The organism is Richelia intracellularis HH01 (assembly GCF_000350105.1).
GTDB classification, from domain to species: Bacteria; Cyanobacteriota; Cyanobacteriia; order Cyanobacteriales; family Nostocaceae; genus Richelia; species Richelia intracellularis.
The window spans coordinates 1-47,152 of sequence record NZ_CAIY01000067.1 but is presented as its reverse complement, the minus strand read 5'-3'; the positions used below and the strand labels follow the sequence as shown (position 1 = coordinate 47,152).

Annotated in this window: 25 protein-coding genes; 13 read left to right on the top strand and 12 right to left on the bottom strand. The window is 33.0% G+C overall.

All coding sequences use genetic code 11. The features are described 5' to 3' along the window. Nucleotides 1-1,295: 1,295 nt before the first annotated feature. Nucleotides 1,296-1,814 carry an acetolactate synthase small subunit gene (ilvN, locus tag RINTHH_RS07420; protein ID WP_044304865.1) on the bottom strand — a complete coding sequence of 173 codons (519 nt, stop codon included), beginning with the start codon at nt 1,812-1,814 and terminating at the stop codon, nt 1,296-1,298. A gap of 1,171 nt (nt 1,815-2,985) precedes the next feature. Between ilvN and clpP the strand changes: the two genes are divergently transcribed. Next, on the top strand, nt 2,986-3,591 hold the full coding sequence (clpP, locus tag RINTHH_RS07415; protein ID WP_008234895.1) for an ATP-dependent Clp endopeptidase proteolytic subunit ClpP: 606 nt from the start codon (nt 2,986-2,988) through the stop codon (nt 3,589-3,591). A 106-nt stretch (nt 3,592-3,697) separates the two neighbouring features. Here the strand turns inward: clpP and RINTHH_RS07410 are convergent, their stop codons facing one another. Further along, the gene (locus tag RINTHH_RS07410; protein ID WP_008234894.1) at nt 3,698-4,474 is read right to left on the bottom strand and encodes a P-loop NTPase family protein; all 777 of its coding nucleotides are present in this window, start codon (nt 4,472-4,474) and stop codon (nt 3,698-3,700) included. Between the two features lie 893 nt (nt 4,475-5,367). Between RINTHH_RS07410 and RINTHH_RS07405 the strand changes: the two genes are divergently transcribed. The 5 genes from RINTHH_RS07405 to RINTHH_RS07390 all read left to right on the top strand — a co-directional run bounded on the left by RINTHH_RS07405 (nt 5,368) and on the right by RINTHH_RS07390 (nt 11,751). After that, nucleotides 5,368-7,740 (top strand): ribonuclease R family protein, encoded by a 2,373-nt coding sequence (locus RINTHH_RS07405; protein WP_008234893.1) that lies wholly within the window; start codon nt 5,368-5,370, stop codon nt 7,738-7,740. Nucleotides 7,741-8,084: 344 nt separating this feature from the next. Continuing rightward, entirely contained in the window at nt 8,085-8,363 is a 279-nt protein-coding gene (locus RINTHH_RS10210; RefSeq protein ID WP_008234891.1) for a DUF1049 domain-containing protein, read from the top strand. Between the two features lie 20 nt (nt 8,364-8,383). Further along, the gene (locus tag RINTHH_RS10205; protein ID WP_008234889.1) at nt 8,384-8,707 is read left to right on the top strand and encodes a hypothetical protein; all 324 of its coding nucleotides are present in this window, start codon (nt 8,384-8,386) and stop codon (nt 8,705-8,707) included. 822 nt (nt 8,708-9,529) lie between these two features. Then, nucleotides 9,530-9,994, top strand: coding sequence for a dUTP diphosphatase (gene dut, locus RINTHH_RS07395; protein ID WP_008234887.1), 465 nt, complete (start codon nt 9,530-9,532; stop codon nt 9,992-9,994). 134 nt (nt 9,995-10,128) lie between these two features. Next, nucleotides 10,129-11,751: an FAD-dependent thymidylate synthase gene (locus RINTHH_RS07390; RefSeq protein ID WP_044304858.1), complete on the top strand. Its 1,623-nt coding sequence runs from the start codon at nt 10,129-10,131 to the stop codon at nt 11,749-11,751. A gap of 122 nt (nt 11,752-11,873) precedes the next feature. Here the strand turns inward: RINTHH_RS07390 and RINTHH_RS10200 are convergent, their stop codons facing one another. The 3 genes from RINTHH_RS10200 to RINTHH_RS07375 form a co-directional block, all read right to left on the bottom strand. Next, nucleotides 11,874-12,683, bottom strand: a complete 810-nt coding sequence (locus RINTHH_RS10200; protein WP_008234884.1) for a hypothetical protein — start codon at nt 12,681-12,683, stop codon at nt 11,874-11,876. Between the two features lie 222 nt (nt 12,684-12,905). Then, nucleotides 12,906-15,023 (bottom strand): S-layer homology domain-containing protein, encoded by a 2,118-nt coding sequence (locus RINTHH_RS07380; protein WP_008234883.1) that lies wholly within the window; start codon nt 15,021-15,023, stop codon nt 12,906-12,908. A gap of 1,741 nt (nt 15,024-16,764) precedes the next feature. Continuing rightward, the gene (locus RINTHH_RS07375; protein ID WP_408005764.1) at nt 16,765-18,018 is read right to left on the bottom strand and encodes an aspartate aminotransferase family protein; all 1,254 of its coding nucleotides are present in this window, start codon (nt 18,016-18,018) and stop codon (nt 16,765-16,767) included. A 227-nt stretch (nt 18,019-18,245) separates the two neighbouring features. Between RINTHH_RS07375 and leuS the strand changes: the two genes are divergently transcribed. Then, the gene (gene leuS / locus RINTHH_RS07370; RefSeq protein WP_044304857.1) at nt 18,246-20,816 is read left to right on the top strand and encodes a leucine--tRNA ligase; all 2,571 of its coding nucleotides are present in this window, start codon (nt 18,246-18,248) and stop codon (nt 20,814-20,816) included. A gap of 1,774 nt (nt 20,817-22,590) precedes the next feature. Here the strand turns inward: leuS and RINTHH_RS07365 are convergent. The 4 genes from RINTHH_RS07365 to csaB form a co-directional block, all read right to left on the bottom strand. Continuing rightward, on the bottom strand, nt 22,591-23,301 hold the full coding sequence (locus RINTHH_RS07365) for a rhomboid family intramembrane serine protease (protein ID WP_044304856.1): 711 nt from the start codon (nt 23,299-23,301) through the stop codon (nt 22,591-22,593). Nucleotides 23,302-24,689: 1,388 nt separating this feature from the next. Then, the gene (locus tag RINTHH_RS07360; protein ID WP_044304855.1) at nt 24,690-25,364 is read right to left on the bottom strand and encodes an ABC transporter ATP-binding protein; all 675 of its coding nucleotides are present in this window, start codon (nt 25,362-25,364) and stop codon (nt 24,690-24,692) included. 991 nt (nt 25,365-26,355) lie between these two features. After that, a complete protein-coding gene (locus tag RINTHH_RS07355) occupies nt 26,356-26,904 on the bottom strand; it encodes a shikimate kinase (RefSeq protein WP_008234866.1) in 549 nt (182 codons plus the stop codon). A gap of 960 nt (nt 26,905-27,864) precedes the next feature. Next, the gene (csaB, locus tag RINTHH_RS07350; RefSeq protein WP_044304860.1) at nt 27,865-28,902 is read right to left on the bottom strand and encodes a polysaccharide pyruvyl transferase CsaB; all 1,038 of its coding nucleotides are present in this window, start codon (nt 28,900-28,902) and stop codon (nt 27,865-27,867) included. 1,039 nt (nt 28,903-29,941) lie between these two features. Between csaB and RINTHH_RS07345 the strand changes: the two genes are divergently transcribed. The 4 genes from RINTHH_RS07345 (at nt 29,942) to gloB (ending at nt 34,190) form a co-directional block, all read left to right on the top strand. Further along, on the top strand, nt 29,942-30,250 hold the full coding sequence (locus RINTHH_RS07345) for a DUF2499 domain-containing protein (protein ID WP_008234855.1): 309 nt from the start codon (nt 29,942-29,944) through the stop codon (nt 30,248-30,250). Nucleotides 30,251-30,375: 125 nt separating this feature from the next. Next, nucleotides 30,376-30,669: a DUF3593 domain-containing protein gene (locus tag RINTHH_RS07340; RefSeq protein ID WP_008234853.1), complete on the top strand. Its 294-nt coding sequence runs from the start codon at nt 30,376-30,378 to the stop codon at nt 30,667-30,669. A gap of 68 nt (nt 30,670-30,737) precedes the next feature. Continuing rightward, nucleotides 30,738-31,511: a 1-(5-phosphoribosyl)-5-[(5-phosphoribosylamino)methylideneamino]imidazole-4-carboxamide isomerase gene (gene hisA, locus RINTHH_RS07335; RefSeq protein ID WP_008234851.1), complete on the top strand. Its 774-nt coding sequence runs from the start codon at nt 30,738-30,740 to the stop codon at nt 31,509-31,511. A gap of 1,905 nt (nt 31,512-33,416) precedes the next feature. Further along, nucleotides 33,417-34,190 (top strand): hydroxyacylglutathione hydrolase, encoded by a 774-nt coding sequence (gene gloB / locus RINTHH_RS07330; RefSeq protein WP_008234848.1) that lies wholly within the window; start codon nt 33,417-33,419, stop codon nt 34,188-34,190. 2,394 nt (nt 34,191-36,584) lie between these two features. Here the strand turns inward: gloB and RINTHH_RS07325 are convergent. Further along, the gene (locus RINTHH_RS07325) at nt 36,585-37,958 is read right to left on the bottom strand and encodes a cytochrome P450 (protein ID WP_044304859.1); all 1,374 of its coding nucleotides are present in this window, start codon (nt 37,956-37,958) and stop codon (nt 36,585-36,587) included. Nucleotides 37,959-38,269: 311 nt separating this feature from the next. Here RINTHH_RS07325 and RINTHH_RS07320 point away from each other — a divergent pair, with 311 nt between their 5' ends. Continuing rightward, complete coding sequence (locus RINTHH_RS07320) at nt 38,270-40,483, top strand: phosphoketolase family protein (protein ID WP_008234842.1); 2,214 nt, start codon at nt 38,270-38,272, stop codon at nt 40,481-40,483. Nucleotides 40,484-41,446: 963 nt separating this feature from the next. Here RINTHH_RS07320 and ligA read toward each other — a convergent pair. Next, nucleotides 41,447-43,477 carry an NAD-dependent DNA ligase LigA gene (gene ligA, locus RINTHH_RS07315; RefSeq protein ID WP_231291173.1) on the bottom strand — a complete coding sequence of 677 codons (2,031 nt, stop codon included), beginning with the start codon at nt 43,475-43,477 and terminating at the stop codon, nt 41,447-41,449. A gap of 1,074 nt (nt 43,478-44,551) precedes the next feature. On the opposite strand from ligA, the gene RINTHH_RS07310 reads away from it, so the two are divergent. Continuing rightward, the gene (locus RINTHH_RS07310; protein ID WP_231291172.1) at nt 44,552-44,860 is read left to right on the top strand and encodes a hypothetical protein; all 309 of its coding nucleotides are present in this window, start codon (nt 44,552-44,554) and stop codon (nt 44,858-44,860) included. 193 nt (nt 44,861-45,053) lie between these two features. On the opposite strand, the gene RINTHH_RS07305 is transcribed toward RINTHH_RS07310, so the two are convergent. Further along, on the bottom strand, nt 45,054-45,635 hold the full coding sequence (locus tag RINTHH_RS07305; protein ID WP_008234834.1) for a TIGR04376 family protein: 582 nt from the start codon (nt 45,633-45,635) through the stop codon (nt 45,054-45,056). Nucleotides 45,636-47,152 lie beyond the last annotated feature (1,517 nt).

The following is a 47,152-nucleotide window of genomic DNA, read 5'->3' as shown; positions in this document are numbered from 1 at the left end:
TCATTGAAATTATTACTTCAGGCTATTTCTATTAATATTAATTATAGAAATTAATGGGTGTAAAACTTTGCTTAAAAACTATTCATGGGTATAGATAATTTCAGAAGTAAATTTTAATATAACAGGCTACTAGATAAAATTTATCCATAACCTAAATAGTTTATATTAGCTTATGAGGTAATAGCTATGAGTCGTCATTATTAATAACATGTAAATAAACCTTTAATAGCAATCAGCAAAGTATATTAATATTCCTTTGTTTAATACTTAGATCGCATTTTTGAAGTAATCAATGCGTGATATATTTATTGCAAATATCAGAGACCTTTTATTTTGTATATTATCTGCAATTATCGCTATTTGACTAGTATAATTTTGTTACTTAGTTACTTATGATAATAACTTAAACATACTCTAAACAGCTAAATTTGCTTATTATATGTTTGTTTTACGATAATTTATTATTGTTATCATTGATAATGAAAATTAATATCGACTTTTAGAATATATTATAGAATTATTAATATTAAGGCAATTTATATTGATATGATATTTAATTTTATAGACAAAATATAGATGGAGTAAATATGTTAAATTGCAATTTAACAGTCTGGTAGTGGTAAAAATCTAATATGAGGCATATATCAATATGGCATCTGAGTTATCTCGTTAGATATCTATAAATTTATCTATGATACTCGCGATTATATATCCAGTGTAATATCATATATATTCTTATATTTTAAGTGCCTATATCACATATGTAAATCTAAGATAAATAGGAGTTTATTACTATGCTAAAGACAAAAATTACTCCTGTAATGGTTCTACATGTATGAGATTAGAAAATAGATTATTTAGTCTTTGAATTTCTGATAAATTATGTTCTCATTTGGACAAGCAAAATTAAGAAAATAAATAATAAAAATGGCTACCTGTTTATTATACTTTATAAGTATTTTGAACTATATAATATTTTTTTAATTGCATTAATAATACCCAAGTAATAAACATATAGGGAAAATGCCTTTAATATCTGCACTTTAGCTATTGCCAAGTAATATACTAACTACTATTAATTTACCCTAGATAATAGATAATTTATTCTAAATAAAAGTTAATTAGCAAATATATTTGCTCTTACTTTAAGTCTGGAAATCCACCTAATCTAATGCTTTCATGCCAGGTCTGCATCTTGGATCGGCAGCATAATAACTTCAATAAGCAAATTCCCTGATAAAGGCCGGTAAGGGAAAAAGCACCAGGATTATGTTTTCTGCCTCATTCAGAGAAATTTAAGCTTTTGTTTCTAACGATTTAAGAAACTCTGTATTAACACGAGATTCACGTATAAGAGCTATTCTCCCGGTACGAGCAATTTCTCGTAAACCAAATTTTTGCAATATTTGTACAATTGCTACCATTTTCCCAGGATCGCCCACAACTTCAAGGGTTAAAGAATCCTCTGCTACATCTACCACCCGTGCGCGAAAAATCTGCGCTAATTCCACAATTTCCGAACGGGTACTGCTAGTTGCATTAACTTTTAACAGCATTAACTCTCGTTCTACACAAGGAGAGTCAGTAATATCACTGACTTTGAGGACATTGATAAGTTTATATAACTGTTTATTGAGTTGCTCAATCACGCGAGCATCACCAGTTACAACCATTGTAATCCGAGATATACCTTCCTGTTCAGCTTGTCCAACTGCAAGGCTTTCAATATTAAAACCACGGCGGGCAAATAAACTGGCAATACGGGATAGAACTCCCGATTCATCTTCTACAAGTACGGAAAGAGTATGTTTCATCTTGTCAATGGAAGATTTAGGGAGCATGGTGGTAGAGACATCAGCTCATTGCCATATGGCTATGACTAACGTTATTAATTTCAAGTACAGATTTACATCTTTATATTCTAAACTTAAATACTGTAACTATTTCAAAATTTTCTGGATGAATAGGGGAGAAGCTTGTGGCTATCCTAAATATTTAAGTTCATAATGAGAACAAAATATTTTAATTAAGTGAAAAGCACTGAGGGTAAGTAAAAAGCAAGAAAATAAGAATTTTTATAAATGTAATCTGAGCATTTTAACTTTTAACGATACCATGACATAATTAATGATGACTAAATGTTAAGAATTTCAAAATGTCCATACTGATATAAAATTCCGAAAAAATCGGGATGTTGTTCAATCAACTCTTTTGGAAAGGTGATCCTTTTACCTGCTTTTAGCTCTGGCCATATTGCAATTAATTCCATAACTTTTGTATATTAATTGCTATTACTAAAAAAATTCATCCTTAATAAGGCCAAGCTAACATTACATTCTAAACACAAATTAGAATAGGGCTACACATAAGATAATTTTTCCAAATTTAGATAGTAGAAATTAGTTTTAATCAAAGCCAAGTGTACTAAGTGATTGGTAATAATGCTTGTATATAAGTCGGTAACTTTTTTGTCTAATTACTTACCTACACAATCAAATACTAACTGGTCTCATTCAGCAGTCTTATGATTATTACCTAATTCTTCCATACCATAGGTGTTAAGTAAGCCCTCAAAGATGAGTTTGCCTGTATTCTCCTCTGAAAATTATTTTCCTATCAAGGATTTCCATCTTGTCGAGGTGATGTTACAAATAATTGATAAAAAGAGTGATAATTATTCATAGTCGATCTGCTTTTTAATGTGGCCTTATTGCTTTAGAAGACAAAGTTAATCATAACAACAGACAAAATTATAATTGTTACCTGTATTATCCTTTGAATTATGGTATTGTCTAAATTGCAATGAGAGTATATAGTCACCCTGGCCCTGATAGTAGGATAAAACTGTATATTTGAATGTAGTTGCGTTTTTTGTGGCGTTTTCATACAAAATTGTATGTTTTACAAAGCTTTTTTGTTAAAAATAAACCAATTAACTTCTGAAATCGATAAAATGCATGTTTAAGATAACTATAAGCAGGTAGTATGATTCCTATAGTAATTGAACAATCTGGTAGGGGTGAACGCGCCTTTGATATTTACTCTCGATTGCTACGTGAACGCATTGTTTTTTTAGGACAACAAATTAACGACGACGTTGCCAACTTAATTGTTGCCCAGCTTCTGTACCTGGACGCTGAAGACTCTGAGAAAGATATATATATGTATATAAATTCTCCTGGCGGTTCAGTTACAGCTGGCATGGGTTTGCTTGATACTATGAAGCAAGTTCGTCCAGATGTATGTACGATTTGTATCGGATTAGCAGCTAGCATGGGCGCATTTCTCCTAAGTGCAGGTGCTAAAGGTAAACGTATGAGTCTACCACACTCCCGGATTATGATTCATCAACCTTTAGGAGGTGCTCAAGGTCAAGCTACTGATATTGAAATCCAAGCACGAGAAATTTTATATCACAAACAACGCTTGAATGAATATTTGGCTGAACATACTGGGAAGTCACTTGAGCAGATTACTAAAGACACAGAAAGAGACTTTTTTATGTCCCCGGAAGAGGCTAAAGAATATGGTTTAATTGACCAAGTAATTGATCGCCATGCTTCTGGTAGTCGTCCTATTGTTGTAGTCTAATTGCAGACCAAATGAAATTTATAAATGCATAAATAGAGAATAAGGAATAGGTAAGGTTTAAGTGTTTACTTATCTTTCCCTTCCTCGCACCCTGCTTTTTATCTAGTTAAAATCCTGATAGGGGGTCGTCTATCTCATCCGGTATTTCTATCAGCGTAGTCTGAGACTCTAAGTATTCTAAAAAGTTTTTTAACTCTTCTTGTGAGAGTAAGTGTCGTGATCGCTTATCGTAAGTTTTGATTAAGTAATCTCTGCCTTGCTCCATTGTCCAACCTAAACGTTGCATTTCCGCGCTGATTTTGGCAATATCGTCAGACTGGTTTATGGGTTCATATTCTTTGCTTTTTTTTATGGTTTTAATTTCTCGAGACTTCTCATTGCCATTTTGGGAGGAAGAATTACTATAAGCAATATTGAGACTTCTCTCTTCTAGAGCAGGCTCGTTTTCCTTAGCTTGATCTGATGTTGCTTCCCTAATAATCTCTAAAGGTAATGTTACTAGTGGTTCCACTGTTTGAGACACATTATCTGGAATCTCCGATTTAGTTTGATTTATAACCTTATTTGAGTATTCTGGATTGACTTCCTTGATAATTGTTGAATTCTCTTCAGAAGAAGCTTTGATCAAAGTGGATGTAATTTCTTTTAAAGATGTGTCTTCAATCAGGGAAGATGTATTTGTTATTCCCAAAACCATTAGTGCCCTTTCTCTTGACTTATCTTCAGCTTCTTCTATATTCAGTGCTGAAGCCATTCCTGTAGAGCGAATTACGTCTTCTATTTTAACAGTTGCACGAACAATATACTGTCCATGGCTGATTTGTAGTAATTCGGTTATGAGAGCACCTGTGGGATACAAGCTTCGGAACTGAGCCAAAATCATATAATTACCAATATCAATGTTTGCTGGGATAAAACTGAATTTAGCTAATCTGTTAACTAGCAATTCTTGGTATATCTTTCAATAGAAAGTAAACTATAACAAAGTTATGTACATACGACCTAGAGAATTTGTACACATATCCCTAGCTCTTTTGATTAAGTCTAGGTTCTGATGTGAATAAATTATATAAATAGTCTTAATAATTTATGGCATTTCATAGGCGCATTGTAATATCCTGAATGGCAAGTTATGTTTTGACTGCATAGAGTAGGAGTCAATCAATATAATAAACAGCTTATTCTCGATGCTATACTAATTAGCCAATTGTATTATTCAGAATTCTTTCTCGTGAGTGTGATCTAAATCTATAACAATAAAAAAACAAAGATTAATCCTCACTGCTTACGACATAATACTATGGACTTAGTAATTGCAGGTTCCACATATGGAGTAAAACTACTTGATGAATTAAACATTATTTACAAAAACTGCTTTTCCTAAAGTAATTTTTGGTGTTGCTGGGAATTATTGATACAGAAATTTTTCAAAACTTCCCAAAAATTAGGTAATTTATAGTAACTTGCTAGATAGTACTACAATTAATACTTTCCTCTGCCAAGTAACATTAGTCACTATTTACTATGACTTTCCAAAAGCTAATTGGTAATAATTTTGCATAACTCAAACAACTAAATATATGACCCTGGTTTAATAAGCTTTTCTTTGCTTTCAGCTCACTTCTGCACCCATTAAAACCTGAAATTCTGGAGTTACTATCTCAGGGTATATAGATTCCGGTTTGTTACTTGAAGGTTGAAGTTTGTAGAAGTACATAGCAAAAAACCCAAATTAAACAAAAACAATGACGTTTTGACTACAGGTCGATTCACCGCATGGAATTTTCAATCGCGACACTCCTTGCCAATTTCACAGATTATAAATTGGTAGCTCGTAAACTTTTAGAAAAAAAACTTGGTTGTGAGGATGAAGTAAACTTACAAAAACTGCAAATTTCCCTAGAGGTTCTTGAGCAAATAGGTCTTCTAGCTAAAGAAAGAGGTAAGTATCGACGACTAGAAGAAGAGGAATTAATAGAAGCTAAACTCCGTTGTTCTAGTAAGGGCTTTTGTTTTGCCATTCAAGATTTAGAAGGAGCAGAGGATATTTATATCCGTGAAAGTTACCTAAGTAATGCCTGGAATGGTGATCGTGTATTAGTTAAAATATTAAAGGAAGGTAGCCGTCGTCGTTCTCCGGAAGGAGAAGTTAAACTTATTGTAGAGCGTTCTAACCATACTCTATTAGCTCGCATCAAGCAGGTAGAGGGTGGTTTTCGTGCTGTTCCTCTAGATGATCGCTTATTATTTGAGTTAAAAATTCAAGAAGATAGCATTGATTTATCCAGTTCAATAGATCATCTTGCCCATGTGGAAGTTTTGCGTTACCCTCTAGCCCAATATCCACCTATGGGTAGGGTAGTTCAAATTCTCGGGAGTGATGCAGAAGCTGCTGCTGACATAGATTTAGTTACATGCAAACACGATCTTTCTCGACAATTTTCCGACGCAGTGGAAGCTACAGCTTCTAAGCTACCCAAGAAACTAGTAAAGGCAGACTTAAAAGAACGCCTAGATTTGCGTGAATTATATACTTTTAGCATTTCTAGACCCCAAAGTGATGGGGATATGGTCGAAAATGCTTGGACTTGTGAGGAAACAACAGATGGAAAGCTTCTATTAGTTTGTCATATCGCTGATGTTTCCCATTATGTACAACCAGATGAATTGTTAGATCGGGAAGCGATCAAACGTGGTCGTTCAGTATACTTGGGGGATCTAGTATTACCCATGTTACCAGAGGTATTATGCGAACGCTGCTCGTTGGTTCCTAAGAGGGACTGCCTAGCAATTTCAGTCTTGATTACTATAGATCCTGAATCCCAAGCTGTTCTTAGTTGGGAGATTGAGCCTACAGTTATTAAAGTAGATAAGTTAATCAGTGAAGTAGATGTAGAAGCTGCAATCAAAGATCAGACAACAAAAACAACTAAAAACTCTTCTGAACTAATCAAAAGAATTCAGCAGCTGCAAGATTTTTCTACTTACCTACACCAGCAACATCTCAGCCGTGGTGGTTTGCAGCTAAACTTACCACCCAATCAAAATCCATACTATGATGAGGGGACTTTTGGCTGTGTAATAGAATATGATTCGCCAGTACGCCTACTAATTACAGAATTGGTATTGTTTATTAATCAATTAATTGCAAGTCAATTTAATGCCTTGGGTGTACCTGCAATTTGGAGGGTTCAAGGGTCTCCAGATATAGATGATGTGCAAGAAATGCTCAAACTAGCAATTAATTTAGGGATAGATTTAACTTTAGAACCGGAGATGGATATTCAACCCCTAGATTATCAGCACTTAACTAAAATTTTTGCCGAATCTGCATCAGAACAAGTGCTGACCTATCTTCTGCAAGATACTCTTAAACCATCTTTGTATAATACTACTAAGTCTTCTCACTTTGGTTTAGCATTGCCAGAAGGTTATATACACTTTACTGCACCCTTAAGGCGCTACTCAGATTTATTAATGCAAAGGGTGTTACATATAATTATTAAGAATGGACGTGATCGCCGTAATACAAGGGTTAAAGAACGGGTAAAGCTCTTGGCTTCTTCCTGTCATGGTGAAATAAATTGGAATGTCCTTGCACCAGAATTACAGCAAGAACTACAAGGTGATTTGAATCGGGTAATTACCCAAATCAATGATCGAGAAAAAGAAGTTCAAGAAGCAGAAGCTGATTTAGCTGGTTTACAAAGAGCATCATTGATGAAACAGCGCATCGGTGAGATTTTCAATGGTGTAATTACTGGAGTACAATCATATGGTTTCTTCGTAGAGATTGAAGTTTCTACCCAAGATGTACAAATAACTACAAACGTATCTTTGAGAGTGGAAGGATTAGTTCATGTCAGTTCTCTCAAGGATGACTGGTATGAATATCGTGCTAGACAACAGGCATTGTTTGGCAGAAAAAATCGCGCTTCCTATCGATTAGGTGATCGCGTTGCAGTTCAGGTCAAAAGTGTGGATTACTACCGCCAGCAGATAGATTTAGTTACTGTTGGTATTGATGGCGTTGCTCTGGATGGTGATGGTATTGCTCTGGATGGGAATGATGATGAGAATGAAAGTAATACTTATTTTCCTCAAGATATGGAATCAGATGAGCTGGAGTCATATCTTGAAGATGAATAGCTAATGGATATCTACTGTGGGGAATTATGGGTTAATATAAATGTCAATATGGACGTAAATTACCCATAAAAATAATTCCCCTTAGTACTAATACTTAGGAAAATAGCGAACAACAAAAAGTCAAAAGATTATCAGTCAACGATTCCAATTCCCTAATTATGTCTCAGTATTACAAAGTATTCCTAAAGTTCCAAGTCTTAGCCTTGATTTTATTCCCAGAAAGTTGTTTATGCCATTGAAAATGGCATGCCTGGAAAATTGGCAAGCCTAAAATTTATGATTTAAACTCTATGGCTACAAACCGTTTAATTATAATATTGGTAATTACATTCATACTTACAATTTTGTCACTGCAAAATTGGTTACCAGCTCTACCCCTGGTATTTTTAGGAGTGAAAACTCAACCTCTGCCATTAGCAATATGGATACTTCTTAGTCTTAGTGCTGGCATTTTTACCTCTTGGTTAATCAGTACTTTAAATCAATTTTCTAGTTATTTAATCAGTAAAAAGTCATCGACCTATAACCATGCCAGTCATGAAAAAAAAGTACAGATGTTCCATTTAAAACCAAGACTGGAAGTAGAACTATCAAAGAAGCAAACTCACCAAACCGATTTATAGAGGATGAATGTGATTGGGGTGTGAATGAAAGTGATGATTGGGATTTTAAAGGATCCTCAATAAGACAAAGAGCAAAAGATCATTCTGCAGAAATTCGAAAAGAATATCGGAATGAAGAAAATCTACCTTCATCTAATAGTGTTCATCATTCAAATTCTTCCTATTCCTATGGTCCTGGTGAAGTGAAAAATATCGACTCGGATAAAAAAGAATCAATTTATGATGCTGACTACCGGGTTATAATTCCCCCCCATCAACCACAGACAAATATGCCATTAGCAAATAAAAATGAAGATGAAGATGACTGGAGCTTTTTTGAAGATGAGGAAGATGGGCATAGATAGATAAGCTCTCAAGAGAGATTGCCTTGGATTCTACTTTAACAATACATACAGGCTCATATTTTTCGTACCGTTTGAAACCATTATTCTATTTAACTCCTCATTTTAATGAATTTTTACTAAAGCAAATACTCAATCGTGACTGTATAATTATCAAGAGGATTGCCCGATCACCAGAGAGCACTCGTGCAAACAGGAATTATACTGCAGGATAATTTGAGAAAAGCATAACAACTTCTTAGTTCATCTCAGGCAGCTTATGTAGTTTTACAGTTCAGGACTAGACTATATAGCAAGTATATGATTCAAATTCGGTATAAAGCACTAATGTAGATAATTTATATTAATATATGTTTGCATTAATATATTTAAATTCAAGGTAAATTCTTAAGAAGTCGACTGGTGTGCTTATCACATAATCTGAAATTGCATCTGAAGCGATAAATTATATATGCTTAACAAAAATTATAATTTAGCGTGTTGATTTTTATGCGTAGTATTTTGTAATAAATGGTAAATTCGGCAATTGCAATTTAATATAGCTAAACTAAAACTATTTTTATGAAACAAACCTTACTAACAGATGACCATATACTGAGTATCATTGACAAGACCAAATTTACCTTATTTTAATTAGATAAACGGCTTTGGGTGTTGTTTAATCTTTATTATTAAGCTTTATATCTCCCTAATATCCTGAAGAATTTGAGGTTTCTCAATCAGTTCTTGTGTAACATAGGTAAACAATATCAGGATACAAAACTAGTTGATGAAACATAAAATTGGTAGGTTTAAGATTAGTACTGTGTTTATGAGTATCTGAATATGAATAATTCTAATAGTCAGACGATAGTAAAAGTAAAATGTCTTACGCCCACAGCACAAATACCCAAATATGAACATCCTGGAGACTCTGGTGCAGATTTGGTTGCTATTACTGAACATACTCTAAAACCCATGCAGTGGTTTGCCATATCCACAGGAATATCTGTAGAAGTTCCTCTTGGATATGAGATACAAGTACGGCCTCGTAGTGGTTTAGCTTCAAAAAATGGGATTACAGTGCTTAACACTCCAGGAACTATTGATTCTGGCTATCGAGGGGAAATCAAAGTGATTTTGCTGAATCTTGGTCCTGAAAACTTTAAAATCACTCCAGGTATGAAAATTGCCCAATTAGTTATTGCTCCTGTAGTAAAGGGAATTTTCCAGGAAGTGGATGAGTTGAGTTGGTCTCAGCGTGGTAGTAAAGGCTTTGGTTCTACTGGCATTATTGATGTTGACGGTTGATAAATCTTAGCCAATATGTTTGTTAGGACCCTTAACATATTAGGGATAATCTGCATCATGGATAGGAAGATTTACAAGTGAAGATTCTGAGTGTTTAAATTCTTAATGTAGTTATTAAGTTTAATTTTTTTTGGATGTCATTATTTACTGAATCAGAACATTTATTATTGGATTCATTTGTCACAAATTGTGACACTGATGTTTTTTGTTTATATAACTTGCCGGAAGTGATAAAAGGAGCATTATTTTCTCGCTATAGCCGCAGTAATAAAAGCCTACGCCGTATTCTATTAGATGAATTTATTCTTACAACAGAAGTAAGTTTAGTTGATAAGGAAGATAGAGCTCGTGATTACCTAGTATCAATTAAAAAAGCCGCAGAATTTTATGACCGTGTGTTAATTGGCTATGGAGATGATTCAGTGGCAGAGTTGGGAGGTGCACATATTGCTTGTGAGAATATTAGCAATATTGCTGCCAAGGCTCTAGAAGATAGTCGTTTGGGTATTTCTCCCTTAGAAAAGTCTACTAGGTATGTGCCTTTTAACCGCAAAATTAATGGATATTACCAGTATTATCGAGAACCATCTATTATGGCTTCCAGCTATAGTCAACTGTATGAAAAAACACTAGACAATTTGTTTGATACTTACACCAAATTACTAAATCCTCTAATAGCAAGGTTACGTGGTTGTACAGTACGGGATGATGATACTTCGGAAAGAGCTTACAATAGTGCAATTAATGCAAAAGCCTTAGATTTGTTGCGAGGCTTACTACCCATGGCGACTTTGACTAATGTAGGTCTGTTTGGCAATGGTAGAGCTTTTGAATATTTGCTTGTCAAACTAAATGCTTCTCCTCATGGAGAATTGAAATCTCTTTCTCAACATATGCAACGAGAATTAGATATAGTTATTCCTTCTTTTGTCAAACGTGCCAAAACTGATAAGGGTAATAAATATGCCCAGTATTTGTCTAGAAACCACAAAAATACTGAGTTGCTCACACAAAAACTATTAGGAAATATACAAGTTACGTCTTTCCCTTTGACTACACTTCAGGCAAAACCAATAGTGCAATTAGTAGAGTATGATCCCCAAGCAGAAATTAAGGTGGTAGCAGCTATTCTTTACCCCCACTCCAAATTAAATTTTGAGCAGATGCAAGCCTATGTAGCAGGGTTGGAGGAATCAGAAAGATTGACAATTATTAAAACCTATGTTGGAGAGAGGGAGTCAAGAGTACACCGGCCTGGACGCGCTTTTGAAGAAGTGTACTACACTTTTGATATTTTGGCGGATATTGGTGCTTATCGAGATTTACAAAGGCATCGAATACTCACTCAAGAGCGCCAACGATTCTCTATAAGTCATGGTTACAGCATTCCCCTAGAATTAATAGATACAGATTTGGCTTATCCTTACAAACAATCACTAGAAAGTGCTGCAGAAACTGCAGAGTTAATTGCCAAAGATTTACCTGATGCTTCTGAGTATGTTGTTCCCTTTGCTTATCTGGTACAGTGGCGAATTAAATTGAACTTAAGAGAAGCATATCACTTGATTGAATTACGTAGTAATTGTCAAGGGCATCCATCATATCGAACAATTGCACAGCAAATGTATCAACAAATTCAAGCATGTCATTTTAGCTTAGCCGCCCCTATGAAATTTGTAGACATTAACGATTACACCTTAGAACGTTTACCATCAGAGAAACGCATTGATATTAAGTTGAGACAACAGAATCAGTGAATATATTAATCAGTAATATTTATTTTTCAGTAAACGTATTAATCACATTTTTATATTGAAAGTCTCACAGAAGAAGCTCTAAAGTCTCTAGTTAGAGAAAGTTAATTATGTATTTTTTATATTCAATCAGTTGATATAGCTTTGAGTTTAGAGGCAAGTAAATATGAGTGTTTGTTATGTTCTGGTACAAACTTACAAATGGGGGGATAACTTAAATTGCAGGACTCAATATGAGTTATTTTTTTCTGGGCTAGAGATGTAACATCATCTGGACATAAAAGTAAATCTGCAACATTAGTTTTTGCTCTGGTTGGGATTGATGGGTGAGTTTCTATTCTTAACAAGTGGGTTTTGCTATTATCAGGGAAATTATTTTTTGAATTGTGAAAAACTACTGGGTCCTCTATTCTTCCATATTGTGCAGTATTAATGGTATTAGAGGTGTTGCTTGCTGTACAACGATATCTTTCATATGAGGGTGGGAAATGTGGAATTTCTTCTATTGACTGCTGTTTAGAGTATTCAGTGGTTTTTTCTGAAAAATCATTGACTTCAATCTGATTATCAGAAAATGCCAATAAATGATGTTTTTGCTTCTGGGGTAATTTCGGGGTCTTGTTTAACTTTGATTTTTCTGTTGGTGGTGTTAGTTTTTCAGTAAACTGCCTGCAAATTAAATTTTCAAATTCCAGATTAAAATGACAACAAACTTGTCCTTTCTTATGCCAAATGGCTAATATTTGCCTTACAGATATTGCCTTGTAGCGTCCCTGATACAATGCTTCAATGACTGCTAAATGCAGCCAACTAAGGGGGTATGTATTGTGCCAACAGGCAATTAACTCATCGGTAATATAACCATTTAGGTCAAAACTATAATCAATTAATAAGGTCCTAACTAAATTCTTAGAAGTATTTAAAGTCGCAAACATTATTTTTCTCAATAGTTATATTTGGGCTGTAAGCAATAACTTAATTACTGTGATTAGCAAATAATAGAATATTCAGGCAACTCACCAAGATAGAATTCATACTAAAAATGTAAATGGTTCGTTTAATTAGTGTTACCACACTCTGGCAGTTTGGCTTATATTTTATAGTCACATTATTCTTATTAGCTTGTTCTGTATTAACATGGTCGTATACTGCACTGATTAATAATTAAGAGTAGAAATAATATAATTGGAATTGATTGGCTGCAAACGACCAATAGCAACCAGTGCCTGATATACCATAGCTACTACTTCAGCACGAGTAGCAACCTTATTTGGTTGTAATAATTTTGGGTTAGGAAAACTGACGGCTATCTTCTTTACTGTGGCTGCAGCAACCGCTGCCTGGGCATATTTGGGAATTTTACTATAGTCGGTGTAGCAAAACATAACATCTGGATGGGCTATTGGTAATAATAATCCATCTGCTAAAGAGACAAGAACCTGTAAGCGTTGCAAAGGAGCATGAGGACGGAAAATACAATGGTTATACCCCTGAGGGTTAGTGCAATACGAACCACTAATAAACCCCCCTTGAACAGCCATTTGGATAGCACTGTAAGCCCAAAATGGTTTAGGCACATCTGAAAAATCAACTACTTTACGCTTGGGCTTGGGATTAAATGTCACTGCAATCAAATCTGCGTATTGAGCACGATTCATGGGTTTATCTGGTTGGTATGTGCCATCAATAAAACCACGGGTGAGATTCATGCTAGTTAATCTTCTAATAAATGGTTCTGCCCAGTGCCCTGTTAAGTCGCTGAAAGAGGAGATTTCTATCTCCTCTGGTCTGACTATATAAGGGGAGGGAATTGGCTTTTCCTTCCCCTCCAATACCAGAGCCTGATAAACTAGTGCTGCTAATTCGCCTCGTTTAATATCCCTGAGCAGTTCTAATTTGGAAGTATCTGGGTAATTGGAAATTAACATTTTCTGGGTGGCAATAGCTACTGCGCTGGTGGCATAACTGGGAATTTGTGCGCGATCACTACAAGCTAGTAGAACCTTGGTATTACCACCACTAAGTTTTAAACCATTCACTATGGAAATAATAGCTTGAATTCTAGTTAGATTTTGTCTTGGTCGAAAACTTCCATCCGGGAATCCATAAAGAAAACCCATGCTTGTAGCTTGCGCGATTGCCTGGTTAGCCCAAAAATCTGGTGATATATCAGTAAAATTACTTGTAAAGTTTATTTTAGGAGGTTGGAAAATTTTTGTGATTATGGCTGCATATTGAGCACGACTCATGGGCAAGTCTGGACGGAATGTACCATCAGGAAACCCATTCACTAGACCACGACTTACTAGAGCTTCTATAAAATCTCTTGCCCAGTGTTCCCCAATATCTGAAAAGCTGGTATTAGTAATAGCTATATTTTTCTTGTTTATTGCTACTATGACTATTTCTACTAAACCCTTAATTAGAGATGGATTCAACTGATTTCCTGCTGAAAAAATTCGTCGTGTCGTAAGGTTTTGAATATCAAAATCTTGATTTTGATGAAATATATTGCTTGCCGGGTCTTGACTATTGCCTAAATCAGGAACTCCTCTGGCACTAACAAATAAACCCCCTTGAGAATTTGCTGTCATAAAATTTCGACGTAAAACTGGGCAAGAATTACCAGATACCACCATACTTATTTGGTTAGTGGATAATTTATTATCCATAATTAAAGGGGCAGCAAAACCACTTATGGCAATACCCAAGGCACTATCTTCTAATACGTTTCTCAATATTTCACCTTTGCCATGACCGGTCAATACTATTCCAGAATTGGCATTTTTGACAAACACATTATCTGTAATTAGAGGTTTTGCATGGCCACAAATAAAAATTGCTTCCCGCCCACACTCCCTTAAAGTATTATTACAAACGATAGCATTAGCCGACTCAATCCATATGGCAGAACCTTTAACACCATTATTAGTAACAGTTACCCCAATTAGTTGACCATTCTCCTGAATCAATACGGTAATACTTTGTTTACCAAATAGGGGACTCTTGTAGTTACCACTACCAGTAATGATAATATCTTTCCCTTTAGTCATCTCATGCCCAACTATTATTACATCTTGGGGTATTATCAGAGGGAATCTTTCACCACTATCGATGCTATATATTCCAGGAACAAGCTGAATTATCATAGGTGCTGCTTGTTTTGCCAAAGCTTGGGAAATAGATTTGTAGGGTTTTAAGTGTGAACCTCTGTGATTATCATCCCCTATAATTGGGTTAACGTAGATTGTAGTAACTAGGGTGGAGTTCACCATGGAGTTATGAGTGTTTGGTTCTGAATAATATTGTGAAGTTTTCCCTATTTACAAGGAATTACTACTTTAAGTACATAGTAATAATACTGTTTTAATATGGAGTTCTATATAATTCCTTGTCAGTTTGCTATTTCATACAAAGATTTAATCTAAGTCAGCATTACTAGTGGGAATTATTTCTGTGCGCACGTTTTATTCAATCAATATCATCATGTATAAAGTAGTTTTCTAGCATTAGGACTTTTGGAATAGTTTGATTTAGTATTAGTATTTAGAATGAAAATAGTAAATACAATTAGATTATGCTAGACAAGAGAATTAGATGGAAAACAGAGATAAGTTCCCATGAATAATAAGCATCCCATTATGGGATATGAGTATAATATAGCCAGACTTAAACTTTCTTATGTGACTTGTGTAGAAACTCAAAGTATCTTATCAAGTTTGTGTATATGAATTGATTCATGGTTTAGATAATTATTTTGACTTAAAAAGTTTATACTTTGGTATGTTAGTTGTTGCATTTATTATTGGTACGGGTAAATTATTCTAGCTTTAATTCCATAATACTGAGATAAGATTGATATTACATACAATTTATGATGTAGTTATCAACTAGGAAACACTAAGCAGTAAATGTGTCTAAGAAATCGAAAATATATAGTATAATTTCTCCTTATGCTATGAAGACATTTCATTTGAAGGTATTTTACGGGCATCATCTCAACCGAGAGTACTTTGTCACAGTAAAGAGTAAGGATATTAAAAGTTAAGATTTTATTGATAATTAGTTTTTACTCTCAGTGGTATCTCATCCAAGAAGATAGTTTTATACAATTAAAAAAGCAGATGCAGATATTAGGGTTTCATAAGATAACATATCTGTGTACAGGATCACAAACATATAGTAATTAGTCAATATATACTCCGAATAAATAAATTTTATAATGTTAAAAAAAGAACTAAGACTTATATGAAAATTAGCCTCAATAAGCATTTTAGATTTTATTTGTTGACTTGTTTTTTAGCCTAGCATACACTAATTTCTTATTTCTGAGTGATTATTCTCGCTTATTAAAGCTAGTATATTACGGGAAATTCAGGTCTTTATATATTTGAAAAAATAGATTTAAACAGTTAAGAGTCTTGATTATATTTTCTTTAATGTACTAATATGATCAAAACCTCAAGTGAGCTAAAGACCATTATGTTTTCTATCTCCTAGCACAAAACTGTATGTTTATTAAACTAATAAATAGCTATATTAGGTATGCATACTTGGTTCCTAAAATACCTAAATTATATGAACTAATATTCTCCAATCTAATAATTGGTAATGTATCAACTGTTTCATCTTTAAAGTAATCATCCATAAATTCCCAACTTCCCCTTAATTCAGGTAACAGCAATTATCTAACCCATGATATTCTTATGTTGCTATTTTTTATATTGTCAGTTAAGAGTTATCTTGATTTGATTATTGCTAAATCAGGTATATGGTTAATAGAAATAATAACAATTTCATATACATGTGACTGGCTACTCAAAACCCTAATGTCCAATATTGTAGCTTTCATATTTTTTGTATGGAAAACAAACTTACGGCTTTCAGGAATTTGATTTTGACATGTCCATAGTTACTAGTGATAATAACGATATGGTTAGTTATTAGGGATTTCTAAATATGGATGATAAGTCCTAATATAACTACTCCTCTGCCTTCATTATTGGCAATGGTTAACTACCTTGTTACGCTTGTTATCACCCTGTCTAGTTTTTGTAGGGCTATGGTTACTTCTTCTTCTGTGATAATCAAAGGTGGTAAAAAACGTACCACCTTTGGCCCTGCTGTAACTAATAATAAACCCTCATCCATAGCTGCCATGACAATATTCTCAGCAGATAAAGATACCTTTGAGCATAATTCCATACCAACAATTAAACCCCAACCCCTCACCTCAGTTATATATTGGGGGTATTTAGCTGCAATACTCTGCAAACCTGTTTTTAACTGCACCCCTCTTTCCACTACATTTTCCAAAATATTTTCTCGTTCTAGTGTTTGACAAACACTTAAAGCAACACCACAAACGAAAGGATTACCACCAAAGGTACTAGCATGTTCTCCTGGTTCGAATACATCACAGAACTTTTTCGATATTAATGCCCCGATAGGAATACCACCACCCAGTCCTTTAGCACTGGTAAATATATCTGGCTCCACACCAAGGTTTTCGTAACCCCATAGTTTGCCAGTACGTCCCATTCCTGCTTGCACTTCATCAAAAATCAACAGAATCCCCGTTGTGTCACAAATACGCCGTAGTTTCTGGAAATAAGTGATACTCCCGGGATGTATTCCACCTTCTCCTTGTAAGGGTTCTAAGAGAATAGCAACAACGCGACAATCATCTTTATCTAATTCACTTATTGCTGCTTCTATTGCCCCAATATTATTATATGGAACATAGTGGAAACCTGGAACTAAGGGGTTAAAATTCTTGTGATATTTTGGTTGCCCAGTAGCCGTTATAGTCGCTATGGTCCTACCATGAAAGCTCGCATTAGCAGTGATAATAATTGGGTTGTTAACTTTTAAAACTGTATGAGAATATTTTCGGACTAGTTTAATTGCACTTTCGTTAGCTTCTGCACCAGAGTTACAGAAAAAAACTCGATCACCACAGGAATGCTCTACTAACCACTGAGCTAATTCTCCCTGTTCTCGTATGTAGTAGAGATTAGAAACATGGTGTAGTTTTTGAATTTGTTTGGTTACTGCCTCAATCATTACTGGGTGGGCATGTCCTAAAGTGCAAGTAGCAATTCCTGCAACAAAGTCCAGGTATTCTTTTCCAGTGCTGTCCCAGACTCTGCAACCTAAACTTTTTTCTAAAGCCAAGGGAAAGCGACTATAGGTAGACATTACAGTTTTATCAAAATCATCCATCCCAAAAGGGGTTGGAGTCACATCAACTGATTCAGAAGAATTGATAGTTTTTGGTATAAAAATTTCTCTGTTCACAATTTGACACCTAAAATTTCTTGTTTTAGGACTGTTTAACAGTCTGACATAAATTACTTACAAGCCCCCACTCCCCAGGTTAGATCATCTTGGTCACAATCGTAAATAAAGGAACTGAACATAAGAATAATTCTAAAGAATATGCCAAAATAACGAAACAACAGAGATTTTATGTTTAAGTTTAGGAGTTCTCCACAGTGGATTCCAGATATAATCCAGCAGAAATTGAGAAAAAATGGCAAAAAATATGGGCTGAGAATGGCTTTGATAGGACTTCTATGGATCATCAAAAGCCCAAATTTTATGCCCTTTCCATGTTCCCTTACCCATCAGGTAGCTTGCACATGGGTCATGTCCGCAATTATACGATTACCGATGTAATTGCCCGCCTCAAACGCATGCAAGGTTATCGTGTATTACATCCCATGGGATGGGATGCATTTGGCTTACCTGCAGAAAATGCTGCTATTGATCGTGGAGTACATCCAGCTAAGTGGACTTACCAAAATATTGATCAAATGCGCTCCCAATTAAAGTGTCTAGGTTTATCTATAGACTGGGATATAGAATTAGCTACTTGTTCTGATGATTATTATAAGTGGACACAGTGGATATTCTTGCAGTTTTTTGATGCGGGTTTAGCTTACCAGAAAGAAGCTACTGTAAACTGGGATCCCGTGGATCAAACAGTGCTGGCAAATGAGCAAGTTGATAGTGAGGGACGAGGTTTTCGCTCTGGTGTAAAGGTAGAACGGAAATTGTTAAAACAATGGTTTCTGCAAATTACCCACTATGCAGAGGAATTATTAAATGACCTTGGACAATTGCCGCAATGGCCAGAAAGGGTGAAATTAATGCAAGCTAACTGGATTGGTAAATCTACAGGAGCTTATTTAGAATTTCCTATTATTGGGACGTATCAGAAAATTGGTGTCTACACTACCCGTCCTGATACAGTTTACGGAGTAAGTTATTTGGTACTGGCACCAGAACATCCCTTAATCAAACAAGTAACCACAGAAGAGAGAAAAAGTGTTGTAGAAATTTTTATCCAAGAAGTTATTAATGAAAGTGAACTAGAACGCACCAAAGATGATAAACCTAAGCGAGGTATTCCTACTGGTGGCAAGGCCATTAACCCATTCACAGGTGAAGAAATTCCTATATGGATTGCTGACTATGTAATATATGAGCATGTTACGGGTGCAGTCATGGGTGTACCAGCACATGACACCAGAGATTTTAAGTTTGCCAAAGAACAGAACTTACCAATCAAGGTGGTGATTATCCCTGAAACTGGAGATTTATCAGTAGAGTTGACAGCTGCTTACACCGAACCGGGAATAATAACAAATTCTGATCAATTTGATGGAATGGATTCTGTTCATGGAAAACAGGCAATTATTGAATTTGCTGAAACACAAGGAATTGGAAAGGCAATGGTGCAATATCGTTTGCGTGATTGGCTGATTTCCAGACAAAGGTACTGGGGAACACCTATTCCTATTATTCACTGCCCCAATTGTGGTGCAGTTCCCGTTCCTGATGCTGATTTGCCCGTAAAATTACCAGAGAATGTGGAATTTTCTGGACGCGGTGCTTCACCCCTAGCAAAGTTAGAAAGTTGGGTAAATGTCCCTTGTCCTAGATGTGGCACTCCAGCTAAGCGAGAAAGTGATACTATGGATACTTTTCTTGATTCCTTCTGGTATTTCTTGCGTTATCCTGATGCTCATAATAAACAACAGATATTTGATTCTGGGAAGATAAATGATTGGTTACCAGTGGACCAATATGTAGGAGGAATTGAACACGCAATTTTGCATTTGTTGTATTCTCGCTTTCTTACTAAATTCTTACGAGATAGAGGTCTATTTAGCTTTAATGAACCTTTTAAGTGCCTATTAACCCAAGGAATGGTAAAGGGTTTAACCTATGTGAACCCTAATAAGTCTGGTAAAGATAAGTGGGTCTCTTCTTCAGAAGTTAATCCAGAATATCCTTGTGATCCTGAAACGGGAGAAGAATTAATAGAACTTTATACTACTATGTCCAAATCTAAAGGTAATGGTGTTGCACCGGAAGATGTTATTGCCAAATATGGTGCAGATACAACACGAATGTTTGTTCTGTTTAAAGCACCACCAGAAAAGGACCTTGAATGGAGTGAAGCAGACGTAGAAGGGCAATTCCGATTTTTAAACCGTTTATGGCGATTGGTCACAGATTTCATCTGTACACAAAACGGTATAAATACTGTGACGACAAAAGAAATTAGTCAAATGGAAAAAGAATTGCATCGGACAATTCATACTTCTATAAAAGAGATTAGTAAGGATCTGGAGGGTAGTTATCAATTCAATACTGCTATTTCCGAACTGATGAAGTTAAGTAATGCTATCACTGATGCCAAGTGTAAAGATTCAGCTGTTTATGCAGAAGGAATTCGCAGTTTGGTATTATTATCAGCACCCTTTGCACCCCATATAACTGAAGAGTTGTGGCACTTGCTGGGTAACAGCGACTCTGTCCATTCTTCTACTTGGGCCAAATACAAAGCAGAGGCTTTAGTTGCTGATCAAATACCCCTGGTAATTCAAATTATGGGTAAAACTCGTGGTGTAATCAAAGTACCAGCAGATTTGGATAAAATAGCCTTAGAGAAATATGCCCGAGAGTCAGAACTTGCCCAACGTTATATCAAAGACAGGGAAATCAAGAAGGTGGTTGTTGTTCCTGGTAAGTTAGTCAACTTCGTTGTTGGATAAAATGTTAGTACTATCTCAATATGATTTACAACTATATCTATCAACGCTATTTATTCATTAGTAAGTTTCAGTGTGAAACTAACTATTTTCTATTCATCAATTTACAAACAACACAAAAAAGCACTTGAGGCATTTCTAGCTCCAAGCACTTCCCAGTAAAAAATAATACCAATCACTCGTTTGGTGCAACATTAGAAATCCGCAATACTTAAGGGTTTTGGGGTACTACGAAAATAATTCGTGACAAACAGATTATGAAATGGTATCACTCCTTGCACAAAGTAAGAATATCGTTTTTGTAATAATTAGGGGAATCTTATGAGTGACAGTTTATCAACTGACCCTTGTGTAACCTAGTAGATCAGGATTTGTGAACTAGGTTAAAAACCCTACAAGCATTGCTTTTAGTTACTGTTTTAGTCTAAAAAAAATATAAGTGGTGTTGTGTTAGGGGATAATGGAGTAATTTTGATGAGGGGAAGAAAAAAATTAAAACAAGAACGAAAAAATAAATATATTTAAAATAAATATTAATATACTTATTATTAACCAGTATTACATAATCCAACTGTAGAATTTGAAATTATTCAAACGTGAATATGACAATTTTTTTCTATCTTAATTAGTATCTATATTCTAAAATATATATCTATTAGTATATTAAATTGGCAAATGTCGCTTACTCCAAAAATAACATAAGGCAAGGGTTTCCTGATTTTTTGTTTTTAACTCTGATAATTTTTATTGGGCTTAATAAAAAAATAAGATATTATTTCAATAATCTATAATACCCTATATTGATAATTTTATATTCCTTAAATTAATTGGTAAAGCTAAAATATAAGGTATAAAATGTTGGTGAGTAAAATTTTGAATTTATTTTGAAATATATTGAATATTAAGTTGATGTTATTTAATAGTTATATAATATTCATATATAATAGTTGTAGAAAATCAAATGGTAGATAAAAATTTGAAGTATATAATATCAAAGAATCATTGTTAAAATATTTGCATAGGCTTTTTCCATAATCAATATTTGTATTGAATACAAATTTCTGATTATCTGTGAAAAGTGATGAATGTTATCAACAATGGCTCGAAGGTTTATTAATATAAGTATAACTTTTGTTTTATTTGATATTAGTTTGGTATTAAAATACCATCGTGTGGTCATTCTCATATGAGTTAATAGTTCTATATTCTTCTAATTTGCTAACAGATATGTTAACCAGAAAATAAATTACATAGTCACTCATAAGCATATTAATGAAAATACTAACACAGATAGTATTGAGTCAAGTGAGCTTAGAACTTATACAGTAAAGTATCATTAAATTGAAAATTATAATAATAAGTTAAATAGTTGAGGAAAACCAAAACTAAGATTGGTGAAGTGGATATATTTAAGATATATTTGAGGTATATGAATGATTATAGAAATTAATATTATTAAAGGATAATAGTAACTATTGTAAATGTTAGGTTAAATTTAACTCAATAATAGTGGTATTTTAATAAGTCTAGAGTAGAGATAAAATTTGATAATAATTTAGCTATAAAAGTTTTATTTAAGTTTAGGAGTAACTTAAATAAAAACAAGTAAACCTTATATTAAGTTAGAAGTATTTTTAATGAATTTTCAATTTCTTCTTATCAATCGGGATTTATAAAATTTAGGGTATATAATTAACTTTTTGCTTAAGTCATCAAGATAAGTTTTACTGTTTTATATTTATCTATTTTTAATAAATTAATACAAAAAATGCATTTTTTAACCTTTCCTCTGAAAAAGAGAAATTAAAGCTGCACCAAAAATTAATCCTGCTCCATCCATCCAGTAAGAAGGACTATAAGGATTAACACCACCAGCAATATCTAAACTACCAACACTATAAAATATTTGTTGAATAAACCACCAAAACATATAGATAAATGCTGGAATTTCTACGGGAATAAAAATAATTACTAGAGGTAAAACAGAATATATTTTTACATTGGGAAACTTGAATATATATGCTCCTAAAATTGCTGCAACTGGGCCATTACTACCAACTAAAGGTATTGTTAAACTTGGCTCAGCAACAACTTGTATGATTCCTGTAATCAAGCAGGCACTAAAGTAAAGTAAAATAAAGTGACTACAGCCAATAATTTTTTCTATAGTACGACCAAAAACCCACAAAAAAATCAAGTTACCAAGAATTTGACTAAAGCTACTATGTAAAAATACAGCAGTTAATAATGATAAAAAGCTGGTAAAAATTATTATCATTGCTGCTAAGTTCCCTTCCATAAGTTCCAAGAAACTTGTACTAATTTTTGCTGGTAATAATCCAAAATTATAAACGAAAGCAGTTAAGTTATTTCCTGGTTCTAATGTTATTTCCAACATAAATATAGCTAAATTTAATATAATTAATCCGTAGACAACTATTGGCTTTCTACTACCGAAAAAGAAAACATTATCACTAATAGGAATCATAAATTTATTTGGAGATGCTTTACCCTGGTCTTATATAAATTAATAAAACTTATAAAACTATTGATTTAATATAACTATATTCATTTCACTACATATTTAATGATATCGACTATTCTTTCAGGTATAAGTTAGAGAAAACAACCTCCTCACGAACAAATTAGGGTGCTATTAAGAATAAAATGGTATTGATTGTAACCTACTCAGATAATCAAAATATTGCTTACATTTAAACCCCAGCGAAATTGCTCTGAGTAAAAAAATGCTAATTATCTTTACATGAGAAACCCTGCTCACAAACAATGGAGTAATATAATTATTTCTAATAAGGTAAGGATTAAGTTAGTATACTCTTGATAAGAGTAGTAACTAATAGGTTATCATAGGTCTAGAAAAAGACCTACTTCTGTAACTCAATAGTAGAATATTAATATATTCAATAATATAGCAATTGGTAAATGCAGTTATTGAGTATAGAAAAGCTGTCAACTAATTAATAATCAAGTTAATATAACTAAAAAAATGATAAACTCTATTTAGAACAAGACCTATACGGTAAAAAATTTTCAAGAATACTATTGTTAGATATACAAAAAAATAGAGGATAAATTACAAAAATTAATAGAGCAGAGTGATATATGAGAACTATAGCTAAAATGGCCAGATATATGGGATAATCCAGAATGAGAGTTAGACAATTAGTTCAACTCAATAGAGTGAAATCAAACTAGATAAAATTCAATTTTATTCAAAAGATCGATGTAACTATTAGAATATAAAAGTAATAATTGTTGTATTTACATTTCCTATAGTACACTGCAAATAATAAGATAATAAGTAAATACAATAGATATAAATAGTTACTTTCATGTTTGTTATGATACAGGGAGTAGAATTTTATTTCTAAGTATTTAGAATTTTTCTGGACAAGCTATTTAATGAAATTTCTTCAAAGCTTTAAAATTTATTAGATCATAAGTTTTAAAGCTTTTTATCACTGCGATCCATCTTATGATTTAGACTAGTTTCTAGCACCGCAATTATATTCAGATGAACTTATTCTGATGAGAAATTCTATTGCTGCCATAATTTTGGTAACAAATTAAAATATTACAGGGATTATAAGGTGGGACTTATGACTTCCGTAAATATTTTCTCAGCTTGAGTAAAATTGGATTTTTTTAGTTTATATTCAAGAAATTGATTGAGCGTAATCAATTTAATTTAAATAGTTTCATAATTATATCAACATATATATAATGTTATATATGCAAGTAATTATCCATATATAACATTATATATATGTTGATATAACCACAATGCTATATATTTCATTTACATTATTGTTGACAATAACTATATCAGGTAACAATGGGTTTCCAAATTGGGTTCTAATTTTTGTTTAAAGAAGTTTTAACTTGCTCTCCATGATATGTAAAACCTGCTGGTTTCAGTTCACCTTCTTTAATTGTCCAACATTGATCTGTAATCGCTAATATATCTTCAGGATTGTGAGTTACAACTAGCAAAGTCCAATCTTTTTTTAGCCTTGCTAATAAACTTACCAATTGCTTACGAATTGACCAATCCAAACCTGCTGTTGGCTCATCTAAAAGCAATAAATAGGGTTGGCGAATCAATTGTACTGCTAAAGCCAAACATCTTTGCTGACCTCCACTCAAATGATGGGGGGGTGTACTTAGGGGCAAATGATCTAGTCTCACTTCACTCAAGACTTTATTTACTCTTTCTATATCTAATTCTGGATGTCCTAAACGCAATTCTTCTAGGATTGAAGCACCACAAAAATGCCGTTCCGGAAACTGAAATACTAACCCTGCTAACTGATTGAGTTGTCCTGATACTAGTTTTTGTTCTCGCCAAAAAATTTCCCCTGATACTGGTTGTATTAATCCAGACAAAATTTCCAGTAATGTACTTTTACCAGACCCACTTGGCCCAATAATTAAACCTAATTTTTGGGGTGGTAATTCTAAATTAATAGATTTGAGAATTGGTGTAGGGCAAGCTGTAGGGTGGTATATTAAGTCTCTAAGATAAAGCATTTTTTTAAGATTGAAGTGCAAATTCAGTAACTTACTACTAGTAAAGCAAAAAGGAAGGAATTAAATAAATTAGAAAACACTTTATATTTTTTTGTCCGGGTTAATATTCGCTTACATTAACAATTAGACCCTGAATTATTGAAGTGGAAATTATCATAATTTTTTCTATTAATTTTTTATAGTAATGTACCAAACAAAATAATATTTACCTGGAGAAAAATATTATTTAAACATGCATTTATCATATCTTAGAATAATAGTAATATACTACTTCAATCTTACTTATACTCGGTTAAGATTTGATAAGATATACTTGTCTTAAGACGTTTGGATATAATGAGTTTACATATCTAAGACTTATGGCTTTTATATTTTTTTTCTCCGATTACTTACTTAATTTGCAATTTTATTCAACTTTAGTTTTTTATATCTAGCTATATACTCATTTCTTACACTATTACTCTAACTGAAAAGTAATAATACACAAATTTTTAAAGCCCTTAATATAGACGTAAAATTTATTTCCAGATTTCCCTTATATAATGAGCTACGTATAGTAGCTTTTGCTCATTTTCTATAAAGATAATTAATACTACTTGTGCAGGATAAGAGACTTAAGATAACTCCTAGAACTTTGAACATGTGCACTAATTAATATTATGATCTATAGGGAAAGCTGAAGGAATAATTAGTAAGGAGACTAAGGTAAATTTGGTTCAGAAATTATATAAAAGTAATTTTTACATTGGAATCTAACATTTGCATGTGTAGAACAGGGTATTCAGTAATTTGGGGAAGAACTTTAATATTCCGAACACAGGTAAGGTGTAAAACATTAATTCTTTTAGTTAATTAATTACCCACTTTGCTTTGGCTTCGCTTAAAGAATGCCAAGTATTAATTGGTATGGTTGAGTTAAGCTAGCATTTTAAAAATGACCAAGAGATTCTGTAATAAAAGGAACAAAATTTTGATGTTTTTTATTTCTCTATCATGTCTTCTCTTTTACATTCTTCAAAACACTGGGGATTGTATCAACTATACGTGAAACAATTATTTCTGGGGTTTCTTCTTGGTGCAGTTTGATTCGTAAATCAGCACGATTGTAGAGACTTTCTCGTTGTTTTAGAAGGGATTGTAATTTTTCTTGGTAATCTGGACCCTGTAATAATGGTCTACTATTATCATTTAATAGTCTTTTATACAGTAATTCTAGTGGCATATCTAACCAGATAATCAAACCATGGTGGAGATAACTCCAATTTATAGATTTCATAACGACCCCCCCACCAGTGGCAATAGTTAACTTAGTATAAGCACATACTTCCGAGAGAGTTTTGCTTTCTAGTTGGCGAAAAGTACTCTCACCTTCTTCCATAAAGATTTTTTTAATGGACTTGCCAGCGATCTTAATAATAACTTCATCTATATCCAAGAAGCTATAACCCAGATATTGAGCCAACAATTTTCCTACTGTTGTTTTTCCTGTACCCATCATACCAATAAGGTAAATGTTAATACCTTGTAAACTATTAATCACCAATCGTCCTACCCCAGGTAAATTTATATTCTAATTAACTCACTTCTAAATCTACCATTCAGAGTTCTCATTCAGTAAATAGTCTTGTAATTGCCTGTAAAACACTCTAATTTAATTATTCTGAACTGTTTACGAATATTCTTTCATTTGAGCTTCTCCTTATGTATTCCTATTAGGATTATAGGGCAATGTGGAAATGTTGCAATATATAGTCAAGACTTATATTTGAATGGTAAAAAAAATGAAAATGTAAATAGTTTGTTACTGGTTACATTGTAGAATATTTCCTATAAAGGACGATACTATCAGATAATATAGGGTAATATTCTGAAGTTTCATTCTTATAAGTAGAGTTATATAATACCCCATAGAATTAACTCTATAATTGTAGTTAAAAATTTTATTATGAAAGTAATAGGAGATAAAAATTTTGTTACTAAATAGAAAGAAATAATACTAAAAATCGCTAACTAGTAAGCAAACATTAAATCAATAACAACTAATACAAACAATAAGTTGTCTTATTCAATAAGACAACTTATAATACACTATTATGAATTTATATCTTTTTTGTAGATAATAAATAGGTTTCAGATTGATATGATGATCCTGTTTGCGCCATCCTATCGCAATATTTTTATTGATTGGGCAATTAATTTGTACATGAGAATATTTACAGCACTAAATTGATTTTAAATTAACTTTTATAATTAGTGATACTTGACAAGCTCCTATATTTCTTATCTCTAATAATATTATTTTTTCTATATGCCTGAATTACGTTCAATCAAAATGAAAAAGAAATAACAATTAATTCTCATATTTTTTTATACAATATGGTGGTGATGATTGGTTTTGGTTTTGCAGTAACTCATATTCATTTCAGAGTATATTTATTTTGCATAAAGGTAATATTAGTCTTTCTGTATGTTGTGTATTACTTAAAGTGAGTAATAAAAATTAATTCAAAGTTGTGTGCAGAATTTCTTGGTGTATGAGGGCCCTCTTAGCTAAGGAGGAAACTTCTTTTGAAGATAAAGACTTGCCTTCGGTCAAGTATCTTACCCAAGTTTGACAAATAAATTTGGGATCACTTGGTAAAGCAGCTAAATCCCAACCTGGGATTCCTAACTCTTCAATTAACATATTTATTTTGAGATCGTAACTGAGAGCAAAACATCGACATCCTTCACTTATTCCCATAATTAGACTGTGTAAGCGCATTCCAATTACCATATCCACATAACGGAATACACCCTTAAGTAATTGAGGATCTTCCATTGAAATAATCTGGCTGTTATTCTGAAGTGCTGAGTCTAAAACTTGAGCAACCATTAGATCGTAAGATGGTTGAAACGGTAGTACAATAATAAAACTCCCTGTTACCTGTTGAAATTCTACCAGGGCTTGAATTAGCTTGTCTAGGCGAGCTTTTGTAAGAAGGGAGTGACTACGTAAAGCTATTGCTATTCTTGGGGTGTGTAATTTTTCTAATTCTGGGATAGGCTTACTAGCCAATGCCCAAACAGGGTCTGGGGCAAGAGTATAGGGAATCCGCCATTCTGATAGCAGAGCTGCAGAATTGTGATCACGAACACTAACTTGACTGCAACCAGCAAAGCATCGCTTTGCTAACCAATAAGTCGAACGATGCTTAATAGGGCCAATTCCTTGCCCCCAGGCAATTGTTATCAACCCCATTTTCTGAGCTGTCATCATTATCATCCCATAATAAAATGGGTTTAAATAACCAGTTGTATCTTGAATTAGACTTCCCCCTCCCCAGATTAAAGCATCAGAGGAAGTCAATGCCTTACCTATAGAGGTAAGCTGCATTCGCTCTACTGAAGACACACCATAAAGTTCTTGAGTGATTTGGCAGTTCCCGGAAAGTATAATGGGTTTTACAGATGATGGTAGCATTTGCAGAAGGGTTGCTAATAAAGCCTCATCACCACCATTTCCTTTGCCATAATATCCAGACAATAACACCTGCATAGCCGCCATTTGAAGTATTCCAATTATTTACTAATCTTAATTCAGTAATAATATCTGCTATTTCCATTATTTGTAATGATATGGGGCAGCAATACTGAAACTATTTAGACGTTAGAAAAAATACCAGGTCAAGTTAGTAAGCAAACAGTAGTAAGTATAGGCTTTGAGTAGAAATTTAGCCAAAAATACCTACTATTAAGCGATGCTATAATTAAGCAGGATATTCCTTAAAAATAATCTTGTGTCAGGGATAATACAAGGGCCATTTATACAACCCTCATATTAGATTTTTTGGTATTTATTGGTATTCAGTCGTACTTCAAACATTACTTGAAATATAATTTGTCAGTAATTTATTTAATATTGACTGTGGTCAAGTACATTAGGACATTTTCAGAATATAAGGTATTTTAGAATGTCCTTTGTATAAAGTTATGGTATTACTAAAATAAGAATTTAATCCTAATAGAAACCCTAGTATAAAACTTGTTGGGGTTTTTATAGGTTTGAGTTCTTCATGATTCATGTAGTTTAACTTCCAATTTCTAAACTAGTAAAATCCAGGACAATGTATGGTTAGATTTTCCTCAGAAAAGATTAAAATATACTTACTTACAGTCATTTGATGGCACCATATAAAATGTTTGGTTAAGACAAATTCAGTAAAGGCTTATGATTAAGAAGCACAATAATTCTTAAGACTTAGTAATGGGTGCCCATGATCATATTCTAAATTCTGTTGAGTCAGTACATACAGTACGAATAAATGTCTGTACATGGGTAAAACATTATCATGATCGAATTAGGAAAGTTTGTCATAATTAAATCAGAGGATTTATGAATTATTTAATGAATATAGCTAATAAGTAAAGGGATTTTCATGTAGATTTTCATGCAATAGAATTATACAATAAACTCCATAAATAAATAGTAACAGCAAATCTCAACTATAACTCTGAAATATTCCTCAGCAGTTTTATTGTACTGATCGAGAAGCACATCGCACTTAAAAAAAATCAAAAAGTAATAACTAAAAATTATGCATGCTCTTTCAATTTTTACCTGGATTATTCATATCTCGAGTGTTATTGAGTGGATTATCGCCATTTGGTTAATTTGGGAATATGGTAAAGGGATAAACAACAATAACTGGTGGATATTATCTTTTGCAATGTTACCAGCATTAATTAGTGCTATGTGTGCTTGTACTTGGCACTATTTTGATAATTCCCCATCCTTGGAGTGGCTAGTTACTCTCCAAGCTACCACCACATTACTTGGTAATTGCACATTGTGGGGAGCAGCTTTTCGGATTTGGTATTCTAGCCGGACAGAAACTACAGAGTAAGAAGCATCCCAAAATATTAATTAAATCAGGGACTCTTTGTAAAGCAACAGCTAAAATATATAAAAATTAGGTATTGCTTTTGCCCCTAGCTTCTAATTCTTTTACTACTTAATTAAAGTATAATAATGATATCTAAAGATAACCTATTTGCCATTTCTTTATTCCCCTACCTAGGTTTTTTATGGTTTATTAGTAGAGTTCCCCAAATGCCGCGTTTAGCTCTTTATGGGTTTTACGGCACTCTTTTGTTTGTAGGTATTACCATTCCTGCAGGAATTTATGCCAAAATAACTTATGGTAAGTCCCTAGCAAATCTGGATTGGCTACATGGAGGGGCAGAAGTTTTTCTAACACTTGCTAATATCCTGATTGTTTTAGGTTTCCATCAAGCAGTAAAACAATTAAGGGAAAAAGATTAAGGGATAAAGGATCGTAGAATTTTCCTCATTTCTTTTTCCTTCTTCAGAAAAAATTAAGGATTATTTAAATGGAAGTCATTCCAGCTATTGATTTACTTGAGGGGCGTTGTGTAAGACTTTACCAGGGCAATTATGAGCAATCACAGATTTTTAGTGAAAATCCCGTAGAATTTGCTCAAAAATGGGAAGCTCAAGGTGTTACAAGGCTACATATAGTCGATTTAGACGGGGCCAAGGCTGGCAGGGTTGTCAACTTAGAAGCAATCACTGCTATTATTGAAGCTATATCTATACCTGTAGAGGTGGGTGGTGGATTAAGATCACGAAATAGCGTGAAACAATTATTAAATTTAGGAGTGCAATGGGTCATACTAGGAACTATTGCTGTTGAGCAGCCACAACTAGTAGAGGAACTCTGTCAGCAATTCCCTGGACAAATTATTACTGGTATTGATGCTCGGGATGGGAAAGTGGCTACCCATGGTTGGTTGGAAACATCAGAATTACTAGCTACCCAACTGGCAGTCAAAATGCAGGGATATGGAGCTGCAGGAGTTATTTACACTGATATTTATCGTGATGGGACTCTTTCTGGTCCAAATTTGGATGCTTTGCGAGAAATATCTGAAGTAATTGATATCCCAGTTATTGCTTCTGGTGGTATCAGCTCTATCACAGATTTACTCAGCTTACTAGCCTTAGAACACCAGGGAGTAATAGGAGCAATCATCGGTCGTGCTTTATATAATGGTAATATTTGCCTTGCAAAAGCCTTAAGAGCAGTTGGCCCAGGACGCATACAAGATATTCCACTAGACTTGGGTTCTTCTTATTTTGCCTGATACAGAAAGTTTGGATTAAGCAATCAATCAGAACACATTCTAATTCCATCACATTTTTCGGATACTATTACTTCACCTTAGGAGAAAATATTTTATATGCACACGTAGAAAGTAACGCAGAAATGACAGTATTCAAATTAAATCTACTGTATATTGAATATGTTTTGTTTTAATAGTTCAATTATTGCGGTAAACCTGTAAATTTTCTCACTGTGCTTTGTCTAAAAAGTGAGGAGTATAGGAAAAATACTAAAATAAGTATTAACTATCACTTGATTATACTACTAGTCTTCTAGTTGCTACAAGCAGAATCATTTATATAAGCTCTACCCCTTAACAAGTTTCTATAAGCAAAGCTATTATGCACTGGTTGAAACCCCTAGCTGGAAAGCATGTAGAGTAAGTCCTTATATATGAGGTTAGTTTTATTTAAGTGAGGGGTAAATGCAAACATTCCCTAATTGGTCTTTTCTATACTCCGGAACCCACACAAAAATTGCTTAAATTTATTGTTTATACTTAATAATGGACACCACTGAATTTGAGGGTCGTACTGAATTAACTTCAATTACTAGATTTTAACCCGAATTATAGTGGGTCCTCTTATTACCTTATTATTTCATTATCCTGGTCTGCTAACATCATGGAATGCCCTAATGTGTAATCTTATTAGGGCATTCCATAATAATTTTTTATGTATATATCGGTTTATTTTTTCAATCAATATTATTAAAGGTCACTAATTCTAAACTAAAGAACTTTACCGTCTAATAATTCTATTATTCATATTAGCTACCTTTGATTGAATTACCCATGCTATATTTCGTATGATCTTTACCAAAATTACTATACCCTAATATTTTCTCGTCCTTGCCAATAATTTCATTATGATTCTACTCATAATTGCTCAATTTATGATTTTTCAATTGTTTAAATTATAATCTGGTGGTTACTGAATTAAAAACGGATATCATTACCTTTACAGTAAAAGTTTGCCATAAATATTGCCCAATAATTATTCCTCACTTATTTCCTAGATCAATTTTTATAAAAACAAGCTGAATTTTTAAGCAATTTTCTCTAGGGAGTTTATATCTACCAAATAGTCTAGGTCAACAAAAATTCCCAGTATTTTTCCCATTCGCATTTACATCATTACAGGTTTTATCATTGCCATATTACCTGATAGATTTAGAAATTAATAAGCATAAACATTAAGAGTAGTTTTCTGATCAACTTATACCGCATGTACAGAAACTACTAATCTAAGAATTTTTTATAAAAAATATTTAGTGAACTTGATAATTCATTGCCTTGTATTTCTACTAAGCGAATCATAGTTATTAAAATTACTAATGCCTATTTATATGCTATAGTTAATATCTAGGAAACCCAGATATTAATATCTTAAATAGTAGTACAATTATTTAAGGAGATTTCAAGGATAATAGATATCCTATTTTAATAACTTGATAGTAGAATATTAAAGTGGTTAAGAAGCAGAATAATAGAAATATAAAAAATGTATAGAATCAAGATAATAAAATGCAACACATATATTTGCATTTGCAGATCATTTATTAAAGCATAAACATCGTAGGATTAAAAATAATGTTCAAACTATTCAAGTTAAATTTCTGTGGTTATTGATAACTTATATAAGTAATAACAGTTATCCTGTCAAGATATTCCTTCTGGGGACAAGTTCTTAAGTGAGTTGAGGAATCTCAAAAAGTACCCTGGCCTAATAACTAAAATCTGGCTTTATAAATAGTCTTCTGCACCCCAAAGAGTTTAAATAAATAATAATTCTATGTTTGATATGGAATTTTAACTATCATTTATAGAAGATCTCTATTCTAAATTAAGAGACAAATATTAAGTATTTTTAATAGGTACATTTCTATGAAAGTCATTCGTCTTAGTGCTCTCTCGGACAATTATATTTTTTTGTTGTATGCAAGAGAACAAAATATTGCTGCAGTAATTGATCCGGCCCAAGCAGAACCAGTATTGAAGCAACTTGATTGCCTATCAGCAGAACTAGTGGCAATTTTTAATACTCACCATCACTATGACCATGTAGGAGCAAATCTAAATCTAATGCAAAGAAATCCTGAGGTGAAGGTATATGGTTGCGCTGAGGATAGGGGTAGAATACCAGGACAAAATGTATTTTTACAATCAGATGATTACATAGATTTTGCAGGTAGAACAGGGAAAGTAATTTTTGTTCCCGGTCATACACATGCTCATATTGCCTACTATTTTCCCCCAGAAGGACTAGAAGGAACTGGAGAATTGTTTTGTGGAGATACCTTATTTGCAGGAGGTTGTGGACGAATTTTTGAAGGTACACCAAGGCAGATGGTAGATTCTCTAAATAAACTGGCTGCTTTACCAGATAATACGCGGGTATGGTGTGCCCATGAATACACACTAAAAAATCTTCAGTTTGCCTTGACTGTAGATCGAGATAATAGCGAATTACAAAAGCGTTATATACAAGTTCAAAATGCTTGCAAGCAGGGTAAAGGAACAATACCATCAATGCTGGGTGTGGAAAAACTTACTAACCCTTTTTTGCGCTATTCCCAACCTGCCTTACAACTAGCTACAAAAAGCCAAGATGCTGTGCAAACTTTTGCTTGTTTACGAAGGATGAGAGATCAATTCTAATCAGCCTTTTTAGAAACTATACTTTTTCATAGTTAAACTCTGATAAGAACTTAGTAGTGGAAAAAAATATCCTATCAAATTGATATCTTACTCTAAGAAGTACATGACAATTTGATGTTACTATATGCTAGTTGTATTAATAACAAGATTATAAAAATAAATTAATAAATTATTTCTCATTTATCTTAAAGTAATTTCATTTTATATCTTTGCTTTTGGTATAAAATATGATTCTTGAGTAGATTTGAGTATTTTTTTTCTTCATAATATAACCTAGATTATAAGAGTTTAAGGCCAGGTAATAAATAATTGATTACTTAATCGTAGGTATTCTTGAAGAGTATGCTTTATAATGGAGTTGTTCAAATCTAATAAAAGATAAAGTGCATTAAGAATTTCTTCAATAGACTAAATAATATATGGATTTTGATTTATCCATTTTAATCTCTAGTCTATTTTGAATGAGTTTTATTTAAACAATAAAATTCGGTCTAAAAAACATTTTTATAGTTCTACTATGATTATATAGATACTAACTGTATTAATTCGTTGAGATTATTTTCGGGATACGAGAAGATTCTTTTGGCAGTTTGCAGACAAAAGAATCTTATTGACAAAACTGGGATGATTATAAATACTAAGCATATATTTAAATAAAGATGACTAATAAGTGTAATAAATTAATATAAGCAGAGAAAGCTTTTGAAACTTTGAGTAATAACTTTATTTTATATTCCAGAAGTATTTTGGAATAGTATTTACAGCTAGGTTAAATATTTTATAAGACTAACTATTTTATATTCACTTATACTGCAAGTATTACCAAATATTAAATTTAAGATTTTCTTATAAACTATATCTGAGCTCATCAATAGATTTATCAATACAAATAAGTTTAAGATTTTCTATAAGTCAAAATATAATTATATTAATAATATGATTTAAATAGCATAATTTTTAGAAAAATAAACATAAAATCTATAATGTCATTCTACTAAAAATCTGATTTTATAATTCTATTAGCTTCATAGGCTCAGTTTTCTTATTATAAACTGAGCCTCACTTCATAATATGGTGTGATTATAGCAGAAATATTTTTAGAACCTATATAACCTTGACTTAAAACATAGACTTCTCTCCTCTTATTTTAATTTAATACCTCTGGTCTTTTATTTTTTATGGAGGATGGGGAAATTATTATCTTTTTTCAGTCTTTCAATCTGAATACTATTAAAACTAATTTGCTCGTATTTAGTTAGGGCAATATAACTTTTTTCAAAACTTTTTACTTGATTTATATATGTTAAAAACTATACCTTATTAATTTTATCTATTACTATTAAATCTTTGCAAGTATGATTTTGATTATTTTATTGAGAGTTTCATTTGTATTTTTCTGGGTCTTCAGAGCTTTAAAACATAATGTTTAAGTATATCAATTATCACTTTACTACTTCTAATAAGATTTTATAATGGGCTTTTTATATAGTTGAATTCATGCTCAGTTTATATGATTTTACCTAAACTACCTTATATTTATATATCTATTAGTAGGCTTATATAGTCCATATTAAACAAGATAAATTCCGTCAATTAATAATATAATAATTGACGGAATTTATAGACTCAGCTTTATGTCCTAATACAAAAATATTTTGGGGGAGTATAGGAAGTATTGGTTACTCATAGATAGTCAAAAAATATTACATATCGAAATATATAGTTATGTTTTCAATTAAATAATCTCTCTTATCGACAACTCTTAGTTAAAATCCCCTTTAACATTTAGCATTATCCTCATCTATTGACTAACTATATTTACAGCTTCATTAATTAATTACTATTGTGTCCGCAAGACTGTATTTTATGGCTATAGAACAAGGTTTAAGGTGGCATTAATAAATAGTATTGATGGTAATATAACCCCTTATAACCTAATTATAAAATTCTTAAAACTCTATATAATATAACTCTCTAATATGAGCTATAGAACCTCTCATGCTTTTTTATGAAAGTATCTCATGGCCATGAAAAGAGGTTTTGATGTGATATTGTATTGGATGAAAAAAGACTGCGGTATTTACTAAGTATTAGAGGTTTGGTTACTTTACTTTTATATAATCAAGTAGGAATTTATATTATTACAATAATATATTCTACAAGTAGAAAAATTAAGAGATAAATAATTTTCATTAACTATAAATTCAAGCTGTCAGTAATATCCGAACACAATCAAATAGTTTTACATTTAATAAATGATATCAATATGGCCTAGAATCATTGGTTTACTTGGTAATTGAGCTAATCCAAAGTTTTTGGGTAAATTAAAGGAGAATATGGAAAATAAGAAAAGCAAGGTAAAATTACTCTTATACAAGAATAATTTCATTTCTCTCATATTTTTGCTAAGAAATTGGATTCAGACTGTAGTCTTCTTTTCATGACCATCTCAATTAGGCAATTTGGTCCTGTAACTAGCCCATCCCGCTGGGGAAGTATATTCGTATTAGTGACTAAGTCTAATTGGCAGTTGGCAAGAATTGTAGCTAAAACTACCTTCATCTCAAACTGGGCAAAAGCCATACCAATACAGAGTCTTTCACCACCGCCAAAAGGGATAAACTCATAGGGAGAATACTGCTTTTCCAGAAAACGTTCTGGATTAAATTGCCAGTGGTTTGTGTACAGGTCTTCTCTTTGGTGAACTAGATAAATACAACCAGTTACTACTGTCCCTGGTTCTAACTCGTAACCACATAAAGAAATCCTATTTTCCACTACGCGGGGAAATGTTAGCATTCTCAAGGGGTATATCCGCAAGGTTTCATTGCAGACTGCATTTAAATAGGGGAGCTGGAGTACATTGCTAGGTTTGAAAAACTTCCCCAAACTGTTAATTTCCAACAACAGTTTTTCTTTAACCCTGGGAATTTTATGAATCCAATATAAGGCCCATACTATCGCTGTTGCTGTAGTTTCATGTCCTACTATTAGCAAGGTTATTAGCTCATCGCGCAATTCCTCACATGTCATAGATTCTCCATTCTTATCCTTTGCCGCAATTAACAAACTAAGAATGTCCGTACGGGACTCATCGGATTTTTTGAGATTTTCTTCAATCTCTGCATATAAAAGTCTATCTACTTTTGCTTTACAACGAATAAATTTACCCCAAGGACTCCATGCACCCAAATCTTTTTGTAAAAAAGGAAAATAAAGTTGTAGTACTTTATAGGGTGAACTCCTAATATGGTCGAGCATTAGAACCAAAGATGTTTCCAACTCTTCAGCCTGTTTCCCCTTATGTGATCCAAGGACTGCCTGCATTATCACCTTTAAAGTAATAGATTGAATTTGCGATTGAATACAAAAAGGCTTGCTTACTAACCATTGACTAATAACTTCCTCTGTCACCTGACTCATAACTTGTCCATAAGTACGCATTCTGTTACCGTGCAATTTAGTCATTAGTAATTGACGCTGATGATGATGTTCATCACCACTAACTGTAATTACAGAATGTCTACCTAGAATTGGTTCAAAAACCATATTTCCATTTTTCAGTAATCTAAAATCCTGGTTATCATTAGCCAATATTTGCTTTAATGCTTCTGGATTACTTACCCAAACCTCTGGCTGATTCAGCTTTACCATGAATATATCCCCATAACGCTGGGCACAAGCTTCCATCCAAGATATAGGATTGAAAACAAATTGTAGGATTTGTAACGGTGCAGGTATTTGGAGCTTATTAGTTATTAGTTTCATAGGAAGTTTTACAGTATTTATACTTTTGTGCCACTGAAAATATTTGCCAAGCATTAATTTCTTTGAAATGCTGCCTAAGCTAAATTATGTTGATAATGATGAATTGTAATTAATCTTAACAACCATGAAATTATAAAATCCCCTTGCAATCCATCAATAGTTGTTTATAGCAGGATGTAACAGTCAACAGTTAGGAAAAAGGCATTAACTATGTCCACATAGTAGCTGATAAAGATGTCTACACCTTCAAGCATAATCCCATATGCTTGAAGGTGTAGACATAAAATAGAAAACTGATAAAGGTATACAGAATGTCAGTAGAAAAGTCACAGACAAATATCATTATTCCAAATTTTTATGAGGGGATTCGATACTTTGGGGAAACTCTACCAGATTTTGATAAGTATGGGGTTAAGGCAGCTATAGATAGAATAACAGGTACAATTACCTCACCTACTGATCCTGCAGCAATATATCAGACTCTACTACTGGCAGATGCTTTGCGCTACCTCACCCTACAAATTACTGGAAGTAAAGCATCAGGACATCCAGGGGGATTTGCTAGCCAAGCAGAGGTCTATGCAGCTTTAGTTATGCTAGGCCACAAAAATATCCTCACAGAAGTGGGACACCATGCTCCTGGGTTTTATAGTGCCATGTTTTTGGATCGTTCCCTAGAAGATATGGGAATTTATACAGTACAACAATTATGTGATCGTTTTCGAGAATGTCATGGACTTTTGGGGCACCTTTCTGGCTATATCCCTGGTATTCTTGCTCCAGCAGGACCTCTGGGTCAAGGACAGCATTTTGCTATGGCAGCGGCCTTATTACACAAGGATAAGCTGTTCCCCTTTACTTTAGGTGATGGGGGTTTAGGTGAACCCTACGTCATGAGTGGAATGATGCACTTTAATACTGCATATCCCCATACCACCAACTTTCTACCAGTGTTGGTATGGAATGGTTACAGCCAGGAACACCACAGTATGGTTTCCTTCAAAACGAATGAAGAGATGACTGCATATTGGCAAGCTAGTGGTTTTGAAGAAGTAGTATTGATAAATGCGAAGAATTTTGATGATAAAAACCAAGCGGGAGAATATGTAAATAGTACTGTATTTTCCTTTAGAAAAAGATTAGAATTTACTGCGGCTGTATTAAAGGGTATAGATAAAGCAGCTCGTTCAGCCCTTGGTGGTAAACTTACTATTTTTATTATTAAACAACTCAAAGGAGCAGGTGTTCATACCATAGGAGCTAAATCACATAACTTATATCCAAAAGATACTCTCAATTCCCCTCATATAATTAATTCTCTCAAGCAACGCTCATTGCCTATAGAAGCTTGGCAATTAGTACGCACAAATTGTGAATATGCAGGGGGTGGTGCAGCAGCAAAGACAGTTGTTACAGAATTTGAATTGCATTTACCAGAATTAGGGGAATTACCTTTAGAAGAATATTCCATATGTGGGGAACCAAAAGTCTCCACTGCAGCCATGGGAAATTTAGTATCAAAAGTAGGAAAGCTAGACAGAAATTTCGTAGTTACCAATGCTGATGGTAATGCTGCATCAGGGCTTAATAATATTAATCAGACATTGAAAATTATCCACCCCACTATAGATGATTTATATCACCAAGAACCAAATGGACAGGTCTATGAACCATTAAGTGAAGATGCTTGTGCTGGTCTAGCTACAGGTTTATCCTTAATGGGTGCTAGAAGTTTGTGGTGTTCCTACGAATCTTTTGCCATCAACGGGTTACCAATTTGGCAAACTGTTACCCAGGCAATGGCAGAATTACGCCGTTCTACTCCTTCAACTATTGCTTTATTCACTGCTGGAGCATTAGAGCAAGGACGTAATGGTTGGACACACCAACGCCCGGAAATTGAAGCTTATTGTGCAGCAATGATGAGGAATGGTAATGTGTTTCCGTTATTTCCCCCTGATGCTAACAGTATTCAAATCTGTTATGAATGGGCTTTAACTACAAAAAATAAGGGAATTATAATTACTGCGAGTAAATCGCCTTTACCCGTTCGTACGACTTTTGAGATGGCTAGACAAGGCTTAAAAAATGGGGGAGTAATATTAAAAGAAGTTGTAGGTGGAAAGCAAGTTGTGTTTGCTGTAATTGGTGATATGGTACTGAAACCAGTATTTGAGGCAGCTTCTTTATTAGAAAGGGAAGGGATTGCGGTGAAGATAGTTTCTGTGATTAATCCCCGATATTTATATCGCCCTGGTGATGTCGCTTGGGATAGCTGTTCTGAATCTGAAGCTAATTTTACAAGTGATAACAAATTTGCTGAGTTGTTTGCTGGTGATGCTCTAATTGGGGTTACTGGTGGTGCATTAGGGATGTTAGAACCAATTATGTTAAGAAATAACTGTAGATGGGATGTTTTCGCTTGGAAACGAGGGGAAACCACTGCAAGTGATAGTGAGCTTATGGCATGTAATGGTTTGAATGCAACAGCCTTAGCAAAAAGGGCTATTGAACTAGTACATTGAGGAAAATGAGATGGTTTAGTCCTCGTCTGAATTTTTCTGGGTGGAAAATTATTAATCTGAAAGATTAGCCAATTATGAATAAAAAATATTTCAATACCAGTTTAACGTCGCTAGCTATACCTCGAAAAAAATGATTAGTAAAAGCAATTTTGTGATTAAAAGGTAGTAATTTCATACAAATGTTCATAATTTAACTTAAGATATAGAGTTTTATGAGCAGGTAACTTTTAAGATGGTATTTGGGATTTTAGAGCTCTTGTGGAAAATGATGTCAGTATAAAAGTTAAACAGATAGTAAAAATTGTCTTTAATTAAATGATGTGAGTTAAGTTTATTTTTTTCCTTGAATTTGTATAGCAAGAATTCATCTGCTACATTATCCCTGAAGTAAATATATTGTCAGCCATAAACGTAATTTACCGTATTGTGCTACTAAGAGCAAAATTCCTGCATCCGATTGAATGCTTCCCGCTTTGGTATGTAACGCATACATAGCATATTCTATAGTTGGCGTAAAGATGTTACTTAGCTTAACGTTATTAATCTTATAATATTAGACTTTTATATTATAAATAAGACTTCTTAAGAGTTAGATTGGGCCAAAATTATCTATTGACGCCTTGGTTATATTTTCAATATAAGTCCTAGCAATGATAAAATCCAACTTGGGCTTTGTATATATTAAATAGTCTTTCAAAGGATTTAAGAAGTCTTAACTCCCATTTAGTCCAACATCTAATGAAAAAATTAATCTCTGGTAAGATATACAAAATGAATTTTCAAATTTTTCTATATGCATATAAGACTTGAGCAAAATTTGATATTGGTGGTTTGTGTTCAATAATTGGATAAAGTTGCAGTGGGATTAATTTTAACAATTTGGCAACTATGTTTATGGTAACTTAAGAATATTACTCGATATGCAATCATGATACATAGATGCAAACAAACATAATTGATGAGTTATTGTAGTATTTCTAAGAGTTGTGATTCAACTAGTAAAGTAGTCCCCAATTCTTTTGCCTTAGTCAATTTAGAACCTGCATCTCTGCCTACTATGACATAGTCAGTTTCTTTACTGACTGAATTAGTAACTTTACCACCAGCCTTTTGAATTAATTCTTTAACTTCTTTCCGCTTCAGTGTAGGTAAGATTCCAGTTACTACAAAGATTTTCCCTGTAAGTTTTTGATTATTATTGCTGATATTTTTTGCTTCTAAGGAAGTGGTAAATTTCAAACCTTGAGCTTGTAAACGAGTGATTAAATCCTGATTTTTACTACTCTTAAACCATTGATTGATTGATGAAGCGACTTCTTTACCGACACCATAAGTTTCTTCAATATTTATAATATTTACATTACTCAATTGTTCCACGGTTGTAAATTTGCTTGCCAACCTTTTAGCAGTAACCTTACCTATATAACGAATACCTAGACCATATAATACTCGTGACCAAGATTTTTGCTTAGAACTGGCAATTGAATCTATTAATTTAACTGACAATTTTTCTCCTATATGTTCTAATTTGCACAGTTGCTCTGCTGTTAAGTCATACAGATCAGCAACTGAAGTAACTAAACCCTGGTCTACTAAATGCTGCACAGTCTTCCCTCCTATCCCCTTAATATCTAAGGAATCCCGAGCGACCCAATGTTCAATGGCACCTTTGAGAATCGCAGGACAAGACATATTAACACAACGGGTTACTGCCTCATCCAATAGTTTAACTAAGGCTTGATTGCATATGGGACAATTAGTAGGCATTTTAAAGGGCTGGGTATTGGGAAGACGTAGTTCTACTAATACTCGGATTACTTCCGGGATAATTTCCCCTGCCTTGCGCACAATTACTGTATCGCCAACACGAATATCTAATTGGGAAATATAATTGCCATTATGTAAAGTAGCACGAGATACGGTTGTCCCTGCTAGTTTTACTGGGTACATTTCTGCTAGGGGAGTAACAGCACCAGTTCTTCCTACATTTATGGTAATATTTTTTACCATAGTAGTTGTTTGCTCGGCAGAGTATTTGAGAGCGATAGCCCACCGGGGAAACTTTTGGGTGAATCCTAATTGTTTTTGCAAGGATAAGGAATTTATTTTTACCACTAATCCATCCATCATATAAGGTAAATTAAACCTTTCTGTATCCCACTGCTGGTAATAGTTGATAACCTCTTCTAAGGATGTACATAAGTATTTGTAAGAGTTAACCTTGAAGCCAATTTTTTGCAATAATTCCAGAGATTGCCAATGATTACTAACAATTTGTTCCTCTTCATTTATATTAGGTAAATGTAGAGTATAGGCAAAAAAATCTAACTTACGTTGAGCAGCAATTTTAGGATTTAATTGTCTCAGAGTTCCTGCTGCTGCATTGCGGGGGTTCGCAAATAAACGCTCTCCGGCTTTTTCCCTTTCGTGGTTTATTTTTTCAAATACATCAATTGATAAGAATGCTTCACCCCTTACTTCCACGTGTTCCAAATTCTCCAAACCTTCCAGGTTTAAGCGTAGGGGGATAACACGAATGGTACGTACATTATTGGTAATATCTTCACCAATAATTCCATCACCTCTTGTTACGCCCCGGACAAGAATGCCATTTTTATAGGTTAAAGCTAAAGCTAAACCGTCAATTTTCAACTCGCAGATATATTCAATGAAACCAGATTCAGGTGCTTGTCGTAACCAACGTTCTTCCCATGCTTTTAACTCCTTTATATTAAAAGCATTTTCTAAACTGTACAGGGGAACATTATGATAAATCGAATTAAAATGAGTGGCCGGCTTTTCTGCCACTCGCTGGGTAGGGCTATCAGCTGTAACTAATTGGGGGTAATGAAATTCTAAATTTTGCAACTCCCGGTAAAGATTATCATAGATAATATCCTCAATAATCGGATTATCTAGGACGTAATAAGCATAACTAGCTTGTTGCAATAATTGCCGTAATTTACTAACTCGTTTTTTAACTTCCAAGCACATTGATTTCAAGAGACTTGCTTCTGTTTATTAACTATTAAAACTTAATACATTTTATTCCTCTACATTTAAATTTATCCATTGTTTGGGTAAATTACATTTGGTTAAAATGCGAATAAACATCCTTGTTATGATTCACAAAAAAGAGTAACTATCATTGCACAGCTAAAAGCTTATTAAAGGGTAAATATCTTATAATTCTCTCTTAAATGGGAGATGTGGTGTTAGCGAAGTCTTTACTAGGATAATCGTATTTAAACCAATTTTATGATATGCTTCCACATAAAATAGATTTAAATATCATGGTCAACACATTTTACTTCTTATCTACCCAGAATAGATAACTATCTAACTTGCAAAGGTAATAATTTATATTACTCAGCAAACTAATTATACAATCAATATGCTCTGCTAGCATAGCTGATGTTAAAATATAATAATAAAAACTAATACTCTTTTTCTTTTTACCTATGAATATTCCTAGAAAGTCTGACAATAGTATCATTATTTAGACTATTAGGGGAAAAAATTTATTGATAATTAAGTCTAATCAACGTTGAACTTACTAAATAAGTTGAACTTACTAAATAAAAAAGATAAGTTAGCCGATCTTATTTTCCAATTAAGGTACTTTACAAGGATCCTAATTAATTAGCATCTATAAATATTTATCTTGATCGAAAAACATATATAATTAAGTTTATTACTAAACTTATAGAATAGTTATTAGTTTCGTTATGAAAATTTCTTACCTAGTCTCTACAATTTAAAATTAACCATGTAAATGTAATATGGTTCACTATACCATTTGGATTTCTGCAAAAATATAAATAAACCTTATCAGCTACCTGAAGAAATAATCTACTTTACTCACACTATATAATTAATATTATTTTTATTTGGGTTTCTTCCCTCCTAATATCAATTTTCAAAGTTCCGGAAGGTTGTCTGCAAATACTTGTAGCTATTTTAACAAAAAAAATGTGACTTTATCTGACAACGTAGTTTCCCAACTCTGCTCTCAATTTCTTAAATATACACTTAGCAATAATGATAAAATTTGACCTGCTGCAATTTGTGAGAGCAGAAATTATGAGGGTTTGGATTGCTTGCTTCACATTAATTTTTATACTAGCCAAATTGTTTGACTGGGCACAACAATTTTCTTTACCCCTGCCAGTTTGCATTTTAGGTGGGGTATTTTTGTCGCTTGTTTCTAATCATGAGAAATTATTTGGTTCTTCTTTACGGAACACATTAGGTACAGCTATAGAAAAATCCAATGAATCGCTGCAAATCAATGTTTCAACTTCAGAGTCTGCATCTTTTCCCTTAATTAACTCCTACCCACAAGACAATATCTTAGAAGTAGAGAATAAAGAGTAATATAAATTTCATATTTTGTTTTATTTTCATGGAAATGCTTGTTTTAGCTTTGTTTCAGTAAGAGTGTAGGCACAGAGGAATCATTCCTAGAGTTTAGTTAGCTGCTAATACAGCTAAAATTTTTGGAGTCTATAAAGGTAAAGGTGAAAACTTATGTTTATTTATTCCTCTACTTTCTAATCCCTATTTTTCGCTATTTGCCCATATTACGCTTCATTTGTTCTAATTCAGCTTCTGTTTCCCAACGACGGAACTTTTCTTCTAAATTATCATTGCTGCTATAAAAACCATTGGTGCTAGACCATCCAGCAGCATCACACTGTTGTACTTTATTTTGTGCCTTAGTACTAATTCGTTTTGCTTGGACTTCAGTTGCTTTTGCTTTTACTTCCTGATGCCGAATTTGAATTCTGTGTAATAGTGCTTGTGCATAGCTAAGGCGTTCCTTTAGCCCTTGCATTTGTCCCCAAAGTAAATTTCCTTGATGCAGTAGTGAGGCTTCCCTTTCCTGAGCTGCATTTGCTAAATCTGGACGATTAGCATTTTTTGCTTTCTGAATGCGTATATGCCATCTGTGAATTTCCTGAGCTGTGGAAAGAGTCTCATCTTGCGATTGCTGTTCTTTTACTTTTAATTCAGCAATCAATTTTAAAGTGTCTTCCTCCTGTATCCGCAACTGTTCCAATAATACTTCTAACTCCAAGTGTGGATTCCTACGCAGGAATTCTTCCAAACGGTTTTCTAGGAATTGACTTAAATCATCAAATAATGGCACCGCTACAACTCCAGAAATCTAATACTCCCCTTATTGTAGTCATTATCATATTGAATATAAAGTATCATAGTTTTATATTTAATATGTTTAATTATAATTACAATTTGCTCTTAATCATCAGAATCTAATTACAACATATTTAATGAGAGTAAAATGGCAAAACCCTTAATGGAAATATTACGGATGAAAATGTTGCAGCTAATTAGCATCCTAGCAATCACAGTATGAGAGTTAGGATCGTAGGATATTGAAAATATCAAACTACTCAGAGAATATTACAAATATATAAATAGACTTAAATCTAACACTAGCCTATCAAACACAACTATAAATAACCCTAAAAGGAGACATACTAAAAAAGTAACAATTAGCAACAATAAACGTATATAGAGGGATATACAAAACCAGGAAAATAACAGTAATAATATTATTTAAAAGCTACAATTAGTTTAGGTTAAACAGATAATTTTAGGAGTTCATAAAAATAAAGATATGAATTCTATAAACGAAGAAAGTTTATTAATATATAAATCCAAATTGAAACATATAAATTAGTTGAATTTATAGAGAGAAACTAAAACTTTAACATACATAAGATCAACTGTATCTTGATCTTATGTATGTTAAAACGCTTATAGCATAATAGTTATAGATATTTATGATAAAAATATAAAAGAGATAGAATAAAAGCTATTTCTATATGCATAAATTATTATAATATTTAACCAAAAACCTGACTTATACTAATGTATAGAGTAACAAAAATATACTGAAATCAAGAAAAGATAAAATAACATTTATAGATTTACCAGTATTTATTTACTATTACTTAATAGGGAATGATAATAGTAATGTTTTAAACAAGGTGGGAGTATTAAAAATAAATGGATAAATATTTGGTGAAGATAGGTTATACACATCGAATACAGTGGGAAAAGATATGGTGCTCAGCATTCAAGGATAAAAATCAAAAAGCTAAGAGGTATAAATACTATTTAGTTATGATTATAAACTCTCACTTATTGCTTGTAATAATAAATCTATACTATTTTAAGAGTTATAGATATCCCTAAATATAAACATATTTAAACCGGTATTTATGCCAATTTTTCTGCTTACTATAGTAAAACACATTATCTACATACTTGTAGAATTGGAATATATTTATTGTCTGCTCTAATTTAATTTTCTATTCCAATTTTGTTTTGCCTGTACATTTCTCTATTATAATTCTATTAATTTGCTTATTATCTACCCTATTACTTTTCTAAGTTAAATAGTTGCTCATAAATATTATTCTACTACCAAATCTTTCAATACCATAGTTCTGTACGGTAAGTTTTTCCATATCTATGATTATCTTCCAACAAGTATATGTATCTTAGAAAGGTACTAGCATCTAAATCTTTATTAGAAAAAATATGTAGATTTTGGGATAATGATTGTCTAAATTATTTACAATAAAACTGTCCTAATATAATTAAATTATCTAATTATAAATATCAAATCTACAGCAT

Excerpts from the sequence above, each read along its gene's own strand:
- ilvN (WP_044304865.1), bottom strand. The coding sequence starts at position 1,814 with ATGAAACATACTCTTTCCGTACTTGTAGAAGATGAATCGGGAGTTCTA.
- clpP (WP_008234895.1), top strand. The coding sequence starts at position 2,986 with ATGATTCCTATAGTAATTGAACAATCTGGTAGGGGTGAACGCGCCTTT.
- RINTHH_RS07410 (WP_008234894.1), bottom strand. The coding sequence starts at position 4,474 with ATGATTTTGGCTCAGTTCCGAAGCTTGTATCCCACAGGTGCTCTCATA.
- RINTHH_RS07405 (WP_008234893.1), top strand. The coding sequence starts at position 5,368 with ATGGAATTTTCAATCGCGACACTCCTTGCCAATTTCACAGATTATAAA.
- dut (WP_008234887.1), top strand. The coding sequence starts at position 9,530 with ATGAATAATTCTAATAGTCAGACGATAGTAAAAGTAAAATGTCTTACG.
- RINTHH_RS07390 (WP_044304858.1), top strand. The coding sequence starts at position 10,129 with ATGTCATTATTTACTGAATCAGAACATTTATTATTGGATTCATTTGTC.
- RINTHH_RS10200 (WP_008234884.1), bottom strand. The coding sequence starts at position 12,683 with ATGTTTGCGACTTTAAATACTTCTAAGAATTTAGTTAGGACCTTATTA.
- RINTHH_RS07380 (WP_008234883.1), bottom strand. The coding sequence starts at position 15,023 with ATGGTGAACTCCACCCTAGTTACTACAATCTACGTTAACCCAATTATA.
- RINTHH_RS07365 (WP_044304856.1), bottom strand. The coding sequence starts at position 23,301 with ATGATTCCTATTAGTGATAATGTTTTCTTTTTCGGTAGTAGAAAGCCA.
- RINTHH_RS07360 (WP_044304855.1), bottom strand. The coding sequence starts at position 25,364 with ATGCTTTATCTTAGAGACTTAATATACCACCCTACAGCTTGCCCTACA.
- csaB (WP_044304860.1), bottom strand. The coding sequence starts at position 28,902 with ATGCAGGTGTTATTGTCTGGATATTATGGCAAAGGAAATGGTGGTGAT.
- RINTHH_RS07345 (WP_008234855.1), top strand. The coding sequence starts at position 29,942 with ATGCATGCTCTTTCAATTTTTACCTGGATTATTCATATCTCGAGTGTT.
- RINTHH_RS07340 (WP_008234853.1), top strand. The coding sequence starts at position 30,376 with ATGATATCTAAAGATAACCTATTTGCCATTTCTTTATTCCCCTACCTA.
- hisA (WP_008234851.1), top strand. The coding sequence starts at position 30,738 with ATGGAAGTCATTCCAGCTATTGATTTACTTGAGGGGCGTTGTGTAAGA.
- gloB (WP_008234848.1), top strand. The coding sequence starts at position 33,417 with ATGAAAGTCATTCGTCTTAGTGCTCTCTCGGACAATTATATTTTTTTG.
- RINTHH_RS07325 (WP_044304859.1), bottom strand. The coding sequence starts at position 37,958 with ATGAAACTAATAACTAATAAGCTCCAAATACCTGCACCGTTACAAATC.
- RINTHH_RS07320 (WP_008234842.1), top strand. The coding sequence starts at position 38,270 with ATGTCAGTAGAAAAGTCACAGACAAATATCATTATTCCAAATTTTTAT.
- ligA (WP_231291173.1), bottom strand. The coding sequence starts at position 43,477 with ATGTGCTTGGAAGTTAAAAAACGAGTTAGTAAATTACGGCAATTATTG.